At 65.8% G+C, this 57671-nt stretch carries 53 protein-coding genes, 1 tRNA gene and 1 riboswitch (1 of these 55 running past the window's edge); of the genes, 34 read left to right on the forward strand and 20 right to left on the reverse strand.

Annotation, left to right across the window (positions count from 1 at the left end; translation table 11 throughout):
* A partial coding sequence (locus tag A5699_RS28390; RefSeq protein WP_231965615.1) for a hypothetical protein occupies positions 1-283 on the forward strand: 283 nt, incomplete at its 5' end.
* Between the two features lie 208 nt (positions 284-491).
* On the opposite strand, the gene A5699_RS28985 is transcribed toward A5699_RS28390, so the two are convergent.
* Positions 492-1067, reverse strand: coding sequence for a hypothetical protein (locus A5699_RS28985; RefSeq protein WP_157561116.1), 576 nt, complete (start codon positions 1065-1067; stop codon positions 492-494).
* A 14-nt stretch (positions 1068-1081) separates the two neighbouring features.
* Between A5699_RS28985 and A5699_RS06415 the strand changes: the two genes are divergently transcribed.
* From A5699_RS06415 to A5699_RS06430, 4 genes are all read left to right on the forward strand, one after another.
* The gene (locus A5699_RS06415; RefSeq protein WP_067767088.1) at positions 1082-2557 is read left to right on the forward strand and encodes a terminase large subunit domain-containing protein; all 1476 of its coding nucleotides are present in this window, start codon (positions 1082-1084) and stop codon (positions 2555-2557) included.
* Positions 2558-2576: 19 nt separating this feature from the next.
* Complete coding sequence (locus tag A5699_RS06420; protein ID WP_067767091.1) at positions 2577-3992, forward strand: phage portal protein; 1416 nt, start codon at positions 2577-2579, stop codon at positions 3990-3992.
* The gene (locus A5699_RS06425) at positions 3989-4432 is read left to right on the forward strand and encodes a hypothetical protein (protein ID WP_067767094.1); all 444 of its coding nucleotides are present in this window, start codon (positions 3989-3991) and stop codon (positions 4430-4432) included. Before A5699_RS06420 ends, A5699_RS06425 begins: the two co-directional genes overlap by 4 nt.
* Before the next feature lie 106 nt (positions 4433-4538).
* Positions 4539-5366, forward strand: coding sequence for a phage major capsid protein (locus tag A5699_RS06430; RefSeq protein WP_067767097.1), 828 nt, complete (start codon positions 4539-4541; stop codon positions 5364-5366).
* A 678-nt stretch (positions 5367-6044) separates the two neighbouring features.
* Here A5699_RS06430 and A5699_RS06440 read toward each other — a convergent pair.
* From A5699_RS06440 to orn, 3 genes are all read right to left on the reverse strand, one after another.
* On the reverse strand, positions 6045-6281 hold the full coding sequence (locus A5699_RS06440) for a helix-turn-helix transcriptional regulator (RefSeq protein WP_067767103.1): 237 nt from the start codon (positions 6279-6281) through the stop codon (positions 6045-6047).
* Between the two features lie 132 nt (positions 6282-6413).
* Positions 6414-6486, reverse strand: a tRNA-His gene (locus A5699_RS06445).
* 40 nt (positions 6487-6526) lie between these two features.
* Positions 6527-7174, reverse strand: a complete 648-nt coding sequence (gene orn / locus A5699_RS06450) for an oligoribonuclease (RefSeq protein ID WP_067767450.1) — start codon at positions 7172-7174, stop codon at positions 6527-6529.
* Positions 7175-7304: 130 nt separating this feature from the next.
* Between orn and A5699_RS06455 the strand changes: the two genes are divergently transcribed.
* Entirely contained in the window at positions 7305-8879 is a 1575-nt protein-coding gene (locus tag A5699_RS06455) for a helicase HerA-like domain-containing protein (RefSeq protein WP_067767106.1), read from the forward strand.
* Between the two features lie 111 nt (positions 8880-8990).
* Here the strand turns inward: A5699_RS06455 and cmrA are convergent, their stop codons facing one another.
* Positions 8991-9797, reverse strand: coding sequence for a mycolate reductase (cmrA, locus tag A5699_RS06460; RefSeq protein ID WP_067767109.1), 807 nt, complete (start codon positions 9795-9797; stop codon positions 8991-8993).
* Between the two features lie 43 nt (positions 9798-9840).
* Between cmrA and A5699_RS06465 the strand changes: the two genes are divergently transcribed.
* A complete protein-coding gene (locus A5699_RS06465; protein ID WP_157561117.1) occupies positions 9841-11145 on the forward strand; it encodes an MFS transporter in 1305 nt (434 codons plus the stop codon).
* Here A5699_RS06465 and A5699_RS28990 read toward each other — a convergent pair.
* Positions 11120-11863: an MmpS family transport accessory protein gene (locus tag A5699_RS28990; RefSeq protein WP_067767453.1), complete on the reverse strand. Its 744-nt coding sequence runs from the start codon at positions 11861-11863 to the stop codon at positions 11120-11122. The genes A5699_RS06465 and A5699_RS28990 overlap by 26 nt on opposite strands.
* 97 nt (positions 11864-11960) lie before the next feature.
* On the opposite strand from A5699_RS28990, the gene A5699_RS06475 reads away from it, so the two are divergent.
* Positions 11961-13844: a S9 family peptidase gene (locus A5699_RS06475; RefSeq protein WP_067767112.1), complete on the forward strand. Its 1884-nt coding sequence runs from the start codon at positions 11961-11963 to the stop codon at positions 13842-13844.
* Here A5699_RS06475 and A5699_RS06480 read toward each other — a convergent pair.
* Positions 13841-14437: a TetR/AcrR family transcriptional regulator gene (locus A5699_RS06480; protein ID WP_067767115.1), complete on the reverse strand. Its 597-nt coding sequence runs from the start codon at positions 14435-14437 to the stop codon at positions 13841-13843. The genes A5699_RS06475 and A5699_RS06480 overlap by 4 nt on opposite strands.
* 70 nt (positions 14438-14507) lie before the next feature.
* Between A5699_RS06480 and A5699_RS06485 the strand changes: the two genes are divergently transcribed.
* The 8 genes from A5699_RS06485 (at position 14508) to A5699_RS06520 (ending at position 24029) form a co-directional block, all read left to right on the forward strand.
* A complete protein-coding gene (locus tag A5699_RS06485; protein WP_067767118.1) occupies positions 14508-16061 on the forward strand; it encodes a carboxyl transferase domain-containing protein in 1554 nt (517 codons plus the stop codon).
* A 17-nt stretch (positions 16062-16078) separates the two neighbouring features.
* Complete coding sequence (locus A5699_RS06490) at positions 16079-18079, forward strand: acetyl-CoA carboxylase biotin carboxylase subunit (protein WP_369806668.1); 2001 nt, start codon at positions 16079-16081, stop codon at positions 18077-18079.
* Entirely contained in the window at positions 18076-19239 is a 1164-nt protein-coding gene (locus A5699_RS06495) for an acyl-CoA dehydrogenase family protein (protein ID WP_067767121.1), read from the forward strand. The genes A5699_RS06490 and A5699_RS06495 overlap by 4 nt, the downstream gene beginning before the upstream one ends.
* The gene (locus A5699_RS06500) at positions 19236-19742 is read left to right on the forward strand and encodes a MaoC family dehydratase (RefSeq protein WP_067767124.1); all 507 of its coding nucleotides are present in this window, start codon (positions 19236-19238) and stop codon (positions 19740-19742) included. The genes A5699_RS06495 and A5699_RS06500 overlap by 4 nt, the downstream gene beginning before the upstream one ends.
* Positions 19743-20555, forward strand: a complete 813-nt coding sequence (locus tag A5699_RS06505; RefSeq protein ID WP_067767127.1) for a CoA ester lyase — start codon at positions 19743-19745, stop codon at positions 20553-20555.
* A gap of 98 nt (positions 20556-20653) precedes the next feature.
* Positions 20654-21757 (forward strand): pyruvate dehydrogenase (acetyl-transferring) E1 component subunit alpha, encoded by a 1104-nt coding sequence (gene pdhA / locus A5699_RS06510; RefSeq protein ID WP_067767136.1) that lies wholly within the window; start codon positions 20654-20656, stop codon positions 21755-21757.
* Between the two features lie 77 nt (positions 21758-21834).
* A complete protein-coding gene (locus A5699_RS06515; RefSeq protein WP_304528242.1) occupies positions 21835-22845 on the forward strand; it encodes an alpha-ketoacid dehydrogenase subunit beta in 1011 nt (336 codons plus the stop codon).
* Positions 22842-24029, forward strand: coding sequence for a dihydrolipoamide acetyltransferase family protein (locus tag A5699_RS06520; RefSeq protein WP_067767142.1), 1188 nt, complete (start codon positions 22842-22844; stop codon positions 24027-24029). Before A5699_RS06515 ends, A5699_RS06520 begins: the two co-directional genes overlap by 4 nt.
* A gap of 16 nt (positions 24030-24045) precedes the next feature.
* Here A5699_RS06520 and A5699_RS06525 read toward each other — a convergent pair whose 3' ends face one another.
* Positions 24046-24798, reverse strand: coding sequence for an enoyl-CoA hydratase (locus tag A5699_RS06525; protein WP_067767144.1), 753 nt, complete (start codon positions 24796-24798; stop codon positions 24046-24048).
* Between the two features lie 234 nt (positions 24799-25032).
* Here A5699_RS06525 and A5699_RS06530 point away from each other — a divergent pair, with 234 nt between their 5' ends.
* Positions 25033-25893, forward strand: a complete 861-nt coding sequence (locus A5699_RS06530) for an ABC transporter substrate-binding protein (protein ID WP_231965616.1) — start codon at positions 25033-25035, stop codon at positions 25891-25893.
* A 1-nt stretch (position 25894) separates the two neighbouring features.
* Here the strand turns inward: A5699_RS06530 and A5699_RS06535 are convergent, their stop codons facing one another.
* The 5 genes from A5699_RS06535 to A5699_RS06555 are packed head-to-tail and all read right to left on the reverse strand — an operon-like array spanning position 25895 to position 32216.
* Positions 25895-27661 (reverse strand): ABC transporter ATP-binding protein, encoded by a 1767-nt coding sequence (locus A5699_RS06535; RefSeq protein WP_157561119.1) that lies wholly within the window; start codon positions 27659-27661, stop codon positions 25895-25897.
* Positions 27658-29325, reverse strand: a complete 1668-nt coding sequence (locus A5699_RS06540; RefSeq protein WP_157561120.1) for an ABC transporter ATP-binding protein — start codon at positions 29323-29325, stop codon at positions 27658-27660. Before A5699_RS06540 ends, A5699_RS06535 begins: the two co-directional genes overlap by 4 nt.
* The gene (locus tag A5699_RS06545; RefSeq protein ID WP_197508210.1) at positions 29322-30128 is read right to left on the reverse strand and encodes an ABC transporter ATP-binding protein; all 807 of its coding nucleotides are present in this window, start codon (positions 30126-30128) and stop codon (positions 29322-29324) included. Before A5699_RS06545 ends, A5699_RS06540 begins: the two co-directional genes overlap by 4 nt.
* Positions 30129-30141: 13 nt before the next feature.
* The gene (locus A5699_RS06550; protein ID WP_067767166.1) at positions 30142-31185 is read right to left on the reverse strand and encodes an iron chelate uptake ABC transporter family permease subunit; all 1044 of its coding nucleotides are present in this window, start codon (positions 31183-31185) and stop codon (positions 30142-30144) included.
* A complete protein-coding gene (locus A5699_RS06555) occupies positions 31182-32216 on the reverse strand; it encodes an iron chelate uptake ABC transporter family permease subunit (protein ID WP_067767169.1) in 1035 nt (344 codons plus the stop codon). The genes A5699_RS06550 and A5699_RS06555 overlap by 4 nt, the downstream gene beginning before the upstream one ends.
* Positions 32217-32402: 186 nt before the next feature.
* On the opposite strand from A5699_RS06555, the gene A5699_RS06560 reads away from it, so the two are divergent.
* Both A5699_RS06560 and A5699_RS06565 read left to right on the forward strand, forming a co-directional pair.
* Positions 32403-32957, forward strand: a complete 555-nt coding sequence (locus A5699_RS06560) for a signal peptidase II (protein ID WP_067767172.1) — start codon at positions 32403-32405, stop codon at positions 32955-32957.
* Entirely contained in the window at positions 32944-33345 is a 402-nt protein-coding gene (locus A5699_RS06565) for a hypothetical protein (RefSeq protein ID WP_067767174.1), read from the forward strand. Before A5699_RS06560 ends, A5699_RS06565 begins: the two co-directional genes overlap by 14 nt.
* On the opposite strand, the gene A5699_RS06570 is transcribed toward A5699_RS06565, so the two are convergent.
* From A5699_RS06570 to A5699_RS06580, 4 genes are all read right to left on the reverse strand, one after another.
* Positions 33342-33680, reverse strand: coding sequence for a hypothetical protein (locus tag A5699_RS06570; RefSeq protein WP_231965619.1), 339 nt, complete (start codon positions 33678-33680; stop codon positions 33342-33344). The two genes, A5699_RS06565 and A5699_RS06570, sit on opposite strands and share 4 nt — an antisense overlap.
* Positions 33681-33773: 93 nt before the next feature.
* Positions 33774-34055, reverse strand: coding sequence for a hypothetical protein (locus tag A5699_RS28995; protein WP_231965621.1), 282 nt, complete (start codon positions 34053-34055; stop codon positions 33774-33776).
* Between the two features lie 251 nt (positions 34056-34306).
* Positions 34307-34534, reverse strand: a complete 228-nt coding sequence (locus A5699_RS29840) for a hypothetical protein (RefSeq protein WP_231965623.1) — start codon at positions 34532-34534, stop codon at positions 34307-34309.
* Positions 34535-35079: 545 nt separating this feature from the next.
* Positions 35080-35748, reverse strand: coding sequence for an MspA family porin (locus A5699_RS06580; protein WP_231965624.1), 669 nt, complete (start codon positions 35746-35748; stop codon positions 35080-35082).
* Between A5699_RS06580 and A5699_RS06585 the strand changes: the two genes are divergently transcribed.
* The 3 genes from A5699_RS06585 (at position 35732) to metE (ending at position 39625) form a co-directional block, all read left to right on the forward strand.
* Positions 35732-36136 (forward strand): hypothetical protein, encoded by a 405-nt coding sequence (locus A5699_RS06585; RefSeq protein WP_067767466.1) that lies wholly within the window; start codon positions 35732-35734, stop codon positions 36134-36136. The genes A5699_RS06580 and A5699_RS06585 overlap by 17 nt on opposite strands.
* Before the next feature lie 216 nt (positions 36137-36352).
* Positions 36353-36928, forward strand: a complete 576-nt coding sequence (locus A5699_RS06590; protein ID WP_231965628.1) for a sensor domain-containing protein — start codon at positions 36353-36355, stop codon at positions 36926-36928.
* A 73-nt stretch (positions 36929-37001) separates the two neighbouring features.
* Positions 37002-37210: riboswitch (cobalamin riboswitch) on the forward strand.
* Between the two features lie 129 nt (positions 37211-37339).
* Positions 37340-39625: a 5-methyltetrahydropteroyltriglutamate--homocysteine S-methyltransferase gene (metE, locus tag A5699_RS06595; RefSeq protein WP_067767469.1), complete on the forward strand. Its 2286-nt coding sequence runs from the start codon at positions 37340-37342 to the stop codon at positions 39623-39625.
* Positions 39626-39629: 4 nt separating this feature from the next.
* Here metE and A5699_RS06600 read toward each other — a convergent pair whose 3' ends face one another.
* On the reverse strand, positions 39630-40286 hold the full coding sequence (locus A5699_RS06600) for a GntR family transcriptional regulator (RefSeq protein ID WP_067767184.1): 657 nt from the start codon (positions 40284-40286) through the stop codon (positions 39630-39632).
* Positions 40287-40354: 68 nt separating this feature from the next.
* Between A5699_RS06600 and A5699_RS06605 the strand changes: the two genes are divergently transcribed.
* Genes A5699_RS06605 through A5699_RS06615 form a run of 3 tightly spaced genes read left to right on the forward strand, consistent with a single transcriptional unit; the run spans position 40355 to position 43846 of the window.
* Complete coding sequence (locus A5699_RS06605) at positions 40355-41713, forward strand: LLM class flavin-dependent oxidoreductase (protein ID WP_067767187.1); 1359 nt, start codon at positions 40355-40357, stop codon at positions 41711-41713.
* A gap of 9 nt (positions 41714-41722) precedes the next feature.
* Complete coding sequence (locus A5699_RS06610; protein ID WP_067767472.1) at positions 41723-42907, forward strand: CaiB/BaiF CoA-transferase family protein; 1185 nt, start codon at positions 41723-41725, stop codon at positions 42905-42907.
* A 30-nt stretch (positions 42908-42937) separates the two neighbouring features.
* Positions 42938-43846 carry a CoA ester lyase gene (locus A5699_RS06615; protein WP_067767190.1) on the forward strand — a complete coding sequence of 303 codons (909 nt, stop codon included), beginning with the start codon at positions 42938-42940 and terminating at the stop codon, positions 43844-43846.
* Between the two features lie 90 nt (positions 43847-43936).
* Here A5699_RS06615 and A5699_RS06620 read toward each other — a convergent pair whose 3' ends face one another.
* On the reverse strand, positions 43937-44746 hold the full coding sequence (locus A5699_RS06620) for a class I SAM-dependent methyltransferase (RefSeq protein WP_067767194.1): 810 nt from the start codon (positions 44744-44746) through the stop codon (positions 43937-43939).
* A gap of 155 nt (positions 44747-44901) precedes the next feature.
* On the opposite strand from A5699_RS06620, the gene A5699_RS06625 reads away from it, so the two are divergent.
* From A5699_RS06625 to A5699_RS06660, 8 genes are all read left to right on the forward strand, one after another.
* Positions 44902-46377 (forward strand): PPE family protein, encoded by a 1476-nt coding sequence (locus A5699_RS06625; RefSeq protein WP_157561124.1) that lies wholly within the window; start codon positions 44902-44904, stop codon positions 46375-46377.
* A 79-nt stretch (positions 46378-46456) separates the two neighbouring features.
* Positions 46457-47326: a TauD/TfdA family dioxygenase gene (locus tag A5699_RS06630; protein WP_067767196.1), complete on the forward strand. Its 870-nt coding sequence runs from the start codon at positions 46457-46459 to the stop codon at positions 47324-47326.
* A 2-nt stretch (positions 47327-47328) separates the two neighbouring features.
* A complete protein-coding gene (locus tag A5699_RS06635; RefSeq protein ID WP_067767197.1) occupies positions 47329-47883 on the forward strand; it encodes an FcoT family thioesterase in 555 nt (184 codons plus the stop codon).
* A 28-nt stretch (positions 47884-47911) separates the two neighbouring features.
* The gene (gene fadD10 / locus A5699_RS06640; protein WP_067767200.1) at positions 47912-49483 is read left to right on the forward strand and encodes a fatty acid--CoA ligase FadD10; all 1572 of its coding nucleotides are present in this window, start codon (positions 47912-47914) and stop codon (positions 49481-49483) included.
* 4 nt (positions 49484-49487) lie between these two features.
* Complete coding sequence (locus A5699_RS06645; protein WP_067767478.1) at positions 49488-49721, forward strand: acyl carrier protein; 234 nt, start codon at positions 49488-49490, stop codon at positions 49719-49721.
* The gene (locus tag A5699_RS06650) at positions 49708-53925 is read left to right on the forward strand and encodes an AMP-binding protein (protein ID WP_067767205.1); all 4218 of its coding nucleotides are present in this window, start codon (positions 49708-49710) and stop codon (positions 53923-53925) included. Before A5699_RS06645 ends, A5699_RS06650 begins: the two co-directional genes overlap by 14 nt.
* Before the next feature lie 3 nt (positions 53926-53928).
* Positions 53929-54285 carry a cation transporter gene (locus tag A5699_RS06655; protein ID WP_255378765.1) on the forward strand — a complete coding sequence of 119 codons (357 nt, stop codon included), beginning with the start codon at positions 53929-53931 and terminating at the stop codon, positions 54283-54285.
* 72 nt (positions 54286-54357) lie between these two features.
* Positions 54358-55818: a PepSY domain-containing protein gene (locus A5699_RS06660; protein ID WP_067767209.1), complete on the forward strand. Its 1461-nt coding sequence runs from the start codon at positions 54358-54360 to the stop codon at positions 55816-55818.
* On the opposite strand, the gene sigC is transcribed toward A5699_RS06660, so the two are convergent.
* Positions 55815-56381: an RNA polymerase sigma factor SigC gene (gene sigC / locus A5699_RS06665; RefSeq protein ID WP_067767211.1), complete on the reverse strand. Its 567-nt coding sequence runs from the start codon at positions 56379-56381 to the stop codon at positions 55815-55817. The two genes, A5699_RS06660 and sigC, sit on opposite strands and share 4 nt — an antisense overlap.
* A 105-nt stretch (positions 56382-56486) precedes the next feature.
* Between sigC and A5699_RS06670 the strand changes: the two genes are divergently transcribed.
* Positions 56487-57671, forward strand: partial view of a heavy metal translocating P-type ATPase gene (locus tag A5699_RS06670; RefSeq protein WP_369806669.1) — the 5' portion only. Its footprint extends 1125 nt past the window's final position; 1185 of the gene's 2310 nt are visible here — the first part of the coding sequence; its start codon is at positions 56487-56489; the stop codon falls past the right edge of the window.

The following is a 57671-nucleotide window of genomic DNA, read 5'->3' on the forward strand; positions in this document are numbered from 1 at the left end:
AACGTCGAGGTCAAAACCATTCTCGACGCGCTGGCATCCGAGAAATCAAGGCACTAAGGCAAATGACCCAACTCGGGTGAGCTACTTCGGCAGCCCAAGCGCAAAGGCGCAAATCGCCGCCGACCTTGGCGAACACGCCAACGACTACACCGCACGCAAAACAATCCTGTGGGAATCGGACACAGCCACTGACGCAGAAGTCCGCGCAATGGAAGCGAAGCTGATACGCGAGACCAGAGCGAATGATCCGGCCATTGGTTACAACCTTTGGCCGAGACTCTGAGCACGTAATTACGCGCACAAGTCCTCTGACCAGCAGCTAAGCAACACTAGGCATATGACTTACGCAGCGCGCTAAGGCCAGTCAACAGCCGGCTAAGGTGCCCGACTGCGAGGCTCTGACCAGCGGAAACGCTAAGGGTGGCGGGTAACCCCGCTAAGCGTCGTCGCTCACCTCGGTCAGCCAACACAGGGGTGATTACTCTTTTGCTCTAAAAGTCGCGCCGCCAGTCGTATTTTGGTCTGTCCCGCCAGCTATATCCTTTCGCACTGTAAAGCTTGTATGCGTCGTCGGAGCCGGTATCAATTTGCGCGAGGGCGGTTCGTAATTCTCGCACCGCGATGGAAGCGTCGAAGCCAGCTTGAAACCCTAAATCTAGAACCTTCTTCCTCTCGGAAGAGGAATTTGGATACGTACCCTCGGACGATAGAGCCAATCGTTTGTATGCATCTAATAGTATCTCGACTTCTCGCCTCATGATTCGGAGGCGATCCGGCGAGGGTGAGATGAGAGAATTTTCAATATTGCTAATTTCCGTCACTGCGATGGATAGCGCGGACAGCTTGTCTTCTACAGATTCCACATTCGACACGAGTAGGGGATTCTTGACTTCGACGAGAGCCTCGTCAACTGAGCGTAGGTGTACGTGTAGCTCTTTTCGCAATTCGCTTTGGCGGGCGATTACCGAATTTCTCCTTGACAGCCTGTAATTGTAGATTCCCAATAATAGTCCGGCAACACCTGCAGCTTGAGATAGGGACTGTAAAAGGGTGGATGCCCACGTCATGGATCGGAGGATATATGCGTGCTGGCCCTAAACGGGCCGTCGATGACAGTGTGTTGCCGTTTCGGCCACGGTCGAACGGCTCAGCGCGGTTTGCCGCGTTCTGCGAAAAATTCATCCGGGTACCTAAGGGCACCGGAGCGGGTAAGCCGTTGCGGTTGCGTCCGTGGCAGCGAGACCTTGTTGGCAGCGTGCTCGACGCGGACCCGCAGCCACGCATTGCCGGGTGGTGTCTGCCGCGCGGCCAGGGTAAGAGTTCGCTTGTCGCCGCGCTTGGCCTGTACGAGCTGATGACGGGCGGAGAAGGCGCGACCGTGATCGTTGCCGCCGTCGATGAACGACAGGCCGGGATTGTGTTCGGCATCGCTAAGCGCATGGTCGAACTGAACCCGGACCTCGAGAGCCGGGTACAGGTGTTCAAGGATCGGCTGGAAGTTCCGGGCCGTGGCGCATCATTTGCGTGCCTGCCGGCGTCACCGGCAGCCCTAGAGGGTCTGGATTACACGCTGGCAATCGTTGATGAGTGCGGGCGGGTGAACCCGGAAACGTGGGAGGTCGTAGCGCTCGCGCAAGGTAAGCGGGAACGCTCGACGCTTATCGGAATCGGCACGCCGGGGCCGAACGATGACAGCGTTCTAGCTCGGCTACGTGCGTACGATCTTGAGAACCACGACGACACTTCACAGGTTTACGTGGAGCACTCGGCGGCAGGATTCGAGGATCACCCACCGTCGTGTGAACACTGTTGGGAGTTAGCGAATCCCGCGCTTGGTGACTTCTTACACCGTGACGCTCTGCGGGCTTTGTTGCCGCCGAAGATGACCGAGGCGCACTTTAGGCGCGCGCGGCTGTGTCAGTTCGTGGGCGCGCTGGAAAACGCGCTGTTCGACGCGGATACGTGGGACGGGTTGCTGAGCCAGGGACCGATCCCGGACGGTGCAGACGTGGTTATTGCCCTGGACGGCAGCCTCAACAACGATGCCACGGCGCTAGTTGTCGGGTCCGTCGCTAAGGTGCCGCACTTTGACAAGCTCGGCGTGTGGGAGAAACCGCCAGGCGATGACTCTTGGCGGGTGCCGGTGTTCGACGTAGAACAGGCCATCAGGGACGCCGCTAAGCGCTATCGCGTTAAAGAGGTCGCTTTCGATCCGTACCTGTGGACCCGCTCGGCGCAGGCGCTCGAATCCGAGGGTTTGCCAATGGTGGAGTTCCGGCAGTCGCCAGCGCGGCAGACCGCAGCGACGACAGACCTGCACAGCGCTGGGGTAAATGGCAGGTTTACGCAGTCTGGTGACCCGGACCTTAGGCGGCATGTGCTTGCGGCAACGGTGCTGGAAACCGATAACGGCGGCTTGCGTATCGCTAAGGCGGGTCGTCCCCGTCACGCTCGGAAAATCGACCTCTGCACAAGCTTGATGATGGCCCACAGTCGGGCTACTTGGCTTGCCGCACAACAGAAACCACGACGCAAGGCATGGTCCTTCGCGGCGTAGAAAGAACGCACAACTGAATATGTCTCTACAGAATCAGCTAGCAGAGCTGCTAAAGGCGCTCGGCTCGCCGCAAGGCAACATCTTGCGGCTTAACAACTATTACCGGGGTGATCGTGAGCTGACGTTTGTGGCCCCGGAGGTTCAATCGGCGCTCGGTGAGCGCTTCCCGCGTGTGGCCGTGAACTACGTGCGGCTGGCGATTAACTCCATTGCCGAACGGCTCCGGCTGACCGGGTTTAGCGGCGCTGACGTGTGGCCGTTGTGGCTAGCCAATGATCTTGACCAGCGGAGCGCGCTTGTTCACCGCGAGGCGCTGCTAACCGGTGCGGGCTATGTGTCGGTGTGGTCGAACCCGGACGGCAGCCCGCGTATCGCGGTCGAGTCGTGCCGTGAGGTCGCTACGCAGATTGATCCCGGTAGCCGGGAAACCGTTGCGGCGGTGAAGCGTTGGGTTGACACCGTTAAGAAGGAAACTCACGCGGTTCTGTACCTGCCCGACCGGATCGAGCGTTATCGAGCATCGCAGGCTGGCGCGGCGGCGTCGGCGCTGACACTTGTGGAGACGCTGGACAATCCGTTGGGCCAGGTGCCCATCGTTGCGTTCCGCAACGCGGACTTGCCGCTAGATGACGGTGTGTCGGAGGTTGCCGATCTGACGGGTTTGGTCGACATGCTGAGCAAGTTGACTGCTGACCTCATGGTGTCGTCGGAGTACGGCGCGCGTCCACGCCGCTGGGCCACTGGCATTGATCTGGTCGAGGTTCCGAAGCTCGACGCGGACGGAAACCCGGTGCTCGACGGCGAGGGCAACCCGGTCATGGAGACGGTTAACCCGTTCCCTGAATCCGACCGCATGATGATTGCGGACGGCGACAACGCCAAGTTTGGGCAGCTTCCCGGCGCGGACCTGGCCGGTTACCGGACAGCGGTAGACGTGATCCTGTCCGAGATTGCCGCGATTAGTTGTCTACCACCGCATTATCTCGGCGTTCTTCACGCGAACCCGACCAGCGCCGACGCGCTACGGGCCAGCGAAGCCGGGTTAACGGCTAAGGCATCTGCTAAGCAATCGGCATTCGGGCAGTCATGGGAGCAGGTAATGCGGCTTGCCGTGGCTATCCGTGACGGTATCGACCCGGCTGACGTGAATGTGCGTGCCCGCTGGAATGACCCGGCAACCCGTTCCGTTTCGCAGGAAGCTGACGCGGCTCAGAAGTTGTTCGGGGGCGGCCAGCTATTCAGTCGAACCGCAATTCTGCGCCGTATGGGCCTGTCCGAGGATGAGATCGCACAGAACGTTAAAGAGCTGTTTGACGAACAGCAGCAAGAGGCTTACGCCAAGGCAGACCACGGCCTTATGGAATACAACTCGCAGTTTTCGAATAATGCGCAGTTCTGTAAGGCGGTCAATGAAATTACAGAGGACGCAGCATGAGTGACGTTGAAACGGGCCAGGTGCCCACAGAATCGACGGAAACGGACGAAAAAGCATCGGCTAGCGCACCGGGTGCAGATGATGGCACCGGCGGCTCAGAAACGCAATCAGACACCTTTACGCGTGAATATGTAGAAGGCTTGCGTAAAGAGAACGCCGACCACCGGACTAAGGCTAAAGCCGCCGAGGAACGGGCCGACAAGCTCGCGCGCAGGTTGCACGCCGCCCTCGTTGCGGCTAACGGCACGCTGGTCGACCCCGACGCGCTACCGTTCGACCCGAAGCACTTGGAAGACGACGAAAAGCTAAGCGCTGCAATCGAAAATCTAACGACTGCTAAGCCGTACCTTAAGGCGCGTAAGGCGACGGGTGATGCTGGCCAGGGTCCGCGTGGCGACGGTAGGGCGGCTCTGAGCTGGGCGGATTTGTTCACCAAATAACGTGCGCTTGACGCGCAATAGCCTTTTGCGCCCGGTGCGCAATTTCTAGCCCGTCCCGGTGACGGGAAATAACTGAATATTTCAAAATTGAATAGGACAACTACATATGGCTACGCAGCATTCAAACATTGCTGACAGTTTCGCCCCGGCAGCGTTCGGGGAAATGCTCAATAAGGCGATTCAGGCTAAGAGCACTGCTTTCTTGGCTACCACGCTTTTTACGACCGACAAGGTTAAGGTTCAGTTCCCGCTATGGGTGAGTGATCCCGCTGTCTCATGGCTGGCTGAACTTGAGGAAATTACGCCTACGGACGGCTCTACCGGTGAAGTGATTTGTAGTCCGTCTAAGGTTGGTGGCATTACTACCGTATCGAATGAAGCTGTTGAGGATACCGACCCTGCGATTGCGGAGGCCATCGCCAGCGGTATTGCTAATCAGATCGCTACCAGTATTGACGTTGCATTTCTGGGCGACGGTAGCTCTAACGCTAAGGTGCCTGACGGCCTGCTGAGCACCACGTATCAGACGGTCGATACCGGCGCGAGCATTACAAATCTTGATCCGTTCATCGCAGCGATTTTCAAGGCTAAGAGCGTCGGCGCGAACATTGATCGTTGGGTGATGGCCCCGGCCACGGCTGAGGCACTGTCGAAGCTTAAGAAGGCCACCGGTAGCAATGAACCGCTGCTTGAGCTGGTCGCTGACGGTTTGCAGGTGGCCGGTATTCAGGTTCTTACTGACCCGAACGTGGACGCCGCTACGTTCGCTTGGGGTATCGACTCGACGCGGACCACGACGGTTCTCCGCAAGGGCACCGAGGTTAAGCGGTTCGACGTGCCGCGCCAGGACGGGCAGGACGTGCGCGGTATCGCCCGCGTCGGGTTCGCATTCCGGCACCCGCAGGCCAACGTGCGATTGTTCGACGCGGCCTAATCGTGGCAGCGCCGACAGTGAGTGATCTATCGGCGTTTACCGGTCAGCAGCTCGACGCGGGCCAGGCCGAGGCAGTCATAACGATTGTCTCGGCTCACGCCAAGAGTTACACCCGTGGTCGCGGTTGGGGCACAGATGGGAACCCGCACGATGACGTGCGGGCTGTGATCCTTACCGCGTCCGCTCGACTGCTCACGGATACGTCGCAGATCACGTCAGAACACAGCATGGGACCGTTCAGCGTGTCGTACCGGGCCGGATACGGCGACTGGTCGACGGCTGAGCTTTACGTTTTGAACCGCTACCGGGAACGCGCCCGGTAGCCAATGGGTTTGCACCCGGCTTGCTACGGGTGTGGTCGCGCAGCTTAGGAACTGCGCGGCAGTGGCAAGGGCAACCTTGTGTCAACTCCCGCGAGCGCTTGGGGTTGTACCTGCCACAACCTGCCGGGACGGGTCTTGTCTCGGCAGGTCCAACTAACTGAGATACACAGGGCGACTTGAGGATCGAGTTATTGGACGTTGAACGGACGGAACGAAACCGGCTTAACGAAGATGTGGAGTACGCAGGCGGGCCGCGTGGTGGGTTTTCTCCTATTTCTTTCCCACTGTATGAACACGCGACCAAGGTTCGGCCCGGAGTGAAAGGAACGCTCCGGGCCGACCGCGCCGAAGCTCCTTACCGTCGTCCCGGCTCAGTGACCAGACGGGCCAACGGCACCCGAAAATGACCGGCCATCGCTGCGAGCACCTTGATAGACGCGTTACCCGACCAGTCGTCGTCGAACGCGTCATAGACCGTGGACCTACCGACGCCGAGCACCTTCGCAAGCTCGTTGCGGGTCTGGATGTCGTGGTTGTGGAGAAGGTTCTCGACAGCTTGAGGAATCCATCGAATCTGGTACGTCGTCGTCATGGGCGCAGAAGCTACCGCGCTGCGGTCGGGTCCGCGAGTACATGCCGTGTACGTCTGCAAGGGTGCGCTAAGGGTGCAAAGCCCACCGAAATGCAAAAGGTGGGAGAGTCAAAAACCCTCTCCCACCTGCGGGGTGGCTGACGGGACTCGAACCCGCGACAGCCAGGATCACAACCTGGTGCTCTACCAACTGAACTACAGCCACCATCGCCGCGCTGCCTTTCGGCGTATGCGGCTCGTAGATACTAACTGCTCGGGTGTCCTACTGCCGAATCGGTTTCGGGCGCGTCGTCCTTGGGCGGCCCGAGCTCGGCGGCGACAGCGGCGATATCGCTGGTAGACGGCCCGGGCTGGGCAACGAACGCGGTCGAGCGGTAGTACTTGAGTTCGCGGATCGACTCGTGGATGTCGGCCAGCGCGCGGTGTGCGAGGCCCTTCTCGGGCTGACCGAAGTAGATGCGTGGGTACCAGCGCCGGCACAGTTCCTTGATCGAGCTGACGTCGATCATCCGGTAGTGCAGGTAGTCGTCCAGTTTCGGCATGTCGCGGGCGATGAAGCCGCGGTCGGTGGCAATCGAGTTGCCGGCCAGGGGAGCGGCCTTGGCCTGCTTGACGTGGCCGCGGATGTAATCGAGCACCATCTCTTCGGCGGTGGCGAGGTCGACGGTGGACCGCCGCACCTCCTCGGTCAGGCCGGATCGGGCGTGCATCTGTTTGACCACATCGACCATCGACGACAACGCCGCGTCGTCAGCGTGAATCACCACGTCAAGGCCGTCGCCGAGGATGTTCAGGTCAGCGTCGGTGACCAGAACCGCGATCTCGATCAGGCGATCGGACTTCAGGTCCAGGCCGGTCATCTCGCAGTCGATCCATACCAGTTCGTCTCGCACAAAGATCCACAGTATTCCCATAGCTTGCGGTAGAACCGCCACACCCACCGAGCGTGGCGTCCGGCAAGTAGTGTCAGAGCCCGATTGGCTCGTTCGCGCACACTTCGTACCTGGCCGGGAGGACCGCCGCATGACCACGGAATCGACAGCCACCCCTGCGCAGCAGATCGCTGCCGGCTACGCCGTCGAAGGCCAGGCGCTGGAATTGGGAACGGTCCTGGTGGACGGCGTCGTCGACCCGGCCGCCCAGGTGCGCATCCCGTTGGCCACGGTCAACCGGCACGGGCTGATCGCCGGTGCCACCGGTACCGGTAAGACGAAGACGCTGCAGGTGATCGCCGAGCAGCTGTCGGCAGCCGGCGTTCCGGTGATGATGGCCGACGTCAAAGGCGACCTGTCCGGGTTGGCCAAGCCGGGGGAGACCAACGACAAGGTCGACCAGCGCGGCAAGGACACCGGCGATGCCTGGACGCCGACGGCGTTCCCCGTGGAGTTCCTGTCGTTGGGCACCGAGGGCGTCGGGGTTCCGGTGCGCGCCACTATCACCAGCTTCGGTCCGATCCTGCTGTCGAAAGTCTTGGGGCTCAACACCACTCAGGAGTCGACCCTCGGCCTGATCTTCCATTGGGCCGATCAGAAGGGGCTGCCCCTGCTGGACATCAAGGATCTGCGCTCGGTGATCCAGTTCCTCACCAGCGACGAGGGCAAGCCCGAACTCAAGGCTTTGGGTGCGGTGTCGACGACGACTGCCGGTGTCATCCTGCGGGCCCTGGTCAATTTGGAGGCCGAGGGGGCCGACTCGTTCTTCGGTGAGCCCGAACTGGAGCCCAAGGACCTGCTGCGCACGGATCCGCAGGGTCGCGGCATCATCACCCTGTTGGAGTTGGGCGCTCAGGCTGCCCGGCCGGTGATGTTCTCGACGTTCTTGATGTGGGTGCTGGCCGATCTGTTCACGACGCTGCCCGAGGTCGGCGACGTCGACAAGCCCAAGTTGGTCTTCATCTTCGATGAGGCGCATCTGCTGTTCAACGACGCGTCCAAGGCGTTCCTGGAGCAGGTCGAGCAGACCGTCAAGCTGATCCGGTCCAAAGGCGTCGGCGTGTTCTTCTGCACCCAACTGCCCACCGATGTACCCAATGACGTGTTGTCCCAACTGGGCGCCCGGGTGCAGCACGCGTTGCGCGCCTTCACTCCCGATGACCAGAAGGCGCTGTCGAAGACGGTTCGCACCTACCCGAAGACCGATGTCTACGACCTGGAGAAGGCGTTGACGTCGTTGGGGATCGGCGAGGCGATCGTCACGGTGCTCTCGGAGACGGGGGCGCCGACGCCGGTGGCGTGGACTCGGATGCGCGCCCCGCGGTCGTTGATGGACACCATCGGGCCCGAGGAGATCACCGCGGCCGCGAAGGCCAGCCCGCTGCAGGCCACCTATGGCCAGACGGTCGACCGGGATTCGGCATACGAGCGGCTGGCCGCCAAGCTGGCCCCGCCGCCCTCGCCCGAGGATCCGGGTGGCTTCGCCGGGGTCGAGGCGTCCGGCGACATCGAACCGATGCCCGCCCCGGTGCAGCCCCAAGAACCGGGCGTGCTCGAGCAGGTGCTCAAGAGCTCGGCGTTCAAGAGTGCGATGCGCTCGGCGGGCACGGTGATTGGCCGGGAGATCACCCGAAGTATTTTCGGCACGGGGCGCCGCCGCCGCTGAGCGGCGAATCGGGCTACAGCCGCTAAAGCTCGCGCCGATTTCTACCCAGGGGTCGTGATCTGAGCCGATCAACAACCCAGAGGTAGAAATCGGCGTGAAGACAGGCGAAAACTAGCCGCCGCCGAGCTTCTTGTAGACCGCGCCGACGATCGGGGTGACGATCGCCCGTGGGGCGTAGCCGCTGGCCATCGACATGGCCTTGGAGGTCACCCCCGGTACCACCCGCATCTTGTTCTTCTCCAAGGCGTCCAACGACAGCTTGGCGGTGTATTCCGTTGAGATCCACAGGAAGTCGGGGATCAGCCGCTCGACGAGTGACTGCTCGGCCGCGTCGGGCAGCTCGGTGCGCACCGGGCCCGGCGCCAACACGGTGACGTGTACGCCGGCGCCCTTGAGCTCGCCGCGCAGCGACTCGCTGAATGTGTTGGCGAAGGCCTTGGACGCGGCGTAGGTGGCGTTGTTGGGGATGGGGGAGTTGCCGGCCGCCGATCCCGAGATCAGGATGCCGCCGGAGCCGCGCTTGACCATGCCCGGCAGGACCGCCAGGACCAGGTCGTGCACGCCGAGCACGTTGAGCTGCACCTGGGCCTTCTCGCCGGCGGGATCCAGGTCGATCACCGGCCCGAAGGTCGCGGTGCCTGCGTTGGCGCACAGGATCGAGATCTCGCGCTGGGCCAGTTCGTCGCACAGGCCGTCGCGGGCCGCCGGGTCGGTGAGGTCGACGGCACGCACCTCCACGGTCACGCCGTAGCGCTCGGTGAGCCGCTGCGCCAGGGACGTCAGCACGTCCTCCCGCCGGGCGGTGATGATCAGGTGATGGCCGCGGGCGGCGAGCTCGGTGGCCAGCGCCTCACCGATGTTCTGTGAGGCGCCGGTGACGACGGCACGGGCATCCGGACTGGGTGCGGGTACGGGCATGGCGCCAATCCTAGAAGGAGCCAAAACCCATAGGGTGTCGGTCATGACTAACCCCGGGCGGGCGAGGGTGCTCGCGTGGGCGTTGTGGGACTGCGGTGCGACGGGCCTCAACGCAATCGCCGTCACCTTTGTGTTCTCGGTTTATCTGACCGGCGCGGTCGGCTCTGATCTTCCTGGGGACACCACCCCGGCCAGCTGGTTGGGCCGCGCGATGACCGTCGCCGGACTCGCCGTGGCCGTCCTGGCCCCGGTTACCGGTATCTGGGTGGACGCCCCGGAGCGACGCCGTCGGGTGCTCGCGGTGATGACCGGGGCGGCCGTGGCGCTGACATCGGCGATGAGCCTGATCCACGACGACCACCGCTATCTATTGCCCGGCCTGATCTTGCTGGCCTGCACAGCGGCGTGCAACGAGCTGGCCACGGTGCCCTATAACGCCATGCTGCGGCAGTTGTCGACGCCGGAAACCTCCGGACGCATCTCCGGGCTCGGCCTGGCCCTGGGCTACGCGGGCAGCGTCGTGTTGCTGCTTGTGGCCTATGTGGGGTTCATCGCCGGTGACGGGGAGACCCGCGGTCTGCTGGGCATCCCGGCGGCAGACGGGCAGAACGTGCGGGCGGTGATGCTGCTGACCGCGGTCTGGTTCATGTTGTTCGCGCTGCCGGTGTTCATCGTTGTACCGAAGGTGACCGCCACCGGCCCGACCGAACGCGTCGGCCTGTTCGGTGCCTACCGACGACTGTGGGCCGAGATCCGCGGCGAGTGGCGCCGTGACCACAACGTCGTCTACTACCTGTTGGCGAGCGCGGTGTTCCGCGACGGTCTGGCCGGAGTGTTCGCGTTCGGCGCTGTGCTGGGCGTCAACGTCTATGGCATCTCCGAGGCGGACGTGTTGCTGTTCGGCATGAGTGCGTGTGTGATCGCCGCGGTGGGCGCCGTGGTCGGCGGGCAGCTCGATGACCGGCTGGGATCCAAACCTGTCATCGTCGGATCGCTGGTCAGCCTGATCGTGGTCGGGTTGTCCCTGCTGGCCCTGTCCGGTCCGGTGGCCTTCTGGGTGTGCGGGCTGCTGCTGTGCCTGTTCATCGGCCCGACGCTGTCCTCGGCGCGCACCTTGATGCTGAGGCTGACCGCCGACGGCAAGGAGGGCGTGGCCTTCGGGCTCTACACGACCGTCGGTCGCGCGGCGTCATTCCTGGCGCCGTGGCTGTTCTTCACCTTCATCGATCTGTTCGGCACCGACCGGGCCGGCATGGGCGGACTGTGTCTGGTGATGGTGCTGGGGTTGGCCGGGATGCTGGCGGTGCGGGTGCCCGCGCGGCTCAGCGTGTCCCCACGCAGATCGTGATGCCCGAACCGGTGCGGTGCTGGGTCTGGACCCCGTTGACGGTCACCGTGCAGGCCACCTCGGGGCCGAAGTTGACCACGCTGACGCTGGCCGTTTCGGTCGCCGGTTGAGCCAACTCCACCTGCTTGGTCCAGGGCAGCGGGACGTTGAACTCGGTCTGCAGCATGTTGCCCGTGTCCAGGTACGTGATGTTGATGGCCCGGCCCTCACCGGTGACCTCGTAGGTGACGGTCTCCGTCGGACCGGTTGCGGTGGTCGTCGGCGGCGCGATGGTCGGTGCGGGGATCGGGCGGGGTGCCCGTGAGGTCGTGGTGGGTGTCGTCGGCGACGTGCTGAAGCCGGGCGCGGGAGTGATCGGTTGCGGTGGTGCGACCACCGTCTCTTGACGGGAACCGTTGGTGATCACGAGCGCGACGACCAGACCCACCAGGACCAGGATCGCGATGGCGGCCAGGATCCACAGCCACAGCCGGGGCTCATGGCCGTCGGGCTCGGTAGGGGTGGGGGCGCTCGGCGGCGGCGAACCGGCTCCGTACTGACCGGTTGCGCCTGCGTCGTACCCGTAGGGAGGGTAGGACGGCAGCTGCTGGGTGGGATTCGGGTACGCACCCTGATACGGCGGCTGGTTCGCATACGCCGGATCTGGATAGTCAACGGGAGAGCCGCTACCGAACGGTTGGGTCGGGTCAGACCCGTCGCGGCGTGGTGAATCGGTCATGCCCACCTCATGGCTGCGAGGGTACCTGTGCGGATGCTCAGTGTGCCGAGACCGAGGTCACCCGTGCGGTGGCGGGAAGATGGTGGGTGCTCGGCGAATGAAGACAGGAGGGCGCGAGGTGGTCGCAGATCAACACGTGCGGGTGAACTACGGCGCGTCGTTGTCCCCGGATGCGACGGCATTTGCCCACCTGGTCGACGACGGGGGATACCCGCGCGCGGTGCAGCGGTTCCTGCGCGGGTGGCGGGCCAGCTCCTCGCGTGATGTGGAACTGCCCGTCATCGGGCCCGTGACGAAGGTCATCCACTCGGCCGATGGGCACTGGCTGGCGTGCCAGGTGGCCCCGGAAGGCGGCACCCGTAGCCAGATCTGGGTGGTGACCACCGACCCCGACGACCGCGATGCGCGCCGGATCGATTACTGGCCGGCCGAGGTCGGCGAGGGCACCGCGGAGCTGATCGGGTGGGACGGCACCCAGGTGGCGGCGATCCTCACCGGTGAGGACGGCGTCGGTAGTTCCTGCCTGATCGATCCGGCCACCGGGGACACCGTGGTGCTCGACCGTCGTTCCGGCGGCCGGTTGGTCGACGCCTGGGCAGGTGCCTCGCTGGTCCGTGTCGGCCCCCGCGGCTACCACGAACTCATCCTGCTGTGGGGGCACACCGAAATCGCGCTGTTGCCGGCCGATCCCGGCTCGGTCACCGATTTCGGAGTGATCCTCGACGATCACACGCCACGCCGGTTGCGCAGCGGCATCGACGGGGAGACCGGCTTGTACCATCCGGCCAGCACCTACGGCCCGGACAGCACGGAAGGCTTTGTGCGGGCGTTGATCCGCAGTGACAACGGCGCCGGCTACGCCCGTCTGCTCGAGGTGACCGTCACCGCCGAGGGCGTGTCCTATCACGTGGTGGCCGAACGTCCGGGCTATGACCTCGACGAGTTCGTGGTCAGTGACGACCTGTCCACCGTCGCGCTGCTGTGGAACATCAACGGCCGCAGTGAGTTACAGATTCTGGAATACTTCGATGAGACCCTGTCGGCGCCGATACCCCTGCCCGGGCCGGTGGCCGGAGAGCTGAGTATCAGCGCCGGCGGATCCATGGTGGCCGTCACCGTGCAGGGGCCGTCGTTGCCGCGCACCGTCGAACTCGTCGATCCGCGGTCGCTGGAGTGGGAGCGGATCGACCGGGAACCGAGCCGCGGACCGCTCACCGAGGCACCGACGCTGGAACGGATCTCCGCGCGGGACGGCCTCGAGCTCACCGCGTGGCTGTATCGGCCGCAGACCGAAACGGTCGGTGCGGTGATGTTTCTGCACGGCGGCCCCGAGGGGCAGGCACGTCCCGAATACAACGAGATCTTCCCGGCGCTGCTGGACGCCGGATTCGCGGTGTTGACTCCGAACGTGCGCGGCTCGGGCGGATTCGGCCGGGCGTTCGTGCACGCCGACGACAAGGAATTGCGGTTCGCCGCAATCGATGACGTCGCCGACTGTGCGCGCTATCTGGTCGACCGCGGTATCGCCCCCGCCGACAAGTTGGCCTGCACCGGTTGGTCTTACGGCGGTTACCTGACCCAGGCGGTGCTGGCGTTCCACCCGGAGCTGTTCGTGGCCGGCATCAGTATCTGCGGGATGAGCGATCTGAACACCTTCTACCGCACCACCGAACCGTGGATCGCGGCGGCCTCCTATCCCGAATACGGCCACCCGGTGGCGGATCGGGATCTGCTGGAACGACTTTCGCCGTTGCCGAAGGCGGACAAGATCATCGCTCCGCTGCTTCTGGTGCACGGCGGCAACGACACCAACGTGTTGCCCGACGAATCCCGGCAGATGTACGACGCGCTGGTGGCACTGGGACGCACCGTCGAACTGTTGATCTTCGACGATGACGGGCACGAGATCGTCAAGCGGGAAAACCGTGCGGTGCTGGTCGACACCGCGACCCGCTGGCTGTCCAAGGCGTTCGGCGTCTAGCCGGCCGCGGTCAGCGCCGCCAGCGTCATACGGCGCAACACGGCGCGCGAATGCGCCTTGGACACAGCTGGTCTCACGCTGTACGGGGTGGAGTTCAGCAATCCGAACGCGGCGTGGGCCATCACCCGGGCATCCTCTTCGGCCAGCTCCGGGTGCAGCCGTGTCAGCACCGTCACCCAGATCTCCACGTACTGCCGCTGAGCCCGGCGCACCTGTCGCCTGGCGGTGTCGGGCAGATGCGCCAGATCGCGATCCTGGATGCGGATCAGGTCGGATTCGCCGAAGACGAAGTCGAGGTGGAAGTCCACCAGGCTGTCCAGTGACTCCGCGGGCTCGTCGATTGTGGCGGTCACTTCCTGTGCCCCGGCGAGCAGCCGGGTACTGATGCCCACCAGCAGTTCGACCAACAGCGCTTCCTTGTTGGGGAAGTGCCGGTAGATGGCCGGCCCGCTGATACCGACGGCCGCGCCGATGTCCTCCAGTCGCACCGCGAGATAGCCGCGCTCAGCCATGAGCCGTTCGGCGGCGGCGATCAACTGGTCGCGACGATCGGACTTGGCGCGACTGCGACGGGTGACGGCGCGCTCGGACATGGCGCCTCCGGGGGTAGACAACTCAGTTAATGAAAACTAACCTATCACGAGTTAGTTGTCATTAACCGAAATGGGAGCTGCCTTGTCATCGCACCGCGACGAGCACCTGGCGCTGGTCGAGCAACTGCGCACCAAGCTCGCCACCGCCGCACTCGGCGGCCCGGAACGGGCCCGCCAACGCCACGTCAATCGGGGCAAGCTGCTTCCCCGAGATCGCGTCGACGGCCTGCTGGACTCGGGCAGCCCGTTTTTGGAGATCGCCGCATTGGCGGCCGACGGGATGTACGACGACGAATGTCCCGGCGCCGGAATGATCACCGGCATCGGCCGGGTGTCGGGCCGGGAGTGCCTGATCGTGGCCAATGACGCCACGGTCAAGGGCGGCACGTACTACCCGATCACGGTCAAGAAGCACCTGCGCGCCCAGGAGATCGCGCTGCAGAACAAGCTGCCCTGCATCTACCTGGTCGATTCCGGCGGCGCGTTCCTGCCGCGTCAGGACGAGGTCTTCCCCGACCGCGAGCACTTCGGCCGGATCTTCTACAACCAGGCCACGATGAGCGCACAAGGCGTCGCGCAGATCGCCGCGGTGCTCGGCTCGTGCACCGCCGGCGGGGCCTATGTGCCCGCGATGAGCGACGAGGCCGTCATCGTGCGTAACCAGGGCACGATCTTCCTGGGCGGCCCGCCGCTGGTCAAGGCCGCCACCGGTGAGGTGGTCACCGCCGAGGAACTCGGCGGCGGAGACCTGCACTCCAAGACCTCCGGCGTCACCGACCACCTGGCCCATGACGACCGCGACGCCTTGCGGATCGTGCGCAACATCGTGGCCACCCTGGGGCCGGCCGACGCGCCGCCGTGGGCGGTGGCGCCCACCGTGGACGCCGTGGCCGATCAGACCGAGCTCTACGACGTGGTCCCGGTCGATGCCCGCGTGCCCTACGACGTGCACGAGGTGATCACCCGCATCGTCGACGGCGGCGAGTTCAACGAGTTCAAAGCCGAGTACGGCACCACGCTGGTCACCGGGTTCGCCCGCATCCACGGTCATCCGGTCGGCATCGTCGCCAACAACGGCGTGCTGTTCGGCGAATCTGCGCTCAAGGGAGCACATTTCATCGAGCTGTGCGACAAACGCAAGGTCCCGTTGCTGTTCCTGCAGAACATCGCCGGGTTCATGGTCGGCCGCGACTACGAGGCCTCCGGTATTGCCAAGCACGGCGCCAAGATGGTCACCGCGGTGGCCTGCGCCCGGGTGCCGAAGTTGACCGTGGTGATCGGCGGCTCCTACGGGGCGGGCAACTACTCGATGTGCGGGCGGGCGTATTCCCCGCGCTTCCTGTGGATGTGGCCGAACGCGCGTATCTCCGTGATGGGTGGTGAACAGGCGGCGTCGGTGCTGGCCACCGTGCGCGGCGACATGAGCGCCGACGAGGAAGAACAGTTCAAGGCGCCGATCCGCGCCCAGTACGAGCACCAGGGCAACCCGTACTACTCGACCGCCCGGCTCTGGGACGACGGGGTGATCGACCCCGCGGACACCAGAACTGTGCTCGGCCTTGCCCTTTCGGTTGTCGGCCGGGCTCCGCTGGAGCCGGTCTCCTACGGCGTTTTCCGGATGTGATGATGACTTCAACCTCGTTGTTCCACACAGTCCTCGTCGCCAATCGTGGCGAAATCGCGGTGCGGGTCATCCGCACCCTGCGGGCCATGGGTATCCGGTCGGTGGCGGTGTTCAGCGACGCCGACGCGCAGGCCCGGCACGTCACCGAAGCCGATGTGGCGGTCCGCCTGGGGCCCGCCGCGGCGCGACAGAGTTACTTGAACATCGACGCTGTCGTCTCGGCAGCGCAGCGCACCGGGGCCCAGGCGGTGCATCCCGGCTACGGATTCCTTTCCGAGAACGCCGAGTTCGCTGCGGCCCTGCAGTCCGCGGGCATCGTGTTCATCGGGCCGCCCGCCTCCGCGATCGCCACCATGGGCGACAAGATCGCGGCCAAGGCTGCAGTCTCAGCGTTCGGTGTTCCTGTGGTGCCGGGCATCTCGCGTCCGGGCCTGACCGACGAGGACCTGATCGCAGGGGCGCCCGAGGTCGGGTTCCCGGTGCTGGTCAAGCCGTCGGCAGGCGGTGGCGGCAAGGGTATGCGGGTGGTCGAACAGGCTGCCGATCTCCCGGCCGCACTGGCGAGTGCTCGGCGTGAGGCCGCGGCGGCGTTCGGTGACGACACGTTGTTCCTGGAACGATTCGTGTTGCGGCCCCGGCATATCGAGGTGCAGGTGCTCGCCGACGGGCACGGCAACGTGATCCATCTGGGGGAGCGGGAGTGCAGCTTGCAGCGCCGCCATCAGAAGGTGATCGAGGAGGCTCCCTCGCCGCTGCTGGATCCGGCCACCCGCGCGCGCATCGGTGCGGCCGCATGTGACACCGCGCGTAGTGTCGATTACACCGGTGCCGGCACGGTGGAGTTCATCGTGTCCGCCGATGCGCCGGACGAGTTCTTCTTCATGGAGATGAACACCCGACTGCAGGTCGAACACCCGGTGACCGAAATGGTCACCGGAGTCGACCTGGTGGAGCAGCAGATCCGGATCGCGGCCGGTGAGAAGCTGGCCTTCGCTCAGGACGACATCGTGATGACCGGGCACGCCGTGGAAGCTCGGGTGTACGCGGAGGACCCGGCCAACGGCTTCCTGCCCACCGGCGGACCGGTGCTCGGGCTGCGGGAGCCGTCGGGACCGGGGGTGCGGGTCGATTCGGGTCTGGCCGCCGGAACCGTGGTCGGCAGCGACTACGACCCGATGCTCTCGAAGGTCATCGCCCACGGCTCCGATCGGACTGCCGCGTTGCACACGCTGGACCGTGCGTTGGCTGACACCGCGGTACTGGGCCTGACCACCAACACCGAGTTCCTTCGATTCCTGTTGGCCGACCCCGACGTGGCGGCGGGCCGGTTGGACACCGGCCTGTTGGACCGTCGCGCACCGGATTTCGCCCCGGAAGCCCTCGGCGATGCCGAGCTGATCGCCGCAGCGGCCTACCAGTGGATCAACGACTGGTCCCAAGCCGGCGATGACCTGTGGGCCCGGCCGACCGGCTGGCGGGTCGGCGAACGTGCCCCGGCCGCCTTCCGGCTGCGGGCCGACGATCGCACCGACCACGTGTATCTCGCCGGTACCCCGGGGCAGGCCACCGCCACGGTCGAGAACGGTGAAACCCACACCGTGAGCGCCGCTTTCGTCGACGGCCAGTTCACCGTCACCCTCGACGGCCTGCGTACCGAGTATCGGGTCGCCACGCAACTCAGTGGCTGGGTCGGGCAGCTCTGGCTCGCCGGTGGCGGGCGAAGCTTCGTCATCGAGGAGGTCCGAGAGGCGCCGGTGCGCCCCGAGGACGCGCACAGCGGCGACGCCGAACTCGTCAGCCCGATGCCCGGATCCGTTGTCGCCGTGGGTGTGGAGAACGGCGCGCAGGTGTCCGCCGGGACGATGGTGGTCACCGTCGAGGCCATGAAGATGGAGCATGCCCTGACCGCACCCACCGAGGGTGTGGCCGAACTACTCGTCGCCGTCGGCGACCAGGTCAAGGTGGGTCAGCCGCTGGCCCGGATTACCGCTGCAACACAGGAGAACGAGCAATCATGAGTGACTTCTTGTCGACCGGCACCCTGCCGGACCACTATGCGGAGCTGGCCAAGACCGTCCGCGATTTCGCCCAGAGTGTGGTGGCCCCGGTGGCGGCCAAACACGACGAGGAACATTCGTTTCCGTACGAGGTCGTCTCCGGGATGGCCGACATGGGACTGTTCGGTCTGCCGTTCCCCGAGGAGTACGGCGGCATGGGCGGCGACTACTTCGCCCTGTGCCTGGCCCTGGAAGAGCTCGGCAAGGTCGACCAGAGCGTGGCCATCACGCTGGAGGCCGGGGTCTCGCTGGGTGCGATGCCGGTCTACCGCTTCGGCAACGATGCGCAGAAGCAGGAATGGTTGCCGCTGCTGGCTTCCGGTAAGGCACTGGGCGCGTTCGGCCTGACCGAGGCCGGCGGCGGCAGCGACGCCGGGGCCACCAAGACCACCGCGAAACTCGACGGCGACACTTGGGTGATCAACGGCTCCAAGCAGTTCATCACCAACTCCGGCACCGACATCACCAAACTCGTCACCGTCACGGCGGTGACCGGGGAACGCGACGGTGGCAAGAAAGAGATCTCCTCGATCCTGGTGCCGGTGCCCACCGAGGGCTTCACCGCCGAGCCGGCGTACAACAAGGTCGGCTGGAACGCCTCGGACACCCACCCGCTGAGCTTCGACGACGTCCGCGTGCCGGCCGAGAACCTGCTCGGCGAGCGGGGCCGCGGCTACGCCAACTTCCTGCGCATCCTCGACGAGGGCCGCATCGCCATCGCCGCGCTGTCCGTCGGGGTGGCTCAGGGCTGTGTCGACGAATGTGTCAAGTACGCCAAGGAACGTCAGGCATTCGGCGCAGCGATCGGCACCTACCAGGCGATCGCCTTCAAGATCGCCCGGATGGAGGCCCGAGCCCACACCGCCCGCGCCGCCTACTACGACGCGGCGGCCTTGATGCTGTCCGGCAAGCCGTTCAAGAAGGCCGCGTCGGTGGCCAAGCTGGTCTCCAGCGAGGCCGCCATGGACAACGCCCGCGATGCCACCCAGATCTTCGGTGGCTACGGATTCATGAACGAGTACCCGGTGGCACGTCATTACCGGGACAGCAAGATTCTCGAAATCGGTGAGGGGACAACGGAAGTGCAGCTGATGCTGATCGCGCGGGAGGCAGGCCTGTGAGCGCGTCCGGGGGAGAGGGGGCCGAGAAAGTCATCCGCCAGCGCGGGTTGTGGTACGAGGAACTGGAGCCCGGCGTGCGCTACGTGCACGCCCCCGGCCGGACCATCACCGAGGCCGACAACGTGCTGTTCACCACCGTCACCATGAACACCCAGGCACTGCACCTCGACGCCGCTTGGTCGGACGAGCAGCCGCCGTTCAACGCCCGTCTGGTCAATTCGATGTTCACCCTGGCCACCCTGGTCGGCCTTTCGGTCACCCAGATGACCCAGGGCACCACCGTGGGCAATCTCGGCTTCTCCGATATCGCGTTCCCCAAGCCGATGTTCCACGGCGACACGCTGTACGCCGAAACCGTCGTCACTGAGAAGCGCGAATCCAAGAGCCGCCCCGGCGAGGGGATCGTGACGTTCGTGCACACCGGACGCAACCAGCACGGTGACGTCGTCGCCACCGCCACCCGCAAGGCGATGATGCGCAAGAAGCCCAGCGAGGAGAACTAAGTGCCCTTGGACAACGCCGGCCCGGCCTGGATCTTCTGCCCGGCCGACCGACCGGAACGGTTCGAAAAGGCCGCCGCGGCAGCCGATATCGTCATCCTGGATTTGGAGGACGGGGCCGGGGACAAGCCCGCGGCGCGCGAAGCGATCGTCAACACCCCGCTCGACCCCAACCGCACCGTCATCCGGATCAACCCGGGTGACACCGCGGAGCAGAAGCTGGACCTCGAAGCGCTGCAACGCACCGCGTACACGACCGTGATGCTGCCCAAATGCGAATCGGCCGAACAGATCACCGCCCTGGCGCCGCTGGAGGTGGTGTTCATCGTGGAGAGTCCGTTGGGTGCGCTCAAGATCGCCGAGTGCGCGGCGGCGGCCAACACCGTCGGCGTGTTCTGGGGCGCCGAGGATCTGTTCGGGTTCCTCGGTGGCACCGCCAACCGCTACCCCGACGGCAGCTACCGCGAGGTCGCCCAGCATGTCCGGTCGCAGTCGCTGTTGGCTGCGAAGGCCTACGGCAAGCTCGCGCTCGATTCGGTGTACATCGACATCAAGGACCTCGACGGCCTGCGCCGCGAGGTCGACGACGCCGTAGCGGTCGGTTTCGACATCAAGGTGGCCCTGCATCCCACTCAAGTCGCGGTGATCCGGGACGGCTATGCACCCTCGGACGAGCAGGTGCAGTGGGCACGACACGTGTTGGCCGCCGCGGCGGATCAGCGTGGTGCTTTCGCGTTCGAGGGCATAATGGTGGATGCCCCAGTGCTGCGACGGGCCGAGCGGATCGTCCAGCTAGCGCCACACCCAGGCACCTAGCCGGAGGCCTCTCACCAGGGGTTTTGCACGTGCCGCCGCTGCGCTGAGCACCTCATGGACTGGCGGCGCAACATGCCGCCACCCGAGAAGGAGGCGGTATGGCTGAGTCATATGCGGCGCCGGTTACCGAGGTACCGAGCGTCGATCTCGATCCGGTGCGTCTGGTCGATGCCGACGGATCACCCACCGACGAGACGCGGTACCGCCGCGATCTGCCCGACGAGACGTTGGGCTGGCTCTACGAGTCCATGGTCGTCACCCGCGAACTGGACACCGAGTTCGTCAATCTGCAGCGTCAGGGTGAGCTGGCGCTGTACGCCTCGTGTCGAGGTCAGGAGGCCGCGCAGGTCGGCGCGACGGCCTGCCTGCGCAAAACTGACTGGTTGTTCCCGCAGTATCGGGAGATCGGCGCGTTTCTACTGCGCGGCATCACCCCGGCCCAGATGGGCACGGTGTGGCGGGGCAAGTGGCACGGCGGGCAGGATTTCACCGCCAAGTGCGTCGCGCCGATCTCGATCCCGATCGGCACCCACGGCCTCCACGCGGTGGGTGCGGCCATGGCGGCCCAACGCCTCGACGAGGATTCCGTGACCGTGGCGTTCCTCGGTGACGGCGCCACCAGCGAGGGCGACGCGCACGAGGCGCTGAACCTGGCCGCGGTGTTCGCCGCGCCGTGTGTGTTCTTCGTCCAGAACAACCAGTGGGCGATCTCGGTGCCGGTGCACAAGCAGCAGGCCGGGCCCTCGATCGCACACCGCGCGATCGGCTACGGCATGCCCGGCATTCGCGTCGACGGCAACGATGTCCTGGCCTGTTACGCGGTGATGGCCGAAGCCGCCGAACGCGCCCGCGCCGGTGGCGGCCCGACGCTCATCGAGGCGATCACCTACCGGATGGGTCCGCACACCACGTCCGACGACCCGACTCGTTACCGGGCGGCCGACGAGGTCGAGGAGTGGCTACGTCGCGACCCGATCGCCCGGTATCGCACGTACCTGCACACCCTCGGCGTGCTCGACGAGCGGCTGGAGCAACGCGTCGCCGCGCGGGCCCGCCGGTTGTGTAGCGAGTTGCGCGACACCATCGTCGGGGCGCCCGACGCCGATCCGACCGAGCTTTTCGACTCCGTGTATGCCGAGATCACCCCTGATCTGGCCCGCCAACGTGATCAGTTGTTGGCCGAACTGGCGAAGGAGGCGTGAGACCTGTGACACTGATCATCGATCGTCCTGCCGCTCAAGGTGATTCGCCCGAGCCGTGGGAGCCTGACTTCACCTCGGTGCAATCGGCGCCGCAGGCAGCGTTGCCGGCGACCGCCGAACTGACCATGGTGGCGGCGATCAACCGTGCGCTGCACGATGCGATGGTCGCCGACGACCATGTGCTGGTGTTCGGCGAAGACGTCGCCACCCTCGGCGGGGTGTTCCGGGTCACCGAGGGACTGGCCGAGACCTTCGGTGCCCAGCGGTGTTTCGACACCCCACTGGCTGAATCGGCGATCATCGGGGTGGCTGTCGGACTGGCGATCCGCGGGTTCACCCCGGTGCCGGAGATCCAGTTCGACGGGTTCAGCTATCCGGCTTTCGACCAGATCGCCAGTCACCTGGCCAAGTACCGGATGCGCACCCACGGGGACATCAACATGGGTGTGACGGTGCGGATTCCGTCGTTTGGCGGCATCGGGGCGGTGGAGCACCACTCGGAGTCCACCGAGTCGTATTGGCTGCACACGGCCGGCCTCAAGGTGGTCGTACCGTCGACCCCGTCCGACGCGTACTGGCTGCTGCGGTACTCGATCAGCAGCCCCGACCCGGTGATCTTCCTGGAGCCCAAGCGGCGGTACTGGGCACGTGAACTCGTCGACACCGGTGCACCGGCGCCGCCGATCGGCCAGGCAATGCTGCGGCGCAACGGAACCGACGTCACCGTCATCACCTACGGCGGCCTGGTGGCAACCGCGCTGAATGCCGCCGACCTGGCCGACGAACGCGGTTGGAGCCTCGAGGTTGTCGATCTGCGTTCACTGAACCCGCTCGATTTCGACACGGTGGCCGCGTCGGTGCGGCGCACAGGCCGAGCCGTCGTGATGCATGAGGGGCCGCGCACGCTGGGCTTCGGGGCCGAGCTGGCTGCCCGGATCTCCGAAGAGTGCTTCTATGACCTCGAGGCACCGGTGTTGCGTGCCACCGGTTTCGACACCCCCTACCCGCCGGCTCGGCTGGAGAAGGTGTGGCTGCCAGGCGTCGATCGGTTGCTCGACTGCGTCGAGCGCGCGGTGGGGCAGCCGTGAACCGGGAGTTCCTGGTTCCTGACCTCGGTGAGGGACTGCAGGACGCCACGATCACCAGTTGGAGTGTGGCTGTGGGCGACACCGTCGAGCTCAATCAGACGGTGTGTACGGTCGAGACCAACAAGGCCGAGGTGGAGATCCCCAGCCCGTTCGCCGGCCAGGTGCTCGAGCTCGGCGGTGCAGCGGGGGACACCTTGATGGTCGGGTCACTGCTGGTTCGGATCGACACCCGTGAGCCTGCCGCTGCATCAACCGCAGCCCCGAAAAGTGCCGGTACGCCCCGTAAGTCGGTCCTGGTGGGTTACGGCACCGACGACACGATGGATGTCAGCAGGCGCGCGGCGACGGCGGACAGCCCGCGGGCACGGGCCAAACCGCCGGTCCGCAAACTGGCCGCCAACCTGCACGTCGACCTCCAGAAGCTGGCACCGGGATCCGGGCCGGAGGGGATCGTCACCCGTGACGACGTGCTGGCCGCCGCGGGCGGTTCGGACATCGTCGACGTCGGTGGCGTCCAGACCGCAATGGCCCGACGGATGTCGTTGTCGCGTAAGGAAATCCCGGATGCTCATGCCCGGGTGGACGTGGACTGCTCCGCGTTGCTGCAGCTGCGTGACCGTGTCAAGAGCGCCGACGCGGAACTGCCTGCCACGCCGTTCGTGCTGACGTTGCGACTGCTGGTCCTGACGCTCGGACGCCATCAGATGCTGAACTCCACCTGGCTCGAAACCGCCGAAGGCCCACAGATTCACCGGCACCCGGCCGTACACCTGGGATTCGGCGTGGCGGCACCGCGCGGACTGCTGGTCCCCGTGATCCGCGACGCGCAGTCGATGACGACCCGAGAGTTGGCCACCGCGGTGACCCGGCTGATCGAGCGGGCCAGAGCCGGAACACTCAGCCCCGCCGAGCTGAGCGGGTCGACGTTCACCGTGTCGAACTTCGGCGCACTCGGACTGGACGACGGTGTGCCGGTGATCAATTATCCGGAGGCAGCCATTCTGGGAATGGGCTCGATGAAACCGCGGCCGGTCGTGGTCGACGGGGCTGTGGTGTCCCGCCCCACCATGTCACTGACGTGTGCGTTCGACCATCGCATCGTCGACGGTGCACAGGTTGCCGCGTTCCTGCGTGACCTGCGTGCGCTGATCGAGGCGCCCGAGCTGGCTGTGATCGACCTGTAGCGGAGGGCCGGAGCGGCTACTTGCGCTTGGCGGCGGCCAAACGCTCTGCGAATTCCGGGGATTCGATGGAGCGGGCCTGCGGACCGAGTTCGATGTCGACGGCGGTCCCGTGCTGATCGGTGTCGACCGTTCCCGGATTGGCGGTGGCCCGCATCGAGGCCTTCGTGGCGATCACGACGTCGCGCGGAGCGCCGGCGGGGCCCGCGGCAAGCACGCGTGCGGCGCCCACGGGATCCTCGGCGATCGACAGCGCCAACCCGTGGCGCACCGCGGACTCGGCGTCGAAGCGCATGCCGAACAACAGGGCCGCCCTGGCCACCTGCGGGCCGACGCCTCGTTGCAGCATCCATGTGGCGCCGCCGCCGGGATGGATGCCCAGCTTCTGGAACCGCGGGTCGAACAGCGCGGCCGGGCCTGCGATACGGACGTCGGCGGCCAGCGCGAGGTTCAAGCCGGCGCCGACGGCAGCGCCGTTGACCGCGGCGATGGTCGGGAGCGTGCAATCGGCGACCGCGAGGAACCCGTCGTAGATCTTGCGCAGCCCGTCCTCGGTGGCTTCGCCGAGCGCCGTCAGGTCGGCGCCGGCGCAGAATGCCTTGCCTGCTCCCGTGACGATCACGGCGTGCACATCGGGGTTGGCTTCGGCGGCCTCGACCGCGGCACGCAGGGCCGCCGACATCTCGAAGGTCACCGCATTGCGGCGATCGGGGTCGTTGACGGTGATGACTGCGATGTGATCGTCGACGCTGACCAACACTGAATCGGACACGTTGTCACCCTAACCTCCGTGGGCTTGGGCCCGTGAGCGTCACGCGAGCCCGCAGCCGCTAGGCAGGTAAACCTAGCCTAACCACGCTATGCTCCGTCCGAGTCGTCCGGCTGAGGGGGAATTGTGCGGGTGAAATCAGGTCATTGGGGCCGTGTTGTTGCTGTCGTCGCGATGTCGGTGGGCCTGCTGACGGCCTGTGGATCTGGCGAGAACCAGACGCCGCAGGCAGATGCCGTGACCATCACGCACAAGTTCGGTGAGACGAAGGTACCTGCAGCTCCGCAGCGCGTCGTCACCGTCGGGTGGACCGATCAGGACTTCGTGCTGCCGTTCGGTGTGATCCCGGTGAGTACCAGAGATTTCGAGGAGAACTACAGCAGCTATCCGTGGGTTGCCTCGGCCACTGGCGGCAAAGCCATCCCGACCTGGGGTAGCGATGAGATCGACTTCGAGGCGATCGCCGCGCAGAAGCCAGACCTGATCTTCGCGATCTACGAGTCAATCGATCGGCCGACCTACGACCGGCTTTCCCAGATCGCGCCCACGGTGATCCAGTCCGCTGACTACGCCGACGAGGAGACGCCGTGGAATGCCCAGTTGCTGACCACCGGCAAGGCGTTGGGCAAGGAAGCCGAGGCCGCGGCGCTCGTCGAGAAGGTCCAGGGCCGGATTGACGACGTACGCAAGGCCAATCCGGAATTTGACGGCAAGACGCTGGTGGTCGATCAGGGACCCGAGAGCGGTGGGCATTATCTGTTGCCGCAGAACGACCCTCGGCGCGCGGTGTTCAACGCGGTCGGTTTCAAGACCCAGGATGTCGATGGTGATGTCAGCGAGGAGAAACTCGAGTTGCTCGATCACGACGTGCTGTTCGTCGCCGGCGCCACCAGAGATCAGATGTTGGCCTCTCCGGCCTTCGCGCGTCTCGGTGTGGTCCGTGACGGCCGCACGCTGTACACGAATTTCGAGTCCAACCTCAACGGTGCGCTGACCTACAACGGACCCAGCGCCCTGCTGTACTCACTCGACGTGCTCACCCCACAGCTCGCGAATGCGCTCAACGGCCGGCCGGTGACCGACCTGTCGAACGGCTGAGCTACCCGGGCGCACTCCACGCGGCCCACAGCTGCGCGTAGCGGCCGCCCTGCTCGAGAAGCTCGGTGTGCGTCCCATTTTCGATGATGCGCCCGCCCTCCATCACCGCGATCTGGTCAGCCGTGGCGGCCTGAGTGAGCCGATGCGCGACGATCAACGTCGTTCGTCCCTCGGTCGCCGCGGCCGCTGCGCGTTCCAGCTCGACGGCATGAGCCGAACCCGCTTCTGCGGTTGCTTCGTCGAGAACCACCACCGCGGGGTCGGCCAGCACCAGTCGCGCCAAAGCGATGTGCTGAGCTTGGGCGGCGGTCAGGGATGCGCCATGCTCCCCTACAGGGGTGTCCAGCCCCTCGTCGAGGGCCTCGACCCAACCGGCCGCGCCGACCACGCGAAGGGCACCCCAGATCTCCTCGCGCGTGGCCTCCGGTGCCACCAGGCGCAGATCATCGATGAGCGGACCGGAGAAAACGTGAATCTCCTGAGTGACGGTGGCAACCCAGCGACGCAACAGGCGGGGATCGATGTCGCCCACGGCGACGCCGCCGATCTCGACGTGCCCCCGGGTGGCCGCGTACAGACCTGACACGATGGCTGCCAGCGTGCTCTTGCCCGCTCCGGTGGAGCCGACCAGTGCGCAGCGGGTCCCGGCCGGAATGCTGAGGGAAACATCCCGCAGAACTTCGGGTCCGGCGTTGTAGCGGAACGACAATGCGCGGATCTCGACGGCGGATCCGGCCGGGGTCGCCGAGCCGGGCCGCCCGGCGGGCACGGGCAGGTCGACGATTCCGACGAGCCGCGCCAGGCACGCTGCCGCGGCCTGGATCTCGTCGAAGTTGTACATGAGCATGCCGATCGGGTTGAACAACCGGTGAAACATCAAGGCGGCCGCCGTCGTCGCGCCGATGGTGACCGAACCGGACCGCACCAGCAGAAACCCAACCACCAATGTCGCTGACAATCCTATGAACTCGGCGCGGTTGACGCGCCCGACCAAGCGGGTGAACAGGGTGAAGACCGCCACCGAAAGATCCCGCACGCGGTTCGATGCATCCTCGATTCCGGCCAGCTGCTGAGCGTGGATCTCGTAGGCGTCGATGGTTCTGAAGCCTTGGACCGACTCCATGGTGAGCTGCGTGCGCTGTGCCGTCGCGACGCGCTGTTCGGCATACAGCGGTGCTGATCGCGGTAGGAACCACCGCAGGCCGGCCGCATATGCCGGGATGCACAGCGCGCCGGCCAAGCCCAGCCGCCAGTCCAGGCTTCCCATCGCGAAAAGCGTGATCACACCGAGAAACAGGGCATTGAACATGGTGGGCAATACCTGTGACACCGCCGTGGCCACCGCGGCGACATCTGGACCGACCCTGGACAGCAGATCGCCCCGGCCGCTCTCCTCGATCGTGGTGGCAGGCAGGTTCAGGGCCCTGGCGAGCACGTCCTCGCGCAGGTCGGCGACAGTGTGCTCGCCGAGCCGGTTGATCAGGTACGCCGACAGCCCGGTACCGAAGCCGCCGAGAACGGCGGACACACCGATCATCGCCGCCAGTCCTGCGAGGCTGCCCGTGGTGGCGCCGTCGCGGATTCGGTCGACGAGCGTACCGAGCAGGTAGACCGGCACCGTGGCGACGGCTGCCGCGGCAAGTCCGATCGCACACGCCGCGGTGGTCCGAGCCGGCCTGGTTCGCAGTTCGGCGACGAGCCACCGACGACTGCGTGCGGCCGAGGCCACGGGCAGGACAGGCGGGGTGATCGATTCGCTGATCGTCACCGGGACACCAACTTTCGGTAGACGGGGTCAGAGTCGAACAGATCGCGATGCGTTCCCTCGGCCCGAACCCGGCCGTCCGCCACCACGACAACGCGGTCGGCGGTGGCAAGCAGTGCAGGACTGCTGGTGACGATCAGTGTGGTGCGACCGGAGGACGGCCGCAGCTGCCGGATGCCGTCGGCGATGGCCTGTTCGGTGACGGCGTCGACCGCCGTGGTCGGGTCGTGCAGAACCAGGATGTCGGGGTCGGCGGCCAATGCCCGGGCCAACGTCAAGCGTTGTCTCTGACCGCCGGACAGGCTCGCTCCGCGCTCCAGGACGGGGTGCGACAGGCCGTCGGGATGAAGATCGACGACATCGACCGCGCACGAGGCCGCCAGTGCGGGCCCGGCATCGCGGCCCTGCGTGCCGATGCGCAGGTTGGATTCCAGGGTGCCAGTGAAGAGTTCACCGTTGTGGTGCTCGACGAGCAGTCTGTGGCGTCGCTCGCCGGGCTTGATCGCACTGATCGGGTACCCGCAGGCATGCACCGAAGCGGTAGACCGCACCCGGCCCGAAAGCACGTCGACCAGCGTCGCCGCGTCGCGTGCGTCAGCAGTCAGCACGGCGACGCACTCGCCGGGCGCAAGCTGCAGGGTCCAGCCGTCGAGGCGCGCGGTCAGGGCGCCGGGGAGTACCTCCTCAGGCGCCGCCGTCGCAGGCTCGGAGGAATGCAGCGTTGGGGAATTCAGCACCGCCGCCACACGATTGGCCGATGCTCGGGCCTCGGCCACCCAACTCGGCACGATCGCAAGTGTGGAGAACGGCTCGATCAGGAACTGTGCCAGACCGATCACGGTGATCAACTGGCCCAGTGACAGATCACCGTGCAGTGCGAAGTAGGCGGCCGCGACAGCGACCGTCATGGCCGCCAGTGCTCCCGCCGCTGCCGCCCCGCCTTCCTGGACGCTTTCGATCCGGGCGGCGCGCAAGGTGGCGGCGAGCGATCTTCCGCTGGCTGCGCGGTAGCGTGCCGCGGCATTGGCTTGTGCCCCGATGCCCTGCAACGGCCGGTGCCCGCTGACCAGATCGGTGGCCAACGCGGTCGCCCGTCCCACCTCTGCCTGCTGTTCCTCCACCCGCCGCGCGATCAGCGGTGCGCTCAATTGAAGTGCGGACACTACGAGGGGGATGCCGATGAGCACGATCAATCCCAGCGGCAGGTCGATGCTCAGCAGCACGATGCCGCATACGACCGTGGCGACCACTGCGCCGGCGACGCGGGGCAGGTAGTCGATGACGTAGCCGGTTTCATCGGCATCCGTCGACGAGATCGAGAGCAGTTCACCGGCTTTGAAATCCGTTTGGATGCCCAGCGGGTCGAGGAGCCTACCGCTGATCTCTATGCGCAACAGATGTGATTCGCGCGCGACGGCATACATCAGCAACCGGGACCCGAACCGCCACAGAGCCGACAGCACGAGAAAAAGGGCGGCCAGCACCGTGATCCAGGCGATGATGGCCGGCACGCTCCCGGTGCCGACCGCGCGGTCGACGATCACCCCGATGAGCACCGGTATCGCGGCCTCACACACCTGATGCAGTGACGTCAGTGCGGTACCGGGGATCAGCCAGCGCAGATTGCGGATTACGGTGCGGCGCAGCACAGCCGCACCGGAATTCACGACGGCCTCCTGGTGTACGCAGATGCCCGTGGAATGACCAGCGGCGTCGCGGTCTGAGGGTCCTCGATGATCTGGCACGCCAAGCCGTAGACGTCCTCGACCAACTCCTCGGTGATGACCGTGGCCGGATCACCCTGCGCGACAATCTCCCCGGACTTCATGGCGACGATGTGGTCGGCATAGCGGCACGCGTGGTTGAGGTCGTGCAAGACGGCGACGACCGTGCGGTTCTGCTCCCGGTTGAGCTTGGTGAACAAGTCGAGCAACTCCACCTGGTGGGCGATATCGAGGTACGTGGTCGGCTCGTCGAGCAGGATCAGCGGGGTCTGCTGGGCCAGCACCACCGCCACCCAGACTCGTTGTCGCTGACCGCCGGACAACTCGTCGACCAGCCGACCGGCCAACTCCGTCACCCCGGTCTGGCCCATCGCATCGGCGACCGCGGCTTCGTCGTCGGCCGACCACTGTCGCATGATTCTCTGATGTGGGAAGCGGCCTCGGGACACGAGATCGGCCACCGTGATGCCCTCGGGGGCGATCGATGTCTGAGGCAGCAGGCCCAGTCTCCGGGCCACCTCCTTGGTGTGCAGGGACGCGATGTCTTCGCCGTCGAGAACGACCTGGCCCTCGGAAGGTTTGATCAGTCGGGCCAGCCCGCGCAAAAGGGTGGACTTGCCGCACGCGTTGGGGCCGACGATCGCGGTGACCTGTCCGTCAGGCACCTGCACCGACAGGCCGGCGATGACGGTGTGGTCCTCGTAGCCGATCGACAGGTGGTTGGCACGTAGCCGACTGCCCTCCATATGCATGCTCCCTTTACCGTTTACGTGCCTGCGCGACAAGCAGATAGATCAGGTAGGTGCCCCCCAGCGACACCGTCACCGCACCGACCGGGAGTTCGTTGCCGCCGAACAGATGCTGGGCGATGACGTCACTGCCGAGCAGCAGGACTGCGCCCATCGTCGCGGACGGCATCAGGCCGACGCCCGCACTGGCCGTCAACCGGCGCGCGAGTTGCGGTGCCGCCAGCGCGATGAATGTGATCGGTCCCGCGGCGGCGCAAGCCAGTGCCACCAGTGCCACCGCAGCGACCAGATAGGCCAATCGCGCTCGGTCAGGTTGTATCCCGAGAGCCCCTGCCGCATCATCGCCGAGCTGCAGTATCGGAAGCTGCGGGCCCAGCGCCACCAGCCCGACGGTGACGGCCAGCAGGCAGACCGTCATCGGAACGACCTGCACCCAGCTCAACCCGCTCAGGGTGCCCTGCTGCCACACCGATGCGGTGACCGCCGCGTGAAAGTCGAGTTTGATCACGATCCACTGGTTTACCGAGCTCAACACTGCACCCAGAGCGATACCCACCACGATCAGCCGGTACCCCGCCAGCCCGTTGCGGTAGGCCAGCAGATACACCGCGAGTGCGGTGACCAGACCGCCCACCAATGCGCCGGCCGCGACGGCGTAGTAGCCGCCGCCGAAACCGGCGATGACGATCAGGGCTCCCGTGTAGGCGCCGGTGTTGACCCCGATGATGTCGGGACTGCCCAGCGGGTTTCGGGTCAGTGCCTGAAAAATCGCACCGGAGATGCCCAGCGCGGCACCGACCAGCAGCGCCATCACAGTCCGCGGCATTCGCCATTCGAGTACCACCACGCGGTCGAACGACGTGTTGGCGCCGAGCAGAACCTTCAGCACCTCCAGGGGCGCGACGGTGTACTTGCCGAATCCGATGGCGACCACTCCGATGACGACGGCAGCGGCCAGAAGTGAAACCACGACGAGGATCGAGCGCCACGAGGCCCGGAACGACATGCCTCGAGAACGCAAGACAACTTGGCGGTGCCCGAATTCGACGCTCATCCGCGATCCGACCCACGGCGTCGGATCAACCAGATCAGCACCGGCGCACCGAGAAAGGCGGTGACGATACCGGCGGGCAGTTCTGCGGGCCGGATGATCACACGGCCCATGATGTCGGCCGCCAGCAGAAGCGCCGGCGCCACGAAGCACGCATACGCCAGGATCCAGCGCCAGTCCGGGCCGGTGAATCGCCGCACGGCGTGCGGAACCATCAGACCGACAAAACCGATCGGGCCGGCACCGGCGGTCGCGGCACCCGCGAGGAGGGTAACGGCGACGAGACTGAGTGCCTGTGTGCGTGCGACGTTGCCGCCCATGCTCTTCGCCAGATCCTCGCCAAGGGCTGTGACGTTGAGCGAGCGGCTGACGATGACGCACAACACCGCCCCGAGGGCGATGAACGGACCGATGGCCGCCGCCACCTCAAGAGGCCGGCCGTCGAGCGCCCCGGCGTCCCAGTAGCGCATGTTGTCGAAGGCACGGGGATTGCGCAACCGCACGGCGAATCCGATGCCGTCGAGCACGGCGCCCACCGCCACGCCTGCGAGCAGGACCCGCACCGGGGTGACGGTGACGCGGCCGGTCATGCCGACCAGATACACGATGGCCATCGCGAAAAGCGCTCCGGCAAAGGCGAACCAGATATAGGTCCGGATGCCGGTCAGACCGAAGAAGGCGATTGCGCTGACGACGAACAACGCGGCGCCGGCGTTGATTCCGAGGATCTCGGTGTCAGCCAACGGATTCCGTCCGACTGCCTGTATGAGGGTGCCTGAAAGTCCCAGGGCGAGTCCGACGAGAAGTGCGAGCGCAGTGCGGGGGATCCGCAGGTCGTGCACGATCCACTGATCGCCGATGTCGTGGTAGTCGGTGACCGCATGCCAGACCGTCGACAGGGACACGTTCTCGGTGCCGACTGCCAGGCTGGCCAAACACATTGCCGCCAGCAACATGGCGGCGATCAGCAGCCCGAAACCACGGCGGCGTCGCACGGATCCGGTCGGTGGAGCCGCCGGCTTGAAGGTGATCACCGCGGCTGCGGCTGACCGGTCCCGTACGCTGCATAGTCGAAGAGGGTCATTGCGTTAGGTTAGCCTAACGAAGGTTGCGGTCTGGTCGCCGAGGGCGTCGAACGAACCCTGACGCGCCACAAATGTTCACCGAAACGTCAGCCGCGTCGCCCGGCGATCCGGCTTTCGTGAGCGGACAATGATTCGGTGACGGCCGACATCGCCGATATTTCTGGCGCTCCGGGCGCCGGTTCGGCACAGCCGACGCGGCGTCGGCTGCTCTTGTCGGCCGCGGGCGCGGTCTTTCTGCTCGACGTCGGGACCAAGGCCCTGGCTGTGGGGACACTCGAGCCCGGCCGCACCGTCCCGTTGCTCGGTAACTGGCTGGCGTGTGAGCTCACCCGCAATTCCGGTGCGGCATTGTCGATGGCCGCGGACCGGACCGTGATGTTGACCATCGTCGTCCTGTGCGTTGCCGCGGCCATCGCCTGGATCGGCGTGCATGTCCGCTCGCCGTGGTGGGCTCTGGGCCTCGGGACGATCCTGGGAGGCGCCGCGGGCAACCTCGTCGACCGATTCTTCCGCGCCCCCGGACCGCTGCGGGGCCATGTGGTCGACTTTCTGGCGATCGGCCCGATGCCGGTGTTCAATGTCGCGGATCTCGCTGTACTGGCGGGCGTGGTGTGGCTGATCGCGTTGTCGCTGTCAGGTTTTCCGTTCAACGGTGCGGCCCGGAACTTGGGGCCGCATGCTGGACACTAATCTGGACCACCGGATCGGTTCGGCGGACGATCGGCCGCATACCCCCTGGCACGAGACCACCGCGGCGATGGTGCTCGCCGGGATCGGGGCAGTGGTGGCCATCGGCGCGCTGGTATTCGCGATCCTGATGACGTCGCATCATTCGGTGCTGCCGGCCCAGCCGGAGCGGCTCACCCCGGTGACGCCCACGAAGCCGGTGTCGTCGCGGTCGATGACCACGAGTACCAGCACATCGCCACGGACACCGGTGAGCACCAGCGAGGACGTCGGAACGTCAAGTGCGCCACCGCCACCCCCAGAAGTTGCGGTGGAGACGACTGCGCCGCCGACCACGACCATGTCGAATCCCTATGCGACCACCTCGGTACCCAACGCGGGTGCGTTCTAGCCGATGCCGAACGGGCCGAAAGGCCCGAGCGGACCGAGGATGACGGAGGAGTCGTCGGGTTCGTTGGGGCACGCCACGTCGACGTACACGGTGATCGAGGATTTCGGAGCCGGCGGTGAGGACCGGTCGGGGTTGTGGATGCCTTTGACCGAGCACTCCGACAGCGGGGTCGTGCTCACGCCGCCGACCCAGTTGATCTCGACGCTGTAGCCCTGATCCTCGAGGTCGCTGATGACTGCGTCAGCTGACTGCTCGCCCGCTGTGGGATCAGCTCCGGCGGGTGGGGCTGAGATGACGAGAATCCCGGCGCAGCACAACACCAAGGGGGAAACCACTTTTACGCACCGCGATGCTCGCCGCATGATGACCCTCCCGGCGGTCGGACCGGTCTTGCCAGTCTATTCCGCCGGGCAGGGGGATGACGTCGTTCAGGAGTTCGAGGACTCGTCCGGGCACTGCACATCCACGTGGACCGTCACCGATGACTTCGGCAACGGGGGCGCCCCGCGGTTGGGGTTGTGGATGGAATTGACCCGGCACCTGTCCAGCGGCAGTGTGCTCTTGCCGCCCACCCAGTTGATCGCCACTGTGTAGCCCTCGGCGCTAAGGGCGGAGATGGTCTCGTCGGCCCGTTGCCCGCTGCCCGCAGTCGGCTCTGCCGCGGCTAATGGCGCACCCCCGACCGCAATGGCGGGAATGAAAACCGCCACACCGATGATTCTCGATCTTCGCGCATGCGTCAGCATTTCGATCCTCCCCGGCGGTCGGATCTCGTGCTGTCGCTCTCACCGGTAGCTCCGGCCGTCAACAGCCAGTGTATTCCCGGTGTACAGAAAGTTAACAGAAAGTTGCGAAAATTCGTCCAGCGGATTTTGGCGGTGGAGCGCGGTGGACGGGGGGATGGGGGCAGCAAGAAATCAGGCAGCACCCGGGAATACCGGATGCTGCCTGAATGTATGTGTCAGGGAGCTGGAGCTGCGGGAGGCGGCGGCCCCGGGATTCCCGGTGCCGGCGGGGCTCCCGGTGCCGGGGGCGGAGCCGCTGGATCCGGCAGATTCTCACCGAGACCCGACGGGATGTTCGTCCCGGGCGGGGGAGCGGTGCCCGGAAGCGGTTCACCGAGTTGCTCTTTGGGGACCTGGCCCAGCATTGCGCCCCGCAGGTTCCCGTTACGGTACAGGTCGCGCATGTCCGCATCCAGTCGAGCCCGGAGATGTCCGCGTTCTCCTGGCCCGGTTCGACCCCGACCACGGTGCCCTGTCCGGGTGCTGACGGCTTCTCGTTCTGCGGGAGGAAGTTCCCGTTGTTGAACGCCCTGAGGTTGGGGGCGTTGGTGGGTGGCGGACCGCCCGGTGCAGCCGGAGCTGCGTACTGCCCCAACAGCGCACCCGGGCTCAGGTCGATCCCGTCGGGGACGCCCATTCTGCCTGGCGCCGCCTGGGTTCCGGTCTGCCCCAGAACCGACAGCCCTTGCGGCCCGAGTGGTGCACCGACGAGCGGCACCTCGGGTCCGGCCGGGGGAGGCGGTTCCACCGCGGGGGCCGGGGCGGCAACCGCGGGAGCGCCCGGAACCTCCGGCGGTGCCGGGTCGGCTGCGGCGGTTGCCGAGCAGGCAACCGCCGCACCGACCACGAACAGCCCGGCTGCGGCGAGGGCGGCCATCGCGTTCTTGACCGCGTACGTGCCGTCTGGGTTCTCGCTCATGCCTTCGTGTTTCGCTTTCACAGCTCCCCGTCAGACTGCCTTGGTGACGCCGTAGTACGCGACCACGTCGTCGGTGTCGGTGGTGGAGCTGGTCAGGGTCGCGTACGAGCGCAGGAAGGACTGACCGGTGCAGCCGTCGATCTTGATGTGGACGTCCTTGACCGTGACGCGTACCGGTGCCGCCTTGAACGACTTCTTGTTCACGGACACGTTGGTGACGGTACCGGGCTTGAGGTGGATCTCCAGCGTGCCCGACATCGGCATGCTCACACCGGTCGGGATGATGCCGGCCAGCGTCGAACCCGACGTGCTCAGGCCGATCGAGCCGATGAGGCGGACCTGGCCCAGTTCGATACCGCAACCGATCTGGTAGCCGGTATCCAGTGTGCCGCCGGACAGAGTGGTGGACCCGCCACCGGTGACGGTGCCGGTGAACGTGCCGGCCACGAGGTATTCGCGAGAGGATGCGGCGGTGGTCAGCGGTGCCACCGGCAGCTGGCTCTCGTCTTTCGCAGCGACGGTGAGCTTCCACCCGTCGGGCGTCGTGACGACACCGGGCTCCGCGGATGCGACGAGACCGTTGTCCGGCGGGGGGCCGGCGTCGGCGACCGGTGCTCCAGGGCCGGCTGCGCCCGAGTTGCCTCCGGTGGCGGCCGGTGTGCCGGCCCCGGGTCCGGTATCGGTGCCGGTCGCGACCACGGATGATCCTGGCGTACCTGCGGTTACGGCCTGCTCGACGTTCGCCAACGCGCTCGATTCGGCGTCGACGTTCTACGGCGATTTCGCGGATTCGATCGAAGGCGTGGAGCGCCCCGACTACGGGGACCCGACCATCAGCACGACGAACACCAGTGGCCGGACCGCGCTGCGCGAAGCCGCCGCATCGGCGATGAGTGCCGCGGGAACACCTGGGCTTTCCCCGGACATCGCCAACCCGATGCGGTCCTGGTCGTTCGGCGCCACCAAGCTGCTCCTGAAGATGGGGCTGCGCACCGGTGGTCAATCTCTGAATGACACCGCCACCCAGCTCAACACCGATGCCACCAACGCACAGATGGCTTGTGCCGCTGCGGGCACCCACGCCTGACGGCGAATCGAATCACGTTGTCCTGATCAGGTTCTGGCGGGACGCGCCGGCATTCACCACCTTGGAAACTCACCCACCCCGATGCGCGGCGACCCGTGCCGTCAGTAAAGGACTGCCGTGATCCGGCTTGCGATTTCGTTGCTCACGCTCGTACTGCTGGCAACCAGTTGTGCCGGCGGCGGCGACAAGCCTCAGGGGCCGCCGAAGGATGTGCCCATGTCCGCGCTCGAGGGGCTGCTGCTGAGCACCGACGAGGTCAACTCCCTGATGGGGACCGACGGGATGACGGCGCACCCGCCGGTCACCGCGATGAGTGATCATCGCAACCTGCTGCCCAACCTGAATTGCCTCGGTGCCTGGCAGGTGAACGAGTCCGCCATCTACGGGGACCACTGGACCGCGATGCGCCAGGTACTGCTTCGAGCACCGGACAACGACAATTGGGACAACCTGTTGGTGCAGTCGGTGGTGATCTTCCCGACCCCGCAGGACGCCAAGGACTTTCTGGATCAGTCCGCCGATCGCTGGTCGAAGTGCACCGACCACAAGGTGAACATCACGCTCAACGGTGAACCGTTGCCCAAGTGGAAGAGCGGCCAGCTCACCAAGACCGACGACGAGCTCACCCTGCCCTTCACCCGCGTCAACGGGGATCAGACCAGGGATTGCCAGCGGGCGCTCGGCGTGGCCGCCAATCTCGTCATGGACGTGCAGGCATGCAAGCCGGCAGGCTCGTCGGTAACCCAGGCAGCCGATGTGGTGGACAAGATCAAGGCCGCGATGCCGCGCTGATCGCTACCCGCCGGGGTGAGGCGGGTAGTCTGGCCCGCGCAGCTGGTTTGCCGGTGCCGGGGTGTTTGCGGTGCCGACATCGAACGACGCAGGCTGATTGAGATGCGACGTGAGAGGGAACCCGGTGAGAATCCGGGACTGTCCCGCAGCGGTATGCAGGAACGACCGCCGTCATCAGCACTGGCACGCAGGCAACTGCAGCTGGGAAGCGACGGCCAGTAGGAGCACGGTTTCCGTGCGTGCCTGTGAGTCCGAAGACCTGCCAGCCGTACCGGGCGCGCCGCGTCCGGTGGTTCATCGCCTCGCGGAATGGGCAGTGGCCGAACGCCGTTCACCCATGGCGGGGTGGCTGAGTTCGGTTCGACGTCTCCTGGCGGTGGCCATCCCCGTCGCACGTTGAAGGACGTCGTCATGAGCACAACTGCAGTACCCTTCACCGCCACCATCCTGGGTTCTCCCCGCATCGGACCCAACCGTGAACTCAAGCGCGCCGTCGAGAAGTACTGGGCCGGTCGTATCGACCGTGCCGAACTCGAGGCCGTGGCGGCAACGCTGCGCCGGGACACCTGGGAGTCACTGGCGGCGGCCGGACTGGACTCGGTCCCGGTCAACACGTTCTCCTACTACGACCAGATGCTCGACACCGCAGTGCTGGTCGGCGCACTCCCGCCGCGTGTGACCGCTGTCGCCGACGACCTGGACCGCTATTTCGCCGCGGCCCGGGGCGGTACCTATGACGGCGAAGAGATCGTCCCCTTGGAGATGACCAAGTGGTTCGACACCAACTACCACTACATCGTGCCCGAGATCGGCCAGGAGACCACCTTCGCCCTCAACCCGGCCAAAGTGCTGGGGGAGTTGGAAGAGGCACGTGCACAGGGGATTCCGGCGCGCCCGGTGCTTGTTGGTCCCATCACCTTCCTGGCCCTGTCCAAGTCCGTCGATGGAGCGGGAGCGCCGCTGGCCCGTCTCGATGACCTCGTCGATGTCTATGCCGAACTGCTGGGACGGTTGGCAGACAAGGGAATCGAGTGGGTCCAGGTCGATGAGCCGGTGTTGGTGACCGACATTGTCGACAATGCGGCCGACATCGCCGAGCGGACCTACGCCCATCTCGCCGGACTGACCAAACGGCCGGCTGTCTTCGTCGCGACCTACTTCGGTGAGCTGACCGACGCGTTGCCCGCATTGGCTCGTACCCCGATCGAGGCCATCGGCGTCGATCTGGTTGCCGGAACCAGCGCCGCGCTGGCCGCAGTGCCGGAGCTCGCCGACAAGCTCCTGGTGGCGGGTGTGGTCGACGGCCGCAATATCTGGCGCACCGACCTCGAGGCCGCACTGGGCACCCTGTCCGTGCTGACGGGGTCTGTGGCGGCGATAGCAGTTTCCACGTCATGCTCGACACTGCACGTGCCTTACACCCTTGACGCCGAGAGCGATCTGGACGCGGCGCTTCGCAGCTGGCTGGCCTTCGGCTTCGAGAAGGTCACCGAAGTGGTGGCACTGGCTCGTGGTCTCAAGAACGGTCGCGAGGCCATTTCTGGCGAGATCGCTGCGTCCAACGCCGCCATCGAGTCGCGCAAGTCTGATCCGCGACTCGACAACGGCGAAGTCCGGGCCCGGATCTCGGAGATCGTCGCTTCGGGCGCCAAGCGTGGGCCGGCTGATCAACGTCGCGTCGCTCAGCAGGACCGGCTGAAACTGCCTGCGTTGCCCACCACCACGATCGGTTCCTACCCGCAGACCTCGGCCATTCGGATCGCCCGTGCCGATCTGCGCTCCGGCAAGATCGACGCCGCTGAGTATGAGCGCCGCATGAAGGCCGAAGTCGCCGAGGTCATCGAGCTGCAGGAACAGCTGGGGTTGGACGTGCTGGTGCATGGTGAGCCCGAGCGCAACGACATGGTGCAGTACTTCGCCGAGCAACTCGACGGGTTCTTCGCCACGCAGAACGGGTGGGTGCAGTCCTACGGCAGCCGGTGCGTCCGTCCACCGATCCTCTATGGAGATGTGGCCCGGCCCAAGCCGATGACCGTCGATTGGATCACCTATGCGCAGTCGCTGACGGAAAAGCCGGTCAAGGGCATGCTCACCGGCCCGGTCACCATCTTGGCCTGGTCTTTCGTCCGTGACGATCAGCCGCTGGCGGAGACCGCCGCCCAGGTGGCCCTCGCGATCCGCGACGAGACCGTTGATCTGGAGTCGGCCGGTATCGCGATCATTCAGGTCGATGAGCCGGCGTTGCGCGAGCTGCTGCCGCTGCGTTCGAAAGCCAAAGAGGCGTACCTGAATTGGGCGGTGAAGGCGTTCCGGTTGTCCACGTCCGGGGTGGAGGATTCCACCCAGATCCACACCCATCTGTGCTACTCGGAGTTCGGTGAGGTGATCGGTGCGATCGCCGATCTGGACGCCGATGTGACCTCGATCGAGGCGGCTCGCTCGCACATGGAGGTGCTGGGCGATCTCAACGCCGTCGGCTTCTCGAACAGTGTGGGCCCGGGTGTCTACGACATCCACTCACCGCGGGTGCCGGGTGTCGAAGAGATCGCCACGTCGCTGCGGGAAGCACTCGAAGCTGTTCCGGCCGAACGACTCTGGGTCAACCCGGATTGTGGATTGAAGACCCGAACCACCGACGAGGTCACCGCATCGCTCAAACGACTGGTCGCAGCGGCCGCCGAGGTCCGCGGAGGATAGTGGCTCAGCTCGTGGCGGCCTGAGTATCCAGCCAGGCCGCCAACGAGCGCCCTGCCTCCAGGACGTGGCGTTCGGCGATGGTGCGGGCGGCTTCGGCGTCCTTGGCCTCCAACGCATCCAGCAGTTGCTCATGTTCGTCGAGCGAGTGCTTCTCATGCTCGGGAAACACGGTCAGGAAGTTGGACGGCACCACCCGCGCGGCCTGCCGGATCTGGGTCAGCAATCGGGGGGAATGCGCGGCGCGGTGGATCTCCTGATGGAACAGCCAGTTGGCCTCGCCGATACTGTCCGCGCCTGACCGCTGGGCGACATCGGCCGCCAGTTCCCGCAACCGCGAGAGCTCGTCGGCGGTGATTCGCTGAGCGGCCCATGCCGCGGCCTGGCCGGTGAGGACGCCCAGGATGGTGAAGCTGTCGGTGACGTCGTCCGAGTTGACGCCGATCACGGTGATCCCGCTGCGTGGTGCGACGCGGACCAGCCCTTCGAACGAGAGTTCCAGGAGAGCTTCGCGGACCGGCGTGCGACTGGTTGCGAATTCTTCGGTGATGGCATCCAGGTCGATGCGGGTCCCTGGAGCCAAGGTTCCGGTGATGATCCGGTCGCGCAGCTCGCGGGCCGCGCGTTCACGCACGGTGCCCGAGATGTCCAACGGCGACGTCATTCGTGCAGCGTACCGGCAGGACGTACGATACCCTTGATATCTGATATATCAGATGTTAGATTCCAATTATGCGTTCCGATCAGATGTCCCTCGTGGCGTTCATGCAGGCAGGAAGCACTTCTGTATATGCCGGCTCATGGCGCCACCCCGCGACCGAACACAGTTATCTCGACGCGTCGTACTACGCGAAGATCGGCAGGCAGCTCGAAGAGGGTTGCTTCGACCTGATGTTCTTCGATGACCGCCTGGCGATGCCCGGGATCTACGGGGGCTCGGTGGCGGAGGCCGTGCGTTACGGGGCTCGTCCGGTCAAGCTCGATCTGAGCGTGATCCTCGGAGTGCTGGCGCAGACGACCTCGCACATCGGGTTGGGCGCTACCTACTCAACCACGTACTACGCCCCATTTCACGTCGCCCGGACTTTCGCGACGCTGGACCACCTCTCCCGCGGCCGCGCGGCCTGGAACGTGGTCACATCGGTCAACGACAGCGAGGCGCAGAATTTCGGCCTCGATACCCATCTCGGTCACGACGAGCGCTACAACCGCGCCGATGAGTTTCTCGACGTGGTCGCCGGCCTCTGGGACACCTGGGAGGACGACGCGATCCAGCACAATCGGACCTCGGGGCACTACGCCGACCCGAGCAAGGTGCACGAGCTCGGGCATGTCGGTCATTACTTCTCATCGCGCGGCCCGCTGACCGTACCGCGCACACCACAGGGCCGCCCAGTCATTCTCCAGGCCGGCTCATCGGGGCGTGGGCGTGAATTCGCTTCGCGTTGGGCCGATCTCATCTTCACTGGCGACCCTGGTATCGATGTGGCGCGGTCGCACTATGTCGATCAGAAGGCGCGCATCGCCGATGCCGGCCGCGATCCGGCGTCCGTTCGGATCTGCCCGATGGCGTATGCGGTGGTGGGGGAAAGCGAATCGCACGCCAAGGAGCGCGAGGACATGTTCCTCAACGACCTGGTGGACCCGATGGCGTCGCTGACTCTCCTGTCGGAGCTGATGAACTACGACTTCGCTCAGCACGACCTGGACGATCCGGTCACCGACGAGCTGATTGCTTCAGTCTCAGGCATCCGTGGACTCGTTCAGAACCTGCGCACCCATATCGGCGGGGACACCGTGACCGTTCGCGACCTGGCCGGTCACCGCGCCACCCTGCTGCAAGGTCCCCGCTTCGTCGGCACCGGCAAGCAAGTGGCCGACCAGATGGAGGAGTGGTTCACCAGCGGGGCCTGTGACGGATTCGTCATGGCTGCAACGCATTCCCCAGGGTCCTATGAGGACATCGTACGGATGGTGGTTCCAGAGCTGCAGCATCGCGGATTGTTCCGCACCGCCTACACCGGAAATACACTGCGCGATCACCTGGGGCTGGATCGGCCGGCCTGCACCCTGACCGGGTCGGCGTCATAGATGGGCGGCATGCTCGGTGGCGTCCGGGTCCTCGACCTGGCCACCCTGGCGGCGGCGCCCCTGGCGGCCACCTACTTGGGTGAGTTCGGCGCCGATGTGATCAAGGTCGAGCAGCCTGGTCAGGGTGACCCCATCCGAACTTGGGGCAACCAGCGTGACGGCGTCGGGCTGATGTGGAAGTCTGTGTCCCGCAACAAGAAATCGGTAACCGCGAATCTGCGTCTGGCCGAAGGGCAGGACCTGGTCCGGCGTCTGGCCGAGAAGTCAGATGTCGTCATCGTCAACACCAGGCCGCAGACGCTGGCCAAATGGGGTCTGGACTACGAATCTTTGCGTGCCCTCAACGACCGCATCGTGATGCTGCACATCACCGGTTATGGACTGACCGGACCCAAGAGCGAGCGACCAGGATTCGGGACGCTGGGTGAGGCAATGAGCGGATTCGCCCATGTGACAGGCGAAGCCGAGGGGCCGCCGACTTTGCCGCCGTTCATGCTGGCCGATGGGGTGGCCTCCCTCAACGCTGCCTATGCCGTGATGATGGCGCTCTATCACCGCGACGTGCACGGTGCCGGCGGGCAGCTGATCGACATCAATCTCGTCGATCCGCTGGCGCGACTGCTCGAGCAGAACCTGCTCGGCTATGACCAGCTCGGAATTGTTCCGCGCCGGACCGGCAACCGCTGGGACATCTCAGCGCCCCGGAACACCTACCGAACCTCCGACGGACGCTGGCTCGCCATGTCGGGTAGCTCACCGGCATTGGCGCTGAGAGTGTTCCGGGCCATCGGCCGCGACGACCTGGTGTCGGACGTCGATTTCTCCGATCCGCAACGCCGGCTGGCCCGCGCCGCCGAGGTGGACGCCGTGGTCGCTGAATGGGTTGCCGCGCACACTCTGTCGGAGGCGATGGCGGTGTTCGACGCCGCTGAGGTGGCCGCGGCACCCGTCTACGACATCACCCAACTCGTGGCCGACGAACAACTGCGTCACCGCGAAGTGTTCGTCTCGGTGCCCGACAGCGAGCTCGGCGCCATGACAGTGCAGGCCCCGGTCCCACGGTTCTCGGGGCACGCCGGGAAGGTGGAATCGCTGGGCCCTCGCCTCGGTGAACACAACGCCGAGGTCTACCACCAGCTCCTTGGCCTGACAGCTGAAGAAATCGATGATCTGTGCGCCGGCGGCGTGCTGTAACTTTCAGTGAAACAAAGGAATACGAATACGATGACCAATCTTGTCCGCCGTTCTGAGCTTGCCCTGCCCGCCTGCAACGATCACATGTTCGTCAAGGGTGTCACCTGTGGCGCGGACCTGGTGTTCCTCGATCTCGAGGACGCCACCCCGGTAGGGCTCAAGGTGGAATCACGCGCCAAAGCCATCCGTGCGCTGACCGAACTCGACTGGGGACGGACTGCGCGGGCCGTACGGATCAACGGCCTCGACACGCCATGGTGTCACGACGACATCATCGACGTGGTGACCCATGCCGGAGCTCAACTCGACACCATTGTGATCCCCAAAGCCCGCACCGCCAAAGACGTCTGGTGGGTCGACCTGCTGCTCACCCAGCTCGAAGAAAAGCTCGGACTCGAGCGCAAGATTCGGCTCGAGGTGTTGATCGAGGAGGTCGAGGGGCTGGCCAACGCCGAGGAGATCGTGCGCGCCAGCCCGCGATTGGATGCGGTGATCTTCGGCGTCGGCGATTTCTCGTTATCGCAGGGTGCGCGGGTGGACACCAACTTCGTGCCGATGGGTGAGTACCCGGGCGACTTCTGGGCCTACGCCCGCAACAAGATCATGGTCGCGGCGCGAATTGCCGGAATCGACGCAATCGACTCGCCGTACCCGGATTACGCGGATGTGGCCGGATACGAGGCCGAAGCCCGGCGCTCATCGCTGTACGGCTACACCGGCAAGTGGGCGATCCACCCGAGCCAGGTTCCGATCGCGAACAAGGTGTTTGCCCCGTCTGCCGAGGAGATCGCGCTGGCGCACCGCAATGTCGCGGCGTACCGGGAGGCCGAGGCGGCGGGCCGCGGTGCCGTCGGCGTCGAGGGCGTACTCGTCGACGCCGCTCATGTGAAGAAAGCCGAAGAGGTGTTGGCTCGGGCCGCGCTGATCGGTGTCGCCTAGGTCTTTCGAGTTGCCGGCTGTGGGCCTGGTGCACGCGATCGGATCGATCTCCGTGCACAAGCCCCACGCTCGGCTGACTTGACCTCTACATCAACCGAATTCGATGAGGTTGGTGGGCGCGCGGAAACGCTCGAGTGAACGCGACCGGTAGACGAGGCCCGCGGCACCAGACAATATCTTGCCCCGGCCCGCCGGCATCTCGAGCTCGCGCACCGCGAGCACGCCGGGAATGGCGCGTAACTCGTCGTACCGGTCGGCGGTGAACGAAAACGGCATGGGTGGCGCGGTGTACTGACTGCTGAGCCTGATGCCGCGCCGTTGTGAGTACCAGCTCAGAAATCGTGGGACGCTGTCGAAGATCAGCTGCCCTCCGGGGAACCTCGCGGCACAGGCGGCGATGAGGTCGAACACCGCATCCCGCTCCAGGTACTGAAACAATCCCTCGGCGGTGATGAGCACACCGCCTGCGGCGTCGACCTGATCCATCCACGAGTGGTCGAATGCGGATTGTGCCAGGTAGTGGAGCCTGTCCGACGACGGGAGCAACTGCAGGCGCAGCCGGACGATGGGCTCCAGGTCGACTGAAAGCCAGTTCATCTCACCGTTGTCGAGGCGCCAGAAGCTGGTCTGCAGCCCCTCGGCAAGGGCGACCACCGTCGCGCGGGGGTGGGTCTGAAGGTATCGGCGAGTGGCGGCGTCGAAGGCCACGGCCCGTAGGGCGGTCGCCTGGTGGGTCCGTCCGAAGTTGTCGTAGTCATAGCCGAGGGCCTCGCGCAGCGTGATCGCCATCGGGTCCTCGATGATGCCGTCGGGCCGGGCCGCCTCGGTGGCTCTCTGGTGCAGAGTCAAGAGCGCGGTCTCGGATATCGCGGTCAGATGACGAGCGTCGACGACTGGCATGGCACGACCGTACCTGTCGGCAGATTTGCGGTGGACCCGCGCTGCGGTATCGAGAGTCGTTGCCTCGGTTGACAGGTGATCGCGATCTCTCGGGAACTTTCTGTAGGCCGTGACCGACTAGCTCGAGGACAAGGCTCGTGCGAGGAGGTGACGACGTGACTGCCCCGATCTGGCTGGCGGTGCCTCCCGAGGTGCATTCTGCCCAGTTGAGCGCGGGTCCGGGTCCCGGGTCTCTTCTCGCCGCGGCCGCTCAGTGGGAAGCGCTGAGCGTCCAATACAGCGCGGCAGCAGCCGAACTCACACAGATCCTGGCTGACGTGCAAGTAAGCAGCTGGGAGGGACCCAGCGCCGCACAGTACGCGGCCGCCCATGGCCCCTACCTGGCATGGCTGGAAAAGGCGTCAGCCGACAGTGCCGTCACCGCCGCGCAGCACGAGACGGTCGCGGCTGCGTACGGCAGCGCACTGGCGGCCATGCCGACCCTGGCCGAACTCGCCGTCAATCACGTCACCCACGGGGCGCTCCTGGCCACCAACTTCTTCGGCATCAACACCATACCGATTGCCCTCAATGAAGCCGATTACGTGCGGATGTGGCTGCAGGCCGCGGAAGTGATGATGACCTACCAGGCGATTGCGGCGAGCGCATCCGCGGCGGTCCCGTCGTCCCAGCCGGCCCCGCCGATCCTGGCGCCGGGAGGTGAAGCACAAAGCGAGCAGCAGAACACGGCGGGCTCAACCGCGGACAACCAGCCCCTGAGCGACATCTGGAAGCTGATCTCCGAGCTCATCTCGGGTGCGGGCAATCCCGAACAACTTCTCGAGACGTTTCAACAGCTCTTCGAGCAACTGGGATTCAACCCGGCCGAGGCCGCCATCCTCGCGATCATCGCGCTGGTGCTGTACGACATGCTCTGGTATCCGTACTACGCCTCGTATTCGCTACTGCTGCTGCCGTTCTTCGCACCTGCGCTCAGTGCCCTCAGCGCGCTGAGCGCACTGGCGCTCCTGCAGGACAAGGTGCCACCGCCCGGGGTGTCACCCGCTTCCGTCGAGGTCAACGCCGACCGCCGCACCACCCCGACCGCCGGTGCCGGCGCGGCGTTGGGCCCGTCCGGAATGGCGGGGGCGGTTCCACAGGGCGGAAGTTCCGGCTCTGGTGCTCCCGTCGGCAGTGGTGCGACGATCTCGGCAGGCTCTCCGTTCGCGGGCTACGTCGTGCCTGGTCTGGACCCGCCCGCCGTGGCATCGGGACCCAAGGCCGGCGCGAAATCCTCTGACGTCGTGGCGGATACCCTCACCACCATCGCCTCGGGAAGGGCAGCTGCGATCGCTCGCGGCCGCCGGACGCGGGCGGGCCGGAAACAGGCCCGTGCCCGAAGTTACCGGTACGAGTTTCTGTCCTCCACCGACACCGTGGACGCTGCTGTCGAGGGCCCGGACCCGGCCGCGTCCCTGTCACCGTCATCCAGTGCCAACGGGGCCACCGCCCTTGGCTTCTCCGGGGCGGAACCGGTCGCCACGAGTGCAACTGCCACGGGGATGGTGCAGCGTGCGCGCGGCGGCGCCGGGGAATCCGTCCCGATGCTTCCGGGCACCTGGATGTGCGAATCAGACGAGCAACGCGGATAGCGGGAACTTTCACCCGGTTTGATTCGACCAATCCTTCAGTCGCACAACGGCGCAGGGCAGCGCCGCACGAGGAGAAGACATGACGTTGAATGTGAAAGGCGAGGGGCTCGGGGCGCAAGTCACGGGAATCGACCCCAGGAATCTCGACGACCTCACCAGGGAAGAGATCCGCGAGATCGTCTATCAGCACAAACTGGTCGTCCTGAAAGATGTTCATCCTGCTCCCGACGAGTTCCTGAAGCTGGGCCGCATCGTCGGCGACGTCGTCACCTACTACGAGCCCATCTATCACCACAAGGACCACCCGGAAATCTTCGTCTCCTCGACGGAGGAGGGGCACGGCGTGCCTCGGACCGGAGCTTTCTGGCACATCGACTACATGTTCATGCCCGAGCCGTTCGCATTCTCGATGGTGGTGCCGCTGGCAGTGCCCGGAACTGACCGTGGGACCTACTTCATCGACCTCAACAAGGTGTGGGAGTCCCTTCCGGACGCCGTGCGTGACCCGGCTCGTGGCACGTTCGCAACCCATGATCCACGGCGTCACATCAAGATTCGGCCGCAGGACGTGTACAAGCCGATCGGCGAGGTCTGGGACGAGATCTCCGGGACCACGCCTCCCATCAAATGGCCGACGGTGATCCGGCACCCGAAGACCGGACAGGAAATCCTCTACATCTGTGCGTCGGGCACCACCAAGATCGAGGACGCGCACGGAAACCTGCTTGATCCCGCAGTTCTCGAACGACTCATGACCGCCACCGGACAACTCGATCCGGAATTCACATCACCGTTCATCCACACCCAACACTACGAGGTCGGCGATGTCGTGTTGTGGGACAACCGGGTTCTGATGCACCGGGCGAAACACGGCACGACACCAGGAACTCTGACCACTCATCGGCTGACCATGCTGGACGGCCTCAAGACACCGGGATATGGAGTATGACCATGAGCACCGCCGAGACATTATCTGTGGTCACGGGTGGGTACGGCATCACAGATATGGTGCCGATCCCAGAAGATCTGCTGGTCAAGGTTCTGGAACCCTACTCCTACAAAGGGTGCCGCTATCTCCTCGACGCAGAATACGCAGCCACGGCGACCTCCGTGTCGGCCATCGGGAATTTCAGTATCAAAGAGCCCGCGTACATTCGCGACACCGGCCACTTCAACGCCGCCGAATGGGTTCTGTGTTTCAACCAACTGGCGTACAGCGCATTCGCGCCGGCCATTCTCAACGAAGTGATACCCGAATTCCGGGGCTGGTCGATCGAGGACTACTTCAACTACCAACTCCCCAGCATGTTGATCAAGACCACGGCATCACGGTTCAAGCGCCCGATCAAGTCCCAGAGGTTCTCGGCACGGTTGCAGTGCAAGGACTTCGAGGTCATCGACCGGACGATTCGCTATCTCAGGATTCCCTGCACGGTCGAATTCTGGGATGAAGACGGTGGGGCCGCATCCGGCGAAGTCGAACTGGCAGCACTCAACATCCCCTGACACCTGTACGGAGAGCGGCTTCACAGCTATGGCACACCCACCATCCACGGTGCTGGAACGCATCAGCGAACGCGCGAGACAGCGTCCCGATGCGATCGCCCTGCGACGCTGCGACGGATCCAGCGTCATCCGATACCGAGATCTCATGGCCGAAGTGGACAGACTGGCAGCCGATCTCGGCTCCCGATCGGTCGCGCGAGGAAGCCGGGTGTTCGTCATCTCGGACAACGGCCCGGAGACCTATCTGTCGGTGTTGGCCTGCGCACGGGTCGAGGCCGTCGCCGTGATGGTGGACGGCGGCCTGCCCGCGGCGACCATGAACCGGTTCGGCGAGATCACCGATCCCGCTGCGATTCTGGTCGCGCCGGGTTGCCGCCTGCACACCTCCGATCTCTCGGATTCACTCCGGTCGGTCCCTGCCCTCGAGGTCAAGATCGTCGCCGGTGCAGCCGACCGCGCCGGCGATCCGGCCGCGGATCGATTGCCCGACCTTCCCGTCGGAGGAACGGACGATCCGCTGGCGATGATCTTCACCAGCGGTACCACGGGCACCCCGAAAGCGGTGTTGCTGGCCAATCGCACCTTCTACTCCGTTGCCGACATTCTGCAGCGCGAGCAGTTGACCTGGGTCGACTGGATCGTCGGCGAGACCACGTACTCACCGTTGCCCGCGACGCACATCGGTGGGCTGTGGTGGATCCTGAACTGTCTGATGCAGGGCGGGTTGTGCATCACCGGCGGTGAGAATTCCGCGTCCATCGCCGAGATCCTGACCGCGAACGATGTCGCGACGACCTGCCTGGTTCCCACGCTGCTCACCCGGCTGGTGTCCGAACTCCGGTCCACCGGAAGGCCGGTCCCGCCATCGCTACGCATGGTGGGTTACGGCGGATCGCGGGCCGTCGCTTCCGATGTGAGCGTTGTCGAGGCTGCCGGTGTTCGGACCGCGCAAGTCTACGGGCTCAGCGAAACAGGCTGCACCGCACTGTGTCTGCCGACCGACGAAGGATCGATCGCCAGGATCGAGGCGGGAGCGGTAGGGCGGCCCTATCCCGGCGTGGAGGTTCATCTGGACGGAGACGGCAGCGGGCCGCCGACGCGCTCGGGTGCCGATTCGGCCTCGTCGGGCACACTGTGGATCAAGTCACCGGCCAACATGCTCGGGTATTGGGGCAACGCCGAGCGGACCGCCGAAGTACTGGTCGACGGGTGGGTGAACACCGGAGACCTGCTCGACCGCCACGACGACGGTTTCTTCTACATCAGGGGCCGCTCGTCGGAGATGATCATCTCCGGTGGCGTCAACATCGCGCCCGACGAGGTCGATCGGATTGCCGAGCGGGTTGACGGCGTCGACGAGGCGGCCTGTTACGAGATCCCCGACGGGGAGTTCGGCGCACTCGTGGGGCTGGCTGTGGTCGCGTCGACGACGCTGGATGAAACAGCCGCCAGGAAACTCAAACATGCCATCGCCGCGCGTTTCCGCCAGGAATCGGAGCCGATGGCCAGGCCGTCGACCATCAGGTTCGTCCAGGAGATCCCACGAACCCAGTCCGGCAAGATCGTGCGGACCTCTCTGGGTGCGGTCGCCGGTGGCTGACCGGCTGAGGAGCAGAGTGCTCGCGGCCCTCTCGGAGGTGCTGTATGTCGACGAATCGGACCTCGTCGAGGGCGATGCGACCGATCTGAGGGACCTCGGGCTGGACTCGGTTCGATTCGTGCTGTTGATGAAGCACCTGGGCGTCGATCGGGAATCGGACGTACCGCGGCGGCTGGCGGAGCACCTGTCGATCGCGGGCTGGGTGCAGGAGTTGGAGAAGCTGGGTGAACCTGTCTGAAGGTCCACAGGCGCAACGTATTCCGCTGAGCCGATCGCAGCAGAACATCTACAACGGAGTCTCGCAGGACGACGATCCCGGCCTGTATCTGATCGGCAGGCGCTACCGGTTCCGGCCGACACCGCAGGCGGAGTTCCTGAACGCTCTGCGGAAGACCATCCTCGCCACTCCCGTTCACACTTGTGTTCTGTCGGCGTCGCCCGGGTCGGGTGGATACCCGGATCTCGTACCCCGACTGGACGTCGATGACATCGTGCAGGTGTGCGGCGATGACAAGGGTGCCACGCTGGCCGACGAGTGGGGTTGCGGCCTTCTCGCAAAGCCATTGGCGCGCTACACCGTGTATGTCGACGGCAGCGGCCTGGTGGGCGGCCTCGATGCCGAAGCGCACCACATTCTGCTCGACGGCGGAGCGATCGGCATCATCGAAGCGCGCTTGGGGCGATTCCTGGCAGACGGCGACTCGGCCCCTGACGACTGTGTCCGTGACGGCCTGAACGATGTCGTCACCGCGCATCGCCGCGAGGCATGCCATGTGGACGAATCCCTCGAACGGCTGACCTCCGTTGTGCAGCAAGAGCTCACCGCTGCCGCCGGAAAGGGCGGCCCCGGACATGCCGCCGACGCTCCCGCGACTGCCGGCCGCGGGACCCTCATCGAAACCACCGTGATCCGCGGGGAAGACTACGACCAGATCCTTGACCTGGCAGACCGCGAGAACATCCCGCTCAATGTGCTTGTCGCGGCGGCAGCCACGGCGGTGGATGCCAGCGTTCATCACGCCACCGAGAGCCTCCTGGTGCATGCGGTCGACAACCGCTTCGGTGACCCCGACCTCGATGTCGCGACCTGCCTGGTGAATTCGATGGCACAGCCGATACGGTTCGCACCGTTCGCATCGGTGGCGGACGTGGTGCGCGCGGTGGACCGGGGCTACGTCAAGGCCGGCCGACGCCGCTGGCTGCGTGAAGAGCGTTACCGCCGAATGTATCTGGCGATCAACCGAACGACATCCGTGCGAACCCTGACGCTCAATTTCCTGCGTGAACCCTGTGCACGAGAACTTGCGCCGTTCTTGGCCGAGGCACCCGTGACCTCCCACATCGGCCCGGTCGAGGGTACGACCGTGGCGGCTGTGCTCGACGAGCAACGGCGCATGCTCACCCTCAACATCTGGAACAGGCCCGGTCTGGCACGGGCGGATGGTGCAGGCGTGGCGGGCCGGATCGCGACGGCTCTGCGATCGATGACGACGATGTGGGATTCCCCGATCGCGATGACCGTCGGCGAATGGCGTGTGATCGCCGGTGACGGATCGCTGTCCTCGGGTGCGCGGGCACCCGAACCCGCGGATCGGGAGGCATCCGCGTGGTTTCTCCTTCGGCCCGAGTCCGTTGCGCAAGGTCGACGCCGTCCCCAGGTCGATTCCTGGATGGCCTGGCTGCTCGACATCGAGGTGAGGCCGGGCGATGTGGTGGTGTTCACCGACGACCACACCGACAAGACCATCGACCTGTTGATCGCGTGCCATCTGGTGGGCTGTGGTTACAGCATCTGCGACCGCGACGATCAGGTGGAATCGCGGGCCCGACGAATCATCGAAGGCGGCAACGGCATCTCGGCCCACATGGTCGACGTCGAGTCCGCGGACATCCCGCGGCCGATCGGCGAGGAGCCCCGTCGGCTGATCGAGGCTCGCGTCGAACAGGCGGCGGCTGACCCGCTCCTTCCCACCAGGGCCGCGTACGTGATGCCCACGTCCGGATCGACGGGGGAGCCCAAACTCGTGCACGTCAGCCATGGTTCGCTCGCGACGTTCTGCGCAGGAGTGGTCCGGGCCTACGGCTGGGGACCCGACGACACCATCCTTCAATGCGCACCACTGACATCGGACATCAGCGTCGAAGAGGTATTCGGTGCCGCTGTGGCCGGGGCGGCACTCGTCCGTTCGGACGCGGTGAAAACCGCCGACCTGCAAGCGCTTACCCGAGACCTCATGACATGCGGCGTGACCGTCGTGGATGTCCCCACCGCCCTGTGGCACCTGTGGTGCGAGGACGTCGACGCCGTCGCCGGTGTCGGCCGCTCCCGGCTACGCCAGATTGTGATCGGTGGTGAGCCCATCCGTCCGATCGCCGTCGACAAATGGGTCAATACCGCAGGCACCGAGAACATCTCGCTGCTGTCGAGCTATGGCCCGACAGAGACCACGGTCGTGGTGACCTACCTGCCGATCGTCGACCGCGGCCGGGTGGTCGAACGCGATGCGCGCCTTCGGTTGGGACAGCCCGTCGTTCCAAACTCGGTGGTGATCGCATTCGGTGAAGTCGTGGTGGTGGGCGATATGGTGACCGGCGGCTATGTCGGTGTGGACAGCGACAGTTTCGGCTCGGTCACCATCGCTGACGGCCGACGGCACCGCGCCTTTGCGACTGCCGACCGGGTAACGGCCGACAGCGCCGGGTACCCGATGTTCGCGGGCCGCAAGGACGCGGTCGTCAAGATCTCGGGAAAGCGGGTCGACACCGCCGCGATCGCCGGCCGCATCGCGGCCGACCCGGAGGTGGTCGACGTCGCCGTCGAGCTTCACAACGGCGGCCTGGGGGTCTGGTTCGAGACCCACCGGACGCGCGGTGGCGACGAAGACCCCGCTGCGGCAACCCGTATCAGCAGTGTGCTGGTGGATTCGCGGGTCCCGTCCTTCGTCATTTCGGGCGTCGTGAGCATCCCGAGAAAACCCAATGGGAAGATCGACACCGCAAGGCTGCCAACGTCGCTCGGTTCAGGAGCGGACGGCCGAGCCGGTCCCGCCACGGGAGGTCGGGCGGCCGGTCTCGCCGGAATGTGGAGTGCCCACCTCGGCCGGATGATCACACCCGGCACATCGCTGCTGCATGAGGGCATCGGGTCGCTGGACCTCGTCCGGATCCTGCCCGATACGCGTAGATATCTCGGTCGGCAGGTGTCGATTCTGGACCTGATCAGTGCCGATACCGCGGCGAACCTGGTCGACGACGTGGCGGTGAGCGACGGGTGGATGGATCGGGTCACCGCCACCGAGATCGAACGTGACTTCACGGCACTGTCGACGCGGCGCGCGGACAAGCCGTCGAACACGGTGCGCTCTTCGGCCCGGGATGCCGGGCCGATCCTGGTTCTGGGTGCGTCCGGAGTTCTGGGATCCGGGTTCGCCGAGGAGATCCTGGAGTTGACGCGGTCAGCCGGACGGCAGCCCGATGTGGTGCTGGCCATGCGGTCGGCCCCGCCCGTCGACCGGGTCTGGACACAGCTTCGCCACACACCCGGTGTGCGGATCGAGTGCCTCGGGCCCGGGTTCGGTCCGGCCGAGTTGGGGGCGCTGGTCCGGCAGACCGGCGCCGGGACCCTCGTCAACTGCATCGGGAACACCAATGTGGTGGTGCCGTACCGCGAACTCCGTTCAGCCAATGTGGAATTGGTGGCAGCGATGGCCGCGATGTGCGCGGCTTCCGGTGCCAGGATGGTGCACCTTTCGACGTATGTCGTCAATGGAGTTGTCAGCGCACCAGAGGTGGTCGACCCGCGTCAGGCGCCATACCCATACGCGGCCTCCAAGGCGCTCGCGGAATTGGCGGTCGACGGGGCAAACCGTGAGCTCGACTTCACGATCGTGCGCCTGCCCCGCGTTCTGGGGACACCCGAGCAGCTGCGCGGCTCCGCCGACATCCTGGTGTCGGTCGCCGATGCCTGCCATGCGCTGGATGCGTATCCGGCAGTAGAACTGACCGAAGAAGTGACCACCGGCCGCGCGGCGGCGAGAAGCATTCTCTGCAGGTTGCCCGAGTTCGGCGGCCCCGACGCGCTGGGCGGCGGGATCGATGTGATGCGTGGGCAGGCAGTGGTGTACCGCGAGTTGCTCGGCACGGTTGCCTCCGAAGAAGTCGACAGCCACGAATGGAAGCGCCGGCTGGATGGAAGTGACTGGGCGAAGGCCAATCCACGGCGCTGGTCGGTGATCGACGCCTGGATCGGCCTGGGATTGCGGCTCGGTGGACGGTCCTACTCGGAGTACCTGGCCACATACCCGGTCCTCCCGTTGGGAATCCACACCGTCGGTGAGCTCGTGGCGACACCTCCGCCTCTACCGACACTGCTCGCCCACGGATGGTCGGGAACTCGACGCGGTTGTCCGACGACCTATCAACCAGACACCACAAGACAGTGAGGGATGGCAGTGACAGACGTAGCCGCACACAGTGACCAGACATCACGTGCCAGACGGGTCCGACTCGACGTGACGGGCATGTCCTGCGGAGCGTGTTCACGCCGGGTCGAGAACACGCTGAACAAGATCGACGGCGTACACGCCTCGGTGGACATCTCCACCAAGATCGCGACCATCGACGCCCGCAACGACATCAGCGTCGCCGACCTCTGCGACGCGGTTGAACAGGCCGGATACACCGCCGAAGAGCGCACCGCGGTCGACGAGGCGGAATCCGTGCCGGAGGCCCCGGGGCAGAAATCCTCCTCGCTGGTGGCGAGGGCCATCCGCTGGGTGACCGTCGGGCACATGGGCGGCTGAACATCTGTCGGGAACTGTCGACCCGGTGCGAACGACCACTCTTATCGAGGACCGTTCGACCGCTGAGGAGCCATGGGCGAGAACCCGTCGACAGCCACAGATGAGAACCCGGCGCCGGAGTCGCCGATCTCGGCACCGGTGCGGACAGCGCATTACCGCGCGTTCCTGCTGCGCCTGCACTTCTACGCGGGGATCTTCGTCGGGCCCTTCCTGCTGATCGCCGCGATCAGCGGTGGGCTGTACGCCATCGCTCCCACCATCGAGCAGTTCGTCTACCGCGATCAGCTTCAGACCCACAGCAGCGGTGACATGCTGCCGGTCGCCGAACAGGTCCGGGCCGCCCAGACCCAACGACCCGGCCTGGCGGTCACCGCCGTGCGCCCGGCACTCGGGCCCGGTCAGACCACCCGGGTCATGTTCGATGACCCGTCGTTGGGTGAGTCCGAACGTCATGCCGTGTTCGTCGACCCGGTGACAGCCGCCTCGCACGGGGAGCTCACGGTCTACGGCAGCAGCGGTGCACTGCCACTGAGAACCTGGATCGATCAGTTACACCGCAGCCTGCATCTCGGCGAACCCGGTCGCATGTACAGCGAACTCGCGGCGTCGTGGCTGTGGCTGATCGCGCTGGCCGGGGTCGTCCTGTGGTGGGGCAGGTACCGGCGTGCCTCCCGCCGGGGCGACAACGAGCCGCGGCTGCTGACGCTCGACCGCTCCGTGCGGGGCCGGTCGCGGACGCTGAACTGGCATGGGGCGGTGGGGATCTGGATCGCCGTCGGATTGTTGTTCCTGTCGGCGACAGGTCTCACCTGGTCCCGGTTCGCCGGGGAGAACGTCACCGCTCTGCGGGCGGCACTGTCATGGACGACACCGACCGTGTCGACGGCGATCGGGGGCGCGCCGGAAGTCGAGATATCCGGCCACGAAGGGCATCACAGCGCCCCGGCACCCGTCACCGCCGACGGGGCCGACGCGCCGCTGGTGGGTGACATCGACCGGGTGCTGAAGGCGGCTCGGGACGCCGGTGTCGGAGGCGCCGTCGAGGTCGGCATTCCCGCCCACACCGGCACCGCGTTCACCGTGACGCAGACTCGGCAGCCCTGGGTGATGTCGAACAACGCGGTGGCCGTTGACGGAACTTCCGCGACGGTGATCGACACGTCGTGGTTCTCCGACTGGCCGTTGGCGGCGAAGCTGTCCGCATGGGGCATCCAGCTGCACATGGGACTGCTGTTCGGGATCGCCAATCAGCTCGTGTTGCTGGGCCTTGCCGTCGCGCTGGTCACCGTGATCGTGCGCGGCTACCTGCTGTGGTGGCACCGCCGCCCCACCGGCGGGCGGGTGCCGCTGGGCCGTGCGCCCCGTCGTGGTGTCCTCACCGGACTACCGCCGGGTGTCGCGGTGGCGGTGGTCCTCGTGGCGGCCGCCGTCGGCTGGTTCATCCCGTTGCTGGGGGTAAGCCTGGCCGCCTTCGTGGGCGTGGACGTCGTGGTGGGATGGCGCCAACACCGCCGGCGGCGTCGCCTCACCTAACCGGTGCGGTCGTCCCGCTCGGTTGCCGCGATCAGATCTTCGCGGGCCCGCGCCACCCGTGAGCGGATGGTGCCCACCGGGCAGCCACAGACCTCGGCGGCTTCCGCGTAGGACAGTCCGAGGACCTGGGTCAGCAGCAGCGCATGCCGCCGGTCCGGATCCAGTCCGTCCAGCAGGAGGCGGATCTCCACCATCTTCTCGAAGCCACCGACCGGGCGGTAGCTTTCGAGGACCTGCTCGACGTCCACTCCGTGCTGGGTCCGCGGCCGGCTCTGCTTGTGCCGAATCTGGTCGACCACCACACGCCGAGCTATCGACAGCAGCCAGGTACGGGCGGACGAGCGGCCACTGAACCGGGGGAGCGCCGTGATGGCGCGCATGAAGGTTTCCTGCGTCAGGTCGTCGGCCGATCCGGAATCGCCCAGGTAGGCGACGGTTCGCCAGACATCGGTCTGGGTGGCCCGGATGAATTGCTCGAGCGCCGCCGAATCACCGCGGCCGGCGGCGAAGGCCAGCCGCGTAACGTGGTCCTCGCCGCGTTCGGTAGTCACAGCCAACGACATTATTCGATGACGCCCGGGAACTCGGCATCGGGCTCGAGCGACTAGATATCTGGTGACGTGTCGCTGACATCGGGCACCGACGTGCCGAGTGAGCAATTGGGAGTGGTGGTGACAACAGCAACTGTCCCCGACAAAGAGGAGGTCCAGCGCATTGCGCTGGACGTCACGGGAATGTCGTGCGGGGCCTGCGCTGCCCGCGTGGAGAACAAACTCAACAAGGTCGACGGCGTGCGCGCGTCAGTGAACTTCGCCACACGCGTCGCCACTGTCGAAGCCACCGCGGACACGAGTATCGAGCAACTGTGCGCGGTCATCGAACGGGCCGGCTATCAGGCCGCGCCCCGCGTCGAGCGCTCCACGACCGACGCCGATCCCGATGCCGATCATGCCCGCAGCCTGCTTCGGCGGCTGGCGATCGCCGCCGTGTTGTTCATCCCGCTCGCAGATCTTTCGGTGATGTTTGCCGTGGTGCCCGACACCCGATTCGCCGGGTGGCAGTGGGTGCTGACCGCGTTGGCGGCACCGATCGTCACGTGGGCCGCATGGCCATTCCATCGCAGTGCGCTCCGCAACGCCCGGCACGGAACCTCGACCATGGAGACCCTGATCTCCATCGGCGTCACGGCCGCCACCGTGTGGTCGATGTACACGATCTTCTTCGACCACCAGACCTATCACGCGGCGGGCGTATGGCAGGCGCTCCTCGGCAGCGACGCCATCTACCTCGAGGTCGCCGCGGGGGTAACGGTTTTCGTGCTTGCCGGCCGCTACTTCGAGGCGCGGGCCCGTTCGCGCGCCGGGGGAGCGCTTCGGGCGCTCGCGGCGCTCGGCGCCAAGTCGGTCACCGTGTTGCTCGCCGACGGTAGCGAACTCGTCCTGCCCGCCGACGAGCTCAAGGAGGGCCAGCGTTTCGTCGTCCGTCCCGGTGAGGCCATCGCCGCCGACGGTCTCGTGGTGAGCGGGGCGGCGGCGGTCGATGTCAGCGCGATGACCGGCGAGTCGAAACCGGTACAGACGCAAGAGGGTTCGAGCGTGGTGGGCGGCACCGTGGTCCTTGATGGCCGCCTGATCGTCGAGGCCGCCGCGGTGGGGCCGGACACCCGGTTCGCCGGGATGGTTCGCCTCGTGGAGCAGGCGCAGGCGCAGAAGGCCGATGCACAGAGGCTGGCGGACCGGATCGCCTCGGTCTTCGTGCCGTGTGTGCTCGTGATCGCGGCGGCCACCGCGATCGGCTGGCTCTTGGTCGACGGGGATGTCAACCGAGCGGTGTCGGCCGCCCTGGCCGTCCTT

The organism is Mycobacterium sp. E802 (assembly GCF_001666875.1).
Taxonomy (GTDB): Bacteria; Actinomycetota; Actinomycetes; order Mycobacteriales; family Mycobacteriaceae; genus Mycobacterium.

Coding starts and splice junctions, on each gene's coding strand:
- A5699_RS06480 (WP_067767115.1), bottom strand. CDS start 14,437: ATGTCCGAGCGCGCCGTCACCCGTCGCAGTCGCGCCAAGTCCGATCGT.
- A5699_RS06430 (WP_067767097.1), top strand. CDS start 4,539: ATGGCTACGCAGCATTCAAACATTGCTGACAGTTTCGCCCCGGCAGCG.
- A5699_RS06425 (WP_067767094.1), top strand. CDS start 3,989: ATGAGTGACGTTGAAACGGGCCAGGTGCCCACAGAATCGACGGAAACG.
- A5699_RS06630 (WP_067767196.1), top strand. CDS start 46,457: ATGACGTTGAATGTGAAAGGCGAGGGGCTCGGGGCGCAAGTCACGGGA.
- A5699_RS06440 (WP_067767103.1), bottom strand. CDS start 6,281: ATGACGACGACGTACCAGATTCGATGGATTCCTCAAGCTGTCGAGAAC.
- A5699_RS06415 (WP_067767088.1), top strand. CDS start 1,082: ATGCGTGCTGGCCCTAAACGGGCCGTCGATGACAGTGTGTTGCCGTTT.
- A5699_RS06455 (WP_067767106.1), top strand. CDS start 7,305: ATGACCACGGAATCGACAGCCACCCCTGCGCAGCAGATCGCTGCCGGC.
- A5699_RS06610 (WP_067767472.1), top strand. CDS start 41,723: ATGCTCGGTGGCGTCCGGGTCCTCGACCTGGCCACCCTGGCGGCGGCG.
- A5699_RS06545 (WP_197508210.1), bottom strand. CDS start 30,128: ATGGAGGGCAGTCGGCTACGTGCCAACCACCTGTCGATCGGCTACGAG.
- cmrA (WP_067767109.1), bottom strand. CDS start 9,797: ATGCCCGTACCCGCACCCAGTCCGGATGCCCGTGCCGTCGTCACCGGC.
- A5699_RS06495 (WP_067767121.1), top strand. CDS start 18,076: ATGAGTGACTTCTTGTCGACCGGCACCCTGCCGGACCACTATGCGGAG.
- A5699_RS06620 (WP_067767194.1), bottom strand. CDS start 44,746: ATGCCAGTCGTCGACGCTCGTCATCTGACCGCGATATCCGAGACCGCG.
- A5699_RS28990 (WP_067767453.1), bottom strand. CDS start 11,863: ATGACCGATTCACCACGCCGCGACGGGTCTGACCCGACCCAACCGTTC.
- A5699_RS06660 (WP_067767209.1), top strand. CDS start 54,358: ATGGGCGAGAACCCGTCGACAGCCACAGATGAGAACCCGGCGCCGGAG.
- A5699_RS06550 (WP_067767166.1), bottom strand. CDS start 31,185: ATGAGCGTCGAATTCGGGCACCGCCAAGTTGTCTTGCGTTCTCGAGGC.
- metE (WP_067767469.1), top strand. CDS start 37,340: ATGAGCACAACTGCAGTACCCTTCACCGCCACCATCCTGGGTTCTCCC.
- A5699_RS06605 (WP_067767187.1), top strand. CDS start 40,355: ATGCGTTCCGATCAGATGTCCCTCGTGGCGTTCATGCAGGCAGGAAGC.
- pdhA (WP_067767136.1), top strand. CDS start 20,654: ATGGCTGAGTCATATGCGGCGCCGGTTACCGAGGTACCGAGCGTCGAT.
- A5699_RS29840 (WP_231965623.1), bottom strand. CDS start 34,534: ATGCGCGACCTGTACCGTAACGGGAACCTGCGGGGCGCAATGCTGGGC.
- A5699_RS06485 (WP_067767118.1), top strand. CDS start 14,508: ATGGGAGCTGCCTTGTCATCGCACCGCGACGAGCACCTGGCGCTGGTC.
- A5699_RS06420 (WP_067767091.1), top strand. CDS start 2,577: ATGTCTCTACAGAATCAGCTAGCAGAGCTGCTAAAGGCGCTCGGCTCG.
- A5699_RS06475 (WP_067767112.1), top strand. CDS start 11,961: ATGAAGACAGGAGGGCGCGAGGTGGTCGCAGATCAACACGTGCGGGTG.
- A5699_RS06465 (WP_157561117.1), top strand. CDS start 9,841: ATGACTAACCCCGGGCGGGCGAGGGTGCTCGCGTGGGCGTTGTGGGAC.
- A5699_RS06655 (WP_255378765.1), top strand. CDS start 53,929: ATGGCAGTGACAGACGTAGCCGCACACAGTGACCAGACATCACGTGCC.
- A5699_RS06635 (WP_067767197.1), top strand. CDS start 47,329: ATGAGCACCGCCGAGACATTATCTGTGGTCACGGGTGGGTACGGCATC.
- A5699_RS06600 (WP_067767184.1), bottom strand. CDS start 40,286: ATGACGTCGCCGTTGGACATCTCGGGCACCGTGCGTGAACGCGCGGCC.
- A5699_RS06565 (WP_067767174.1), top strand. CDS start 32,944: ATGCTGGACACTAATCTGGACCACCGGATCGGTTCGGCGGACGATCGG.
- fadD10 (WP_067767200.1), top strand. CDS start 47,912: ATGGCACACCCACCATCCACGGTGCTGGAACGCATCAGCGAACGCGCG.
- sigC (WP_067767211.1), bottom strand. CDS start 56,381: ATGTCGTTGGCTGTGACTACCGAACGCGGCGAGGACCACGTTACGCGG.
- A5699_RS06590 (WP_231965628.1), top strand. CDS start 36,353: ATGTCCGCGCTCGAGGGGCTGCTGCTGAGCACCGACGAGGTCAACTCC.
- A5699_RS06615 (WP_067767190.1), top strand. CDS start 42,938: ATGACCAATCTTGTCCGCCGTTCTGAGCTTGCCCTGCCCGCCTGCAAC.
- A5699_RS28985 (WP_157561116.1), bottom strand. CDS start 1,067: ATGACGTGGGCATCCACCCTTTTACAGTCCCTATCTCAAGCTGCAGGT.